Origin of the sequence: Loktanella sp. Alg231-35 (assembly GCF_900143545.1) — a bacterium.
Taxonomy (GTDB): domain Bacteria; phylum Pseudomonadota; class Alphaproteobacteria; order Rhodobacterales; family Rhodobacteraceae; genus Yoonia.
The window spans coordinates 57372-114075 of the sequence record NZ_FREV01000002.1; the positions used below are offsets into that span (position 1 = coordinate 57372).

General features: G+C 57.6%; 54 protein-coding genes, 3 pseudogenes and 1 riboswitch (2 of these 58 only partly in view). Of the genes and pseudogenes, 33 read left to right on the forward strand and 24 right to left on the reverse strand.

Annotated elements, in window-relative coordinates; genetic code table 11:
* From araD to preA, 4 genes are all read left to right on the forward strand, one after another.
* Positions 1-510, forward strand: the 3' end of a protein-coding gene (araD, locus tag DHN10_RS03905) for an L-arabinonate dehydratase (protein WP_108813963.1). It extends 1248 nt beyond the left edge of the window; the window shows 510 of its 1758 coding nt (coding positions 1249-1758); its start codon lies off the left edge, out of view; its stop codon occupies positions 508-510.
* On the forward strand, positions 510-1418 hold the full coding sequence (locus tag DHN10_RS03910; protein WP_108813964.1) for a Gfo/Idh/MocA family protein: 909 nt from the start codon (positions 510-512) through the stop codon (positions 1416-1418). The genes araD and DHN10_RS03910 overlap by 1 nt, the downstream gene beginning before the upstream one ends.
* Before the next feature lie 163 nt (positions 1419-1581).
* The gene (locus DHN10_RS03915) at positions 1582-2916 is read left to right on the forward strand and encodes an NAD(P)-dependent oxidoreductase (protein WP_108814493.1); all 1335 of its coding nucleotides are present in this window, start codon (positions 1582-1584) and stop codon (positions 2914-2916) included.
* Positions 2917-2918: 2 nt separating this feature from the next.
* Positions 2919-4223, forward strand: a complete 1305-nt coding sequence (gene preA / locus DHN10_RS03920; protein ID WP_108813965.1) for an NAD-dependent dihydropyrimidine dehydrogenase subunit PreA — start codon at positions 2919-2921, stop codon at positions 4221-4223.
* A gap of 67 nt (positions 4224-4290) precedes the next feature.
* Here preA and DHN10_RS03925 read toward each other — a convergent pair whose 3' ends face one another.
* Together DHN10_RS03925 and DHN10_RS03930 are read right to left on the reverse strand one after the other, a co-directional pair.
* On the reverse strand, positions 4291-4536 hold the full coding sequence (locus tag DHN10_RS03925) for a hypothetical protein (RefSeq protein ID WP_199910630.1): 246 nt from the start codon (positions 4534-4536) through the stop codon (positions 4291-4293).
* A gap of 33 nt (positions 4537-4569) precedes the next feature.
* Entirely contained in the window at positions 4570-5172 is a 603-nt protein-coding gene (locus DHN10_RS03930) for a TetR family transcriptional regulator C-terminal domain-containing protein (protein ID WP_199910631.1), read from the reverse strand.
* Positions 5173-5335: 163 nt separating this feature from the next.
* Between DHN10_RS03930 and DHN10_RS03935 the strand changes: the two genes are divergently transcribed.
* The 7 genes from DHN10_RS03935 to DHN10_RS03965 all read left to right on the forward strand — a co-directional run bounded on the left by DHN10_RS03935 (position 5336) and on the right by DHN10_RS03965 (position 12346).
* A complete protein-coding gene (locus tag DHN10_RS03935; RefSeq protein WP_108813967.1) occupies positions 5336-6586 on the forward strand; it encodes a Zn-dependent hydrolase in 1251 nt (416 codons plus the stop codon).
* A gap of 109 nt (positions 6587-6695) precedes the next feature.
* Complete coding sequence (gene hydA, locus DHN10_RS03940; protein ID WP_108813968.1) at positions 6696-8150, forward strand: dihydropyrimidinase; 1455 nt, start codon at positions 6696-6698, stop codon at positions 8148-8150.
* On the forward strand, positions 8087-8677 hold the full coding sequence (locus tag DHN10_RS03945; RefSeq protein WP_234416998.1) for a hypothetical protein: 591 nt from the start codon (positions 8087-8089) through the stop codon (positions 8675-8677). Before hydA ends, DHN10_RS03945 begins: the two co-directional genes overlap by 64 nt.
* Positions 8678-8705: 28 nt before the next feature.
* Positions 8706-9485, forward strand: coding sequence for an ABC transporter ATP-binding protein (locus DHN10_RS03950; protein ID WP_234417000.1), 780 nt, complete (start codon positions 8706-8708; stop codon positions 9483-9485).
* Positions 9486-9536: 51 nt separating this feature from the next.
* Positions 9537-10457 (forward strand): ABC transporter permease, encoded by a 921-nt coding sequence (locus DHN10_RS03955; RefSeq protein ID WP_108813971.1) that lies wholly within the window; start codon positions 9537-9539, stop codon positions 10455-10457.
* Positions 10454-11305: an ABC transporter permease gene (locus tag DHN10_RS03960; RefSeq protein ID WP_108814495.1), complete on the forward strand. Its 852-nt coding sequence runs from the start codon at positions 10454-10456 to the stop codon at positions 11303-11305. The genes DHN10_RS03955 and DHN10_RS03960 overlap by 4 nt, the downstream gene beginning before the upstream one ends.
* Positions 11306-11353: 48 nt before the next feature.
* Positions 11354-12346 (forward strand): ABC transporter substrate-binding protein, encoded by a 993-nt coding sequence (locus DHN10_RS03965; protein WP_108813972.1) that lies wholly within the window; start codon positions 11354-11356, stop codon positions 12344-12346.
* Between the two features lie 81 nt (positions 12347-12427).
* Here DHN10_RS03965 and DHN10_RS03970 read toward each other — a convergent pair whose 3' ends face one another.
* The 3 genes from DHN10_RS03970 to DHN10_RS03980 form a co-directional block, all read right to left on the reverse strand.
* Positions 12428-13453 carry a P1 family peptidase gene (locus DHN10_RS03970; protein WP_108813973.1) on the reverse strand — a complete coding sequence of 342 codons (1026 nt, stop codon included), beginning with the start codon at positions 13451-13453 and terminating at the stop codon, positions 12428-12430.
* The gene (locus DHN10_RS03975; RefSeq protein WP_108813974.1) at positions 13437-14174 is read right to left on the reverse strand and encodes a glucose 1-dehydrogenase; all 738 of its coding nucleotides are present in this window, start codon (positions 14172-14174) and stop codon (positions 13437-13439) included. The genes DHN10_RS03970 and DHN10_RS03975 overlap by 17 nt, the downstream gene beginning before the upstream one ends.
* 74 nt (positions 14175-14248) lie before the next feature.
* Positions 14249-14752 carry a GNAT family N-acetyltransferase gene (locus tag DHN10_RS03980; protein ID WP_108813975.1) on the reverse strand — a complete coding sequence of 168 codons (504 nt, stop codon included), beginning with the start codon at positions 14750-14752 and terminating at the stop codon, positions 14249-14251.
* Positions 14753-14794: 42 nt separating this feature from the next.
* Positions 14795-14953: riboswitch (FMN riboswitch) on the forward strand.
* 75 nt (positions 14954-15028) lie between these two features.
* On the opposite strand from DHN10_RS03980, the gene DHN10_RS03985 reads away from it, so the two are divergent.
* From DHN10_RS03985 to panC, 3 genes are all read left to right on the forward strand, one after another.
* Positions 15029-15442 carry a 6,7-dimethyl-8-ribityllumazine synthase gene (locus DHN10_RS03985; protein ID WP_108813976.1) on the forward strand — a complete coding sequence of 138 codons (414 nt, stop codon included), beginning with the start codon at positions 15029-15031 and terminating at the stop codon, positions 15440-15442.
* Positions 15443-15542: 100 nt separating this feature from the next.
* Positions 15543-16367, forward strand: a complete 825-nt coding sequence (panB, locus tag DHN10_RS03990; protein WP_108814496.1) for a 3-methyl-2-oxobutanoate hydroxymethyltransferase — start codon at positions 15543-15545, stop codon at positions 16365-16367.
* The gene (panC, locus tag DHN10_RS03995; protein ID WP_108813977.1) at positions 16364-17206 is read left to right on the forward strand and encodes a pantoate--beta-alanine ligase; all 843 of its coding nucleotides are present in this window, start codon (positions 16364-16366) and stop codon (positions 17204-17206) included. Before panB ends, panC begins: the two co-directional genes overlap by 4 nt.
* A 71-nt stretch (positions 17207-17277) precedes the next feature.
* On the opposite strand, the gene DHN10_RS04000 is transcribed toward panC, so the two are convergent.
* Together DHN10_RS04000 and DHN10_RS04005 are read right to left on the reverse strand one after the other, a co-directional pair.
* Positions 17278-18027, reverse strand: a complete 750-nt coding sequence (locus tag DHN10_RS04000; protein ID WP_108813978.1) for an ATP-binding protein — start codon at positions 18025-18027, stop codon at positions 17278-17280.
* 247 nt (positions 18028-18274) lie between these two features.
* Positions 18275-19561 carry an acetylornithine deacetylase/succinyl-diaminopimelate desuccinylase family protein gene (locus tag DHN10_RS04005; protein ID WP_108813979.1) on the reverse strand — a complete coding sequence of 429 codons (1287 nt, stop codon included), beginning with the start codon at positions 19559-19561 and terminating at the stop codon, positions 18275-18277.
* Positions 19562-19750: 189 nt separating this feature from the next.
* Here DHN10_RS04005 and DHN10_RS04010 point away from each other — a divergent pair, with 189 nt between their 5' ends.
* The 6 genes from DHN10_RS04010 to DHN10_RS04035 all read left to right on the forward strand — a co-directional run bounded on the left by DHN10_RS04010 (position 19751) and on the right by DHN10_RS04035 (position 27972).
* Complete coding sequence (locus DHN10_RS04010; protein WP_108813980.1) at positions 19751-21541, forward strand: hypothetical protein; 1791 nt, start codon at positions 19751-19753, stop codon at positions 21539-21541.
* 112 nt (positions 21542-21653) lie between these two features.
* Positions 21654-23657, forward strand: a complete 2004-nt coding sequence (locus DHN10_RS04015; RefSeq protein ID WP_108813981.1) for a hydantoinase/oxoprolinase N-terminal domain-containing protein — start codon at positions 21654-21656, stop codon at positions 23655-23657.
* A gap of 116 nt (positions 23658-23773) precedes the next feature.
* The gene (locus DHN10_RS04020; protein WP_108813982.1) at positions 23774-24382 is read left to right on the forward strand and encodes a CDP-alcohol phosphatidyltransferase family protein; all 609 of its coding nucleotides are present in this window, start codon (positions 23774-23776) and stop codon (positions 24380-24382) included.
* A 12-nt stretch (positions 24383-24394) separates the two neighbouring features.
* A complete protein-coding gene (locus DHN10_RS04025; RefSeq protein ID WP_108813983.1) occupies positions 24395-25594 on the forward strand; it encodes an ABC transporter substrate-binding protein in 1200 nt (399 codons plus the stop codon).
* Between the two features lie 55 nt (positions 25595-25649).
* On the forward strand, positions 25650-27344 hold the full coding sequence (locus tag DHN10_RS04030) for an ABC transporter permease (RefSeq protein ID WP_108813984.1): 1695 nt from the start codon (positions 25650-25652) through the stop codon (positions 27342-27344).
* The gene (locus DHN10_RS04035; protein ID WP_108813985.1) at positions 27337-27972 is read left to right on the forward strand and encodes an ATP-binding cassette domain-containing protein; all 636 of its coding nucleotides are present in this window, start codon (positions 27337-27339) and stop codon (positions 27970-27972) included. Before DHN10_RS04030 ends, DHN10_RS04035 begins: the two co-directional genes overlap by 8 nt.
* Here the strand turns inward: DHN10_RS04035 and DHN10_RS04040 are convergent.
* Positions 27969-29078, reverse strand: coding sequence for a THUMP domain-containing class I SAM-dependent RNA methyltransferase (locus DHN10_RS04040; RefSeq protein ID WP_108813986.1), 1110 nt, complete (start codon positions 29076-29078; stop codon positions 27969-27971). The two genes, DHN10_RS04035 and DHN10_RS04040, sit on opposite strands and share 4 nt — an antisense overlap.
* A gap of 50 nt (positions 29079-29128) precedes the next feature.
* Complete coding sequence (locus DHN10_RS04045; RefSeq protein ID WP_108813987.1) at positions 29129-30508, reverse strand: tetratricopeptide repeat protein; 1380 nt, start codon at positions 30506-30508, stop codon at positions 29129-29131.
* 203 nt (positions 30509-30711) lie between these two features.
* Here DHN10_RS04045 and DHN10_RS04050 point away from each other — a divergent pair, with 203 nt between their 5' ends.
* Complete coding sequence (locus tag DHN10_RS04050; RefSeq protein ID WP_234417002.1) at positions 30712-31272, forward strand: CAP domain-containing protein; 561 nt, start codon at positions 30712-30714, stop codon at positions 31270-31272.
* A 184-nt stretch (positions 31273-31456) separates the two neighbouring features.
* Positions 31457-31957 carry a CAP domain-containing protein gene (locus DHN10_RS04055; RefSeq protein WP_234417004.1) on the forward strand — a complete coding sequence of 167 codons (501 nt, stop codon included), beginning with the start codon at positions 31457-31459 and terminating at the stop codon, positions 31955-31957.
* Here DHN10_RS04055 and DHN10_RS04060 read toward each other — a convergent pair.
* On the reverse strand, positions 31954-32739 hold the full coding sequence (locus DHN10_RS04060) for a class I SAM-dependent methyltransferase (RefSeq protein ID WP_108813989.1): 786 nt from the start codon (positions 32737-32739) through the stop codon (positions 31954-31956). The two genes, DHN10_RS04055 and DHN10_RS04060, sit on opposite strands and share 4 nt — an antisense overlap.
* Positions 32740-32802: 63 nt before the next feature.
* On the opposite strand from DHN10_RS04060, the gene gloB reads away from it, so the two are divergent.
* The 3 genes from gloB to DHN10_RS04075 all read left to right on the forward strand — a co-directional run bounded on the left by gloB (position 32803) and on the right by DHN10_RS04075 (position 37153).
* Complete coding sequence (gene gloB, locus DHN10_RS04065; protein WP_108813990.1) at positions 32803-33576, forward strand: hydroxyacylglutathione hydrolase; 774 nt, start codon at positions 32803-32805, stop codon at positions 33574-33576.
* 182 nt (positions 33577-33758) lie between these two features.
* A complete protein-coding gene (gene clpA / locus DHN10_RS04070; protein WP_108813991.1) occupies positions 33759-36086 on the forward strand; it encodes an ATP-dependent Clp protease ATP-binding subunit ClpA in 2328 nt (775 codons plus the stop codon).
* A 137-nt stretch (positions 36087-36223) separates the two neighbouring features.
* Positions 36224-37153, forward strand: coding sequence for a homocysteine S-methyltransferase family protein (locus DHN10_RS04075; RefSeq protein ID WP_108813992.1), 930 nt, complete (start codon positions 36224-36226; stop codon positions 37151-37153).
* 2 nt (positions 37154-37155) lie between these two features.
* Here DHN10_RS04075 and DHN10_RS04080 read toward each other — a convergent pair whose 3' ends face one another.
* The 5 genes from DHN10_RS04080 to DHN10_RS04100 all read right to left on the reverse strand — a co-directional run bounded on the left by DHN10_RS04080 (position 37156) and on the right by DHN10_RS04100 (position 42936).
* Positions 37156-37806, reverse strand: a complete 651-nt coding sequence (locus DHN10_RS04080; protein WP_108813993.1) for a DUF3726 domain-containing protein — start codon at positions 37804-37806, stop codon at positions 37156-37158.
* A complete protein-coding gene (locus DHN10_RS04085; protein ID WP_108813994.1) occupies positions 37803-39506 on the reverse strand; it encodes a hypothetical protein in 1704 nt (567 codons plus the stop codon). Before DHN10_RS04085 ends, DHN10_RS04080 begins: the two co-directional genes overlap by 4 nt.
* A gap of 11 nt (positions 39507-39517) precedes the next feature.
* Positions 39518-40492 (reverse strand): membrane dipeptidase, encoded by a 975-nt coding sequence (locus DHN10_RS04090; RefSeq protein ID WP_108813995.1) that lies wholly within the window; start codon positions 40490-40492, stop codon positions 39518-39520.
* Complete coding sequence (locus DHN10_RS04095) at positions 40492-41937, reverse strand: aldehyde dehydrogenase family protein (protein WP_108813996.1); 1446 nt, start codon at positions 41935-41937, stop codon at positions 40492-40494. The genes DHN10_RS04090 and DHN10_RS04095 overlap by 1 nt, the downstream gene beginning before the upstream one ends.
* A gap of 108 nt (positions 41938-42045) precedes the next feature.
* Complete coding sequence (locus tag DHN10_RS04100) at positions 42046-42936, reverse strand: LysR family transcriptional regulator (RefSeq protein WP_108813997.1); 891 nt, start codon at positions 42934-42936, stop codon at positions 42046-42048.
* Positions 42937-43031: 95 nt separating this feature from the next.
* Here DHN10_RS04100 and DHN10_RS04105 point away from each other — a divergent pair, with 95 nt between their 5' ends.
* Entirely contained in the window at positions 43032-43373 is a 342-nt protein-coding gene (locus DHN10_RS04105; RefSeq protein WP_108814498.1) for a RidA family protein, read from the forward strand.
* Between the two features lie 11 nt (positions 43374-43384).
* Here the strand turns inward: DHN10_RS04105 and DHN10_RS04110 are convergent, their stop codons facing one another.
* Positions 43385-44668, reverse strand: coding sequence for a vWA domain-containing protein (locus tag DHN10_RS04110; RefSeq protein ID WP_159086908.1), 1284 nt, complete (start codon positions 44666-44668; stop codon positions 43385-43387).
* 85 nt (positions 44669-44753) lie between these two features.
* Between DHN10_RS04110 and DHN10_RS04115 the strand changes: the two genes are divergently transcribed.
* Both DHN10_RS04115 and DHN10_RS04120 read left to right on the forward strand, forming a co-directional pair.
* The gene (locus DHN10_RS04115) at positions 44754-45512 is read left to right on the forward strand and encodes a DUF6502 family protein (RefSeq protein WP_108813999.1); all 759 of its coding nucleotides are present in this window, start codon (positions 44754-44756) and stop codon (positions 45510-45512) included.
* Positions 45509-45694, forward strand: coding sequence for a hypothetical protein (locus DHN10_RS04120; RefSeq protein WP_108814000.1), 186 nt, complete (start codon positions 45509-45511; stop codon positions 45692-45694). Before DHN10_RS04115 ends, DHN10_RS04120 begins: the two co-directional genes overlap by 4 nt.
* A 5-nt stretch (positions 45695-45699) precedes the next feature.
* Here the strand turns inward: DHN10_RS04120 and DHN10_RS04125 are convergent, their stop codons facing one another.
* The 5 genes and pseudogenes from DHN10_RS04125 to DHN10_RS19965 all read right to left on the reverse strand — a co-directional run.
* Positions 45700-47406 (reverse strand): peptidoglycan -binding protein, encoded by a 1707-nt coding sequence (locus tag DHN10_RS04125; protein ID WP_108814001.1) that lies wholly within the window; start codon positions 47404-47406, stop codon positions 45700-45702.
* Between the two features lie 3 nt (positions 47407-47409).
* Complete coding sequence (locus tag DHN10_RS04130) at positions 47410-48492, reverse strand: biopolymer transporter ExbB (protein WP_108814499.1); 1083 nt, start codon at positions 48490-48492, stop codon at positions 47410-47412.
* Between the two features lie 155 nt (positions 48493-48647).
* A complete protein-coding gene (locus tag DHN10_RS04135; RefSeq protein WP_108814002.1) occupies positions 48648-49178 on the reverse strand; it encodes a gamma-glutamylcyclotransferase in 531 nt (176 codons plus the stop codon).
* 61 nt (positions 49179-49239) lie between these two features.
* Complete coding sequence (idi, locus tag DHN10_RS04140) at positions 49240-49773, reverse strand: isopentenyl-diphosphate Delta-isomerase (RefSeq protein ID WP_108814003.1); 534 nt, start codon at positions 49771-49773, stop codon at positions 49240-49242.
* A pseudogene (locus DHN10_RS19965) lies at positions 49770-50018 on the reverse strand (geranylgeranyl diphosphate reductase); the annotation flags it as partial. The pseudogene DHN10_RS19965 and the gene idi, both read right to left, overlap by 4 nt.
* A gap of 186 nt (positions 50019-50204) precedes the next feature.
* Here DHN10_RS19965 and DHN10_RS04150 point away from each other — a divergent pair.
* The 4 genes and pseudogenes from DHN10_RS04150 to DHN10_RS04165 all read left to right on the forward strand — a co-directional run.
* Positions 50205-50987 carry a ThuA domain-containing protein gene (locus DHN10_RS04150; RefSeq protein WP_108814004.1) on the forward strand — a complete coding sequence of 261 codons (783 nt, stop codon included), beginning with the start codon at positions 50205-50207 and terminating at the stop codon, positions 50985-50987.
* A complete protein-coding gene (locus DHN10_RS04155) occupies positions 50984-52033 on the forward strand; it encodes a Gfo/Idh/MocA family protein (protein WP_108814005.1) in 1050 nt (349 codons plus the stop codon). The genes DHN10_RS04150 and DHN10_RS04155 overlap by 4 nt, the downstream gene beginning before the upstream one ends.
* Before the next feature lie 90 nt (positions 52034-52123).
* A complete protein-coding gene (locus DHN10_RS04160; RefSeq protein WP_108814006.1) occupies positions 52124-52954 on the forward strand; it encodes a flagellar motor protein MotB in 831 nt (276 codons plus the stop codon).
* 112 nt (positions 52955-53066) lie between these two features.
* Positions 53067-54365 (forward strand): annotated as a pseudogene (locus DHN10_RS04165) (flagellar hook protein FlgE); the annotation flags it as partial.
* Here the strand turns inward: DHN10_RS04165 and DHN10_RS19970 are convergent.
* The 3 genes and pseudogenes from DHN10_RS19970 to DHN10_RS04180 form a co-directional block, all read right to left on the reverse strand.
* Positions 54353-54493: pseudogene (locus DHN10_RS19970) on the reverse strand (flagellin N-terminal helical domain-containing protein); the annotation flags it as partial. The pseudogenes DHN10_RS04165 and DHN10_RS19970 sit on opposite strands and share 13 nt — an antisense overlap.
* A gap of 204 nt (positions 54494-54697) precedes the next feature.
* On the reverse strand, positions 54698-55039 hold the full coding sequence (locus tag DHN10_RS04175; RefSeq protein WP_108814007.1) for a hypothetical protein: 342 nt from the start codon (positions 55037-55039) through the stop codon (positions 54698-54700).
* Positions 55020-55325, reverse strand: a complete 306-nt coding sequence (locus DHN10_RS04180; protein ID WP_108814500.1) for a rod-binding protein — start codon at positions 55323-55325, stop codon at positions 55020-55022. Before DHN10_RS04180 ends, DHN10_RS04175 begins: the two co-directional genes overlap by 20 nt.
* A 105-nt stretch (positions 55326-55430) precedes the next feature.
* Here DHN10_RS04180 and DHN10_RS04185 point away from each other — a divergent pair, with 105 nt between their 5' ends.
* Positions 55431-56704 carry the 5' portion of a flagellar hook-length control protein FliK gene (locus tag DHN10_RS04185; protein WP_159086909.1) on the forward strand. The gene runs 43 nt beyond the window's last position, so the window shows 1274 of its 1317 coding nt (coding positions 1-1274); it begins with the start codon at positions 55431-55433; the stop codon falls past the right edge of the window.

Consider the following 56704-nt stretch of genomic DNA (forward strand, 5'->3'; position numbering starts at 1 on the left):
TTTGAAGACATCGACGACTACAAAGCGCGCATCAATGACGACGATCTTGATATCGATGAGACCTGCGTGATGGTTCTGAAAAATTGCGGCCCGCGTGGTTATCCGGGCATGGCCGAAGTCGGGAACATGGGCCTACCGCCGAAGATCTTGAAAAAAGGGATCACCGACATGGTGCGCATTTCTGATGCGCGCATGTCGGGAACGGCGTTTGGCACGGTTGTGCTGCATACCTCGCCCGAGGCCGCGCGTGGCGGCCCGCTCGCTGTTGTGCAATCCGGCGACATGATTGAGCTGGACGTCGAAGGTCGCCGCCTGCACTTGGATATCTCGGATGAGGAACTCACCGCACGTCTGGCGAAATGGTCGGCTGAGAATTCGGGTGCAAACCCACGGCCCGAAAGCGGTTATGCGATGCTCTACCATGACCGTGTCATGGGGGCAGACACCGGAGCAGATTTTGATTTCCTCGTTGGGCATCGTGGCAATGCGGTTGGCAAGGAAGCGCACTGATGACAGCGATTTGTCTGGTGGGGATCGGCAAGATCGCCGTTGACCAACACGTGCCCGCCATTAACGGTAGCGATGATTGGGAACTGGCGGCAACGGTCAGCAGAGCTGGGACGGTGGATGGGGTGCAAGCCTTCACCGACTTTGATCAGATGTTGGCCGAACGGCCAGACATTCCCGTTGTCTCGCTTTGTCTGCCGCCGGTGCCGCGCTATCTCTATGCGGCCAAGGCGATTGCCGCAGGGCGGCACGTCATGCTGGAGAAACCGCCCGGTGCGACAATGGCCGAGGTGCATGCGCTGGTCGGTATGGCCAAAGACGCTGGCGTGACGCTCTACACGACCTGGCACAGCCGCATGGCCGATGGGGTCGCACCAGCCAAAGCGTGGCTGGCAGATAAGACCATCACCGGGGCGCATATCAACTGGAAAGAAGACGTGCGCCGTTGGCATCCCGGCCAGAACTGGGTCTTTGAACCCGGTGGGATGGGGGTCTTTGATCCGGGCATCAATGCGTTGTCGATCATCACCGAGATCCTGCCACAGCCGATGCATCTGCAATCGGCAGAGTTGCTGTTTCCTGAAAACTGCGACACCCCAATTGCGGCACGAATGCAGTGGTCAGGCGATGTGACGGGCGATTTCGACTGGCGTCAGGAAGGCCCGCAAAGTTGGGACATCACGGTTGAAACAACCGCCGGACAGCTGGGGCTGATCGATGGTGGTTCGCGGCTGCAAATCGTAGGTGCGGACGTGCTGGTTGGAGGCCTTGGCGAATACCCATCGCTTTACGCACGCATGGCAGAACTGGTGAAATCCGGGACATCCGACGTTGATCTGATGCCGATGGTACATGTAGCGGATGCATTGACCTTGGGCAGGCGCGTCACAACCGAACCGTTCCATTTGTAGGCTAAGCCCTTCATTCTTTTGTTCAAAAATATCTCCGCCGGAGGCTCCAATGCCTTGCGTCGGGCGCGAAGCCTTGCCTTTCACGCATTGCTAAAAATTTACCATTTGATAAAAAATGAAACTGTGGCAGGCTGTAGGTGACAAGCCACGACAGGAAGCAGCCATGTCCACACCCATGACGCCCGGCATCGCCAAGGCACGTTTGCCCACCGAAACATTGGCCGAGAATTTCGACGATCTGCATGCGGCCTTTGCCCCGCATGAGGCCGCCGTTGCCGCCGACCGCTGCTACTTTTGCCATGATGCGCCCTGTGTGACAGCCTGCCCCACGGACATCGATATTCCGCTGTTTATCCGCCAGATCAGCACCGGCACGCCCGAGGCGGCGGCCAAAACAATCTTTGATCAGAACATCCTTGGCGGCATGTGCGCCCGCGTGTGTCCGACCGAAGATCTGTGCGAGCAAGCCTGTGTGCGTGAGATGGCCGAAGGCAAACCGGTTGAGATTGGCCGCTTGCAGCGCCATGCAACCGACACCCTGATGGCGAAGCAAAGCCACCCCTACGAGCGAGCGCCCGAGACCGGCAAGAAGGTTGCCGTTGTTGGTGCTGGGCCAGCGGGCCTCGCCTGCGCGCATCGTTTGGCGATGCACGGCCACGAGGTGACGGTATACGATGCTGAGGCGAAAGCTGGCGGTCTGAATGAATTTGGCATCGCCGCCTACAAGTCTACCGATGATTTCGCGGCGCGCGAGGTTGATTGGCTGATGGGCATTGGCGGCATCACCATCAAGACTGGTATGCGGTTGGGCGACGACCTTAAGATGGATGATTTGGTTGGTTGCTTTCCGGCCGTTTTCTTGGCCGTTGGGTTGGGTGGTGTGAACGCGCTGCGCAACGATGGCGAAGACAAGGAAGGCGTGCGCGATGCGGTCGCATTCATAAAAGAGCTACGGCAAGCTAGCGATTTAGCTGCGTTGCCCGTTGGTCGTGATGTTGTCGTTATTGGCGGCGGCATGACCGCAGTAGACGTCGCTGTGCAATCTAAGCTGTTGGGCGCACAGAACGTCACCATCGCCTATCGCCGTGGCCGCGACCGGATGAGCGCGAGCGGTTACGAACAAGACCTCGCCGCCTCAAAAGGGGTCCGCCTGATGTTCAACGCCCAACTTGTTGCCATTCATGGCAACGGTGCAGTGCGCGAGATTGAATTGGAGTATACTGCTGACGATGGCAGCGGTCTGAAAGGCACTGGTGAAACTATCCGCTTGGCTGCGGACCAAGTGTTCAAAGCCATTGGCCAGACGTTGACGACCGATGGTGATCTAGAGCTCGAAGGGTCCAAAATTGCGGTGACGGGCGCTGGTCGGACAAGCCTTGCCGGCGTGTGGGCCGGTGGGGATTGCGCCAGTGGCGGCGACGACTTGACTGTGACTGCGGTGGCTGAAGGCCGCGACGCGGCGATGGATATTCATGCAACCTTGATGGAGGGCGCGTAACAATGGCTGATCTGACGACTGACTTTCTGGGGATCAAATCCCCCAATCCGTTCTGGCTGGCTTCGGCCCCTCCAACGGACAAAGAATACAACGTCCGTCGCGCGTTTGAGGCGGGATGGGGCGGTGTCGTTTGGAAAACACTGGGCGCCGAAGGGCCACCAGTCGTCAACGTCAATGGTCCGCGCTATGGCGCGATTTACGGCGCGGATCGGCGGCTACTGGGCCTCAACAATATTGAATTGATCACAGATCGCCCGCTGGAAACAAACCTCGAAGAAATTACCCGTGTGAAGGCCGATTATCCGGATCGCGCGATGATCGTTTCGATCATGGTGCCTTGTGAAGAACAGGCATGGAAAGACATCCTCCCCCGCGTGGCAGCCACTGGTGCAGACGGGATTGAGCTGAACTTTGGCTGCCCGCATGGGATGAGCGAGCGGGGTATGGGTGCCGCCGTGGGCCAAGTGCCCGAGTACATCGAAATGGTGACGCGCTGGTGCAAGCAGTATTACGATAAGCCGGTGATTGTGAAGCTGACGCCGAATATCACTGACGTGCGTAAACCTGCCGCTGCCGCAAAGCGCGGCGGGGCGGATGCCGTGAGCCTGATTAACACGATCAATTCGATCACGTCCGTGAACCTCGACACCATGTCACCCGAGCCGTCGATTGACGGCAAAGGCAGTCACGGTGGCTATTGCGGCCCTGCTGTGAAACCCATCGCGATGTCGATGGTGTCCGAAATTGCGCGCGATTCCGAAACGCATGGCCTGCCGATCAGCGGGATCGGTGGTGTCACAACGTGGCGCGACGCCGCAGAGTTCATCAGCCTTGGTTGCGGCAATGTGCAGGTCTGCACGGCAGTCATGACCTATGGCTTCAAGATTGTGCAAGAGATGATCAGCGGGCTGTCGCAGTGGATGGATGAGAAGGGCTACACGTCGGTCGAAGAGGTGGTCGGTCGCGCCGTCCCCAACGTCACTGATTGGCAGTATCTGAACCTGAACTACATCGCCAAGGCCAAGATTAGTCAGGATGATTGCATCAAATGCGGGCGCTGCTATGCAGCCTGTGAAGACACCAGCCATCAGGCGATTGCGATGTCAGAGGATCGCACTTTCAGCGTGATTGATGAAGAATGTGTGGCCTGCAACCTTTGCGTTGATGTCTGTCCTGTCGAGAACTGTATCACGATGGAAGCTATGGTGCCGGGTGAGGTTGATCCGCGGACGGGTAAGGTCGTTGAAAAAGACTATGCCAACTGGACGACGCACCCGAATAATCCGGGGGCCGTCGCTGCGGAGTGAGGAGCAAGAATTTTTGTCAAAAATTCTTGGGACCGGTGCAATAATCTTCGTACGAAGATTATTGCGTTCAGGTGTGAACGATCATCTTGCCCGCATTGCAGATGACAATGAATTGCCCACCGCATTCCACCAGGTGAAAGCCGCGGCGGCTGACCTCTGAAACGAACGCTGGGCGACCAATTTCGCGCTCCACGTCACGCACGACCCGGCGCACAATGCCACCGGTCCGGGCGGCCTTGGCATCAAAGATGCGAGCGCACCAGCTTGGGTTGGTTTTGGGGTGCCGGACGGTGGCGGTGTGGACGATTTGCATAACTCAACGTCCGACAGCTTGGTAAAGAACTGTTTAAGGCCGTAGCAGTTTTTCATAGAGCGACTCAAGAAATACCGCTGCGCCATCGTATGGCGCCTTATCGCCAAGAACTGCACGGACCTGCACGTCAAAATCAGCGTAATGTTGGGTCAGCGCCCAGATTGAGAAAATCAGGTGATGTGGGTCGATCTTGGCGATTTTTCCTGCGTCTGCCCAAGCCTGAATGATGGCCGCTTTTTCATCGACCAGCTCCTTGAGATCACTCTGCAAAATGCGTTCAATCCGAGGCGCACCTTGCAGAATTTCATTGGCAAAGAGGCGACTTTCACGGGGAAAGTCCCGGCTCATTGCCAGTTTGCGCTGGGCGTAGCCCATGATTTCGGCAATCGGATCACCTGACCCGTCCAGAGCTTTCAATGGGTCAAGCCAGGTATCCAGCAACCGTTCGAGCAGGGCTGCGTGGATCGCCTCTTTTGATGGAAAATAATAAAGCAGGTTCGGCTTTGAAAGACCGGCTGTTTCAGCGATTTGATCCAGCGTCGTGCCGCGAAACCCGAATTGCGAAAAAACATCCAACCCGGCGGACAGGATTGCAGCACGGTTGCGTTGCTGGATACGGGTGGGCGGTTTGGTCATGCTGATCCTTCGCTGGAAATCCGGGCGTAATTTAGGCGTGCGCGCCCTGTATTGCCAGTTTTACCGACATCCGCCCGATATCGGCGCGGAAAGCTTGACTGGTGCTTTCCCTCTGTTAGCCTTGTTTTGACCATTTGGTCAAATGCAAGCGAAGGAGCCACCCATGCCAGCCCCAGGAGAGAACCTGCGTATCAACGGTGAACGGCTGTGGGACAGCCTGATGGAAATGGCCAAGATCGGACCGGGCGTTGCGGGCGGGAACAACCGTCAAACTTTGACCGATGAAGACAGTGAAGGCCGCCATTTGTTCCAGAAATGGTGCGAGGCGGCGGGCTGCACCATGGGTGTCGATGAGATCGGCAATATGTTTGCCAGACGTGAAGGAACGGACCCGAATGCGTTGCCGGTTTATGTGGGCTCGCATCTGGACACGCAGCCCACGGGTGGCAAATATGACGGTGTGCTGGGTGTGCTGGGTGGCCTGGAAATTCTGCGCACCCTCAATGACTTGGATATCAAGACTAAGCATCCGATTGTCGTGACAAACTGGACCAATGAGGAAGGCACACGTTACGCCCCCGCCATGCTCGCCTCTGGCGTTTTTGCGGGCAAACATACGCTTGATTGGGCCAATGATCGCGTTGATGCGGATGGCAAACGCTTTGGCGATGAGCTGGAGCGGATTGGCTGGAAGGGCGAAGAGAAAGTAGGGAACCGCAAGATGCATGCGTTCTTTGAACTGCACATCGAACAGGGACCGATTTTGGAGGCTGAGGGCAAGGACATCGGCGTGGTCACCCACGGCCAAGGCCTGCGCTGGATCGAATGCACAGTGACTGGCAAGGAAAGCCACACCGGATCAACCCCGATGCATATGCGCAAGAATGCGGGCCGTGGTTTGGCGCTGGTGACTGAACTGGTGCATGAGATTGCGATGAAGAACCAGCCTAACGCGGTCGGGGCGATCGGACATATCGATGTCTACCCCAACAGCCGCAACATCATCCCCGGTAAGGTCGTCTTTACCGTCGATATGCGCACGCATCTGCTGGACAAGCTGAACGCTATGGTGGCGGATCTGATGGAGCGCGCGCCGAAGTTATGTGAGGAAATAGAGGTAACGTTTGAAGCCGAGATTGTGGGTCAGTTCGACCCGCCGGCGTTTGACGAAACCTGCGTGAAGGCCGTGCGCAATGCGGCAAAGCGGTTGGGGTATTCCCATATGGATATCGTATCGGGTGCGGGCCATGACGCTTGCTGGATTAACGATATCTATCCGACCGCGATGGTGATGTGTCCTTGCGTGGACGGGTTAAGCCACAATGAGGCGGAGGAGATATCGCCAGAATGGGCGGCGGCAGGCACGGATGTGCTGTTTCATGCGGTTGTTGAGACGGCGGAGATTGTGGGGTGAATATGCCCCCCCAGAATACCCGCCCCGGACTTGATCCGGGGCCTCTGCCTGCCATTGATGGGAGGCCCCGGATCAAGTCCGGGATGGGTGAAGACAGGGAGACAGATAAATGACCAAAGTCATCAAAAACGGCACCATCGTTACGCATGATCTGACCTATCAGGCGGATGTCCTGATCGACGGGGGCACGATTGTTGAGATCGGCCCAAACCTCAAAGGCGACGAGGAACTTGACGCAACGGGTTGCTACGTTATGCCTGGCGGGATCGACCCGCATGTGCATCTGGAAATGCCGTTTATGGGCACCTACTCCACCGATGATTTTGAAAGCGGTACCCGTGCGGGTCTGGCTGGCGGCACCACGATGGTTGTTGATTTCTGCCTGCCCAATCAGGGCGAAGGCCTGCTGGATGCGATCAAGCGCTGGGACAATAAATCGACCCGTGCCAACTGCGACTATTCCTTCCATATGGCGGTCACTTGGTGGGGCGAGCAGGTGTTCAACGACATGGAAACTGTCGTGAAAGACCGGGGCATCAACACCTTCAAACACTTCCTCGCTTACAAAGGCGCGTTGATGGTGAATGATGATGAGATGTTTTCGTCCTTCAACCGCCTGTCCGAACTGGGTGCCATCGCCATGGTCCACGCCGAAAACGGCGATGTTGTGGCTGAGATGACGGCGAAATTGCTCGCCGAAGGCAATACGGGGCCAGAGGCGCATGCCTATTCGCGCCCTTCTCAGGTTGAAGGCGAGGCGACGAACCGTGCCATCATGATCGCCGACATGGCGGGTGTGCCGCTGTATGTTGTGCATACATCCTGCGAAGAGGCGCATGAGGCGATCCGCCGTGCCCGCCAACAAGGCAAACGCGTTTGGGGTGAACCGTTGATCCAGCATCTGACGCTGGATGAATCAGAGTATTTCAACAAAGACTGGGACCACGCCGCGCGTCGCGTGATGTCGCCGCCATTCCGCAATAAGCAGCATCAGGATAGCCTTTGGGCTGGGTTGCAGTCGGGGTCATTGTCCGTTGTCGCCACTGACCACTGCGCCTTTACGACTGAGCAGAAGCGCACCGGCGTCGGCGATTTTTCTAAGATTCCCAATGGGACCGGGGGCCTTGAGGATCGGATGCCGATGCTTTGGACCCATGGGGTTGAGACGGGCCGTTTGACGCCAAATGAATTTGTCGCTGTGACCTCTACCAATATTGCCAAGATTTTGAACTGCTACCCCAAGAAGGGGGCGATCATGGTTGGCGCTGACGCCGATCTGGTGGTCTGGGATCCGAAGAAATCCAAGACGATCACCGCAGGCAGCCAGCAATCGGCCATTGATTACAACGTGTTTGAGGGCAAAGAAGTGACCGGCCTGCCGCGCTTTACCCTGACGCGGGGGCATGTGGCGATCCATGATGGCGAAGTGCGCACGCAGGAAGGCCACGGCAATTTTGTGAAGCGTGAAGGGAATACGCCGGTGAACAAGGCGTTGTCGTCTTGGAAAGAACTGACGGCACCACGGCCTGTGGAGCGGACAGGTATTCCGGTGAGTGGGGTTTGATGCAAGTTAGCTTTCGAGAGACTATATCAAGCGAATGGCGATCGAGTCCAATTTCCTTCAGTGCAGCAGTTCTTAGTTTCGCTGCATTTGGGATCAACTTCTTCGTCCCACCAGTGGCTTCGCTCAACTCACCCGCGTTACCAATTTTGGCAACGGTACTTACAATTCTAGCAATCTCTTTTTCGTTAACATTTTTCTACACAATTTTCGTGAAAAAAATGGATCTGGCGGGTTGGATGGGTCTGCAATGTGTTTTGGGAGTGCCAGCTATCTTTGCGGTCACTCTCATGCCGGGTTTCAAAGAAACGCTGAGCGGCGACCAATTGAATTGGCTTACGTTGATTATTGCTCAGATGGCCACTGCGTTGATCTACGCTGTTGCTGTTTTTCGTGGAGCCAAAGTACAAGACCCAGACAAGATTTTCTATTGGGGAGCTGCATTTCTTTTGTCCATGCCTGCATATCAGAAGGTACTACTCGTGTTAGGATTTGGGATGCAAGCAAGCGGCATAGAGCCGACGCTCTAGAAGACGGAATATGACAAGAAATGTTGCCATGCACTCAAATGTAATCGAGGCTTCCAATCTCGACCTCACCTTTCAAACCAACGATGGTCCCGTGCATGCCCTCAAGGACGTGAACCTTGAGATCAACAAGGGTGACTTTGTCTCGTTCATCGGCCCTTCGGGCTGTGGCAAGACGACGTTCTTGCGCTGTATTGCTGGGTTGGAAACACCCACGGGCGGCCAGATTTCTGTCAATGGCATGACCCCAGAAGAGGCGCGGATGGCCCGCGCATATGGCTATGTGTTTCAGGCCGCTGGCCTTTACCCGTGGCGCACGATTGGCCGCAATATCAAGCTGCCGTTGGAGATTATGGGGTTCTCTAAGGCCGAACAGAATGAGCGGGTGGGCCGTGTGCTCGACCTTGTTGATTTGGCTGGGTTTGAGAAGAAGTTTCCGTGGCAATTGTCTGGTGGGATGCAGCAGCGGGCGTCTATCGCCCGTGCGTTGGCCTTTGATGCCGATATCCTGTTGATGGACGAACCCTTTGGGGCGCTGGATGAAATTGTGCGCGATCACCTCAATGAGCAGTTGTTGCAGCTTTGGGCGCGAACCGAGAAAACGATTGGGTTTGTGACACATTCGATCCCCGAAGCCGTGTATCTTTCGACCAAGATCGTCGTCATGTCGCCACGTCCGGGCCGGATCACAGATGTGATTGATAGCCCGCTGCCGAAGGAACGCCCTTTGGATATTCGCGATAGTGCAGAGTTTATTGCTGTAGCGCACCGGGTGCGTGATGGTCTGAGGGCGGGGCATGTGGATGAGTAGGGGTTCCCTCAGGGGGAAGTTTGACGGGACGAAGAAAGTCAGGGGGAGCGTTTGAAGTCGTTGCTGCCTGTTTTGACTGTCGTGGGGGCGATCCTGTTGTTTTGGATCGTCTCTGTTGTGCCGATGAATATGCATTTGACGGCGGATTTGGCGCAGCGGCAGGATATCGCGGTGTCGCCTGATACGCCTGCCGCCCGGCAAGAGTATTCCGGGATTGGACTGGCTCTGCGCAATACGCATTTGTTTGGCATGACCTATGCGCTGGACCGTCCACGCTTGCCGTCACCGCATCAGGTAGGCCTTGAGATGTGGGATACGATCGCACTGAAGAAGATCACATCGCGCCGGTCGTTGGTTTATCATGGCTGGGTGACGTTGTCCGCGACCCTGTTGGGTTTTGCCATCGGCACGGGGCTGGGCATCTTGCTGGCCGTGGGCATTGTTTACAACAAGGCGATGGATATGAGCGTGATGCCCTGGGCCATTGCCAGCCAGACCATTCCTATTTTGGCGCTCGCGCCGATGATCATTGTGATGCTGGGCGCGATTGGCATTCAGGGTCTGTTGCCCAAGGCGGTGATCAGTGCGTATCTGAGTTTCTTTCCTGTCGTCGTTGGCATGGTCAAAGGTCTGCGCAGCCCGGACGGCATGCAGTTGGACCTGCTGCGCACCTATCATGCAAGCCCGGCACAGGCGTTTTGGAAACTGCGGTTGCCTGCTTCGGTTCCCTATCTGTTTGCCTCGCTGAAGATCGGGATTTCTGCGTCTTTGGTGGGTGCCATTGTCGCCGAACTGCCAACCGGGGCGCGGGCGGGCTTTGGCGCGCGGATGCTGGTAGGCGATCAATATGGGCAGCCGATTGTGACGTGGGCGGCGCTGTTTGCAGCGGCGATCACGGCGGCTGCTTTGGTAGGTTTGTTTAGCGTGATAGAGTGCTGGACCCTGCGCCGGATGGGGATGCGTGCGGCATGACGGGCACCGCGATCATATCGGCATTGGCCATTTGGGCCGCAGGGTGGTTCGTGAACGCGCGAATAGCGACAAGTTCTGTGGCCGAGACACGTTGGGCGCGGCTCTTGGTGCCTGCGATCTTCGGCCTGACTTTACTCATCATGTGGGAACTGCTGGTGCGACTGTTGGAGGTTAGCCCGGTGATCCTGCCACCACCGACAGCGATAGCGAGCCGTTTTGCGGGTGAAATTCCGATTCTCTGGGCGGATTTCGTGCAGACGATCATCAAAGGCGCGATGACAGGGTACATCCTTGGGGCGTTAGCTGCGTTTGGTGTCGCAATCCTCGCTGATCGGTCTGATTTTTTGACGCGCGGCATCCTGCCTGTGGGTGGTTTCATGGCGGCCCTGCCCATCGTTGGCACGGCACCAATCTTCGTCAAATGGCTCGGCAGCGATTGGGAATCCAAGGCCGCCGTTGTCGGCGTCATGGTGTTTTTCCCGATCCTCGTGAACACAGTTGCCGGATTACGTGATACAACCTCTATGCAGCGCGATCTGATGCGCACCTACGGTGCAGGTTATTGGTCGACGCTTTTGAAACTACGGCTTCCTGCGGCGATGCCGTTTATCTTTAACGGGCTCAAGATCGCGACCACTTTGGCGTTGATCGGGGCGATTGTCGCCGAGTTTTTTGGCTCTCCCACAGTGGGCATGGGCTTTCGCATTTCGACATCCGTCGGCCAACTTGCGCTGGATATGGTCTGGGCCGAGATTGTCGTGGCCGCATTGGCAGGCAGCGCGTTTTATGGGCTGATGGCATGGATAGAGGGGCGGGTGACTTTTTGGCACCCATCGCAACGCAAATAGAAAGATGAGCCCCAGCAAGACGGCAAACACTAACAAGGAGAGAAGAGAATGAAGAAGTTAATGATGGCGGCGGCACTGGCTGCAGGTTTGGGCGGGGCCGCCCATGCGGATGGCCATGCCAATGATGTGACGCTGCAGTTGCAGTGGGTCACCCAGTCCCAGTTTGCGGGCTACTATGTGGCGCTAGATCAGGGATTCTATGACGAGGAAGGGTTGAATGTGACCATCCTGCCCGGCGGTCCGGATATCGCCCCGCCGCAGGTTCTTGCCGGTGGTGGTGCTGATGTGATGCTAAACTGGATGCCATCTGCCTTGGCTGCTCGCGAAAAGGGTCTGCCGGTGGTCAATATCGCCCAGCCTTTCAAAACATCCGGCCTGATGCTGACCTGCTGGAAGGACACCGGGATTGAATCGGTTGCAGATTTCCGGGGCAAGACCATTGGCGTGTGGTTCTTTGGCAATGAATACCCGTTCCTCAGCTGGATGAGCCAGGAAGGCATTGGCACTGACGGTGGCGAAGACGGCGTGACTGTCCTCAAGCAGGGATTCAACGTTGATCCGTTGCTGAACCGCGAGGCGGACTGCATTTCCACGATGACCTACAACGAATACGGTCAGGTGCTGGACGCGGGTGTGTCCGAGGATGAACTGGTGACCTTCAAGTACGAAGATCAAGGTGTGGCGACGCTGGAGGACGGCATCTACGCGCTGGAAGAGAACCTTGAGGATCCGGTGTTTGTCGACAAGATGGTCCGCTTTGTTCGCGCCTCCATGCGCGGCTGGAAATGGGCCGAGGAAAACCCCGAAGATGCAGCGGGTATCGTCCTTGATAACGACGAAACCGGTGCACAGTCCGAGGCCGCTCAAATCCGCATGATGGGCGAGATTGCCAAGCTGACCGCGGGCTCTGACGGGTCGCTTGATCCGGCAGATTATCAGCGCACGGTCGATACATTGCTGGCAGGCGGGTCTGATCCTGTGATCTCGGCCGAACCGGTGGGTGCATGGACCAGCGCGATCACGGATCAGGCGCTGAATTAACGCAAAAAGCATGAACAACGAAGGCGGGCGTTGGGCATACCAGCGCCCGTTTTTTGTGGGCAGTGTCAGTTTTGCCGTCGGTCAATCGGAGTTCATAGCCCCATAAGTAGGGATCAGGTCACCATCTGCTGCGGTTGCCTCATAAACCCCGCGCGCAATGGCCCGACTGAGGCATGTTGCCCCGGCGGCTGTGATCTCGCGGAATGTGGTGTTGTCCACGCCCTGAGCGTTGCCGGTTGCCACCCCAAACACCAGATCCCCATCCATTGGCGTGTGTGAGGGCACAATCGCCCGCGCCATGCCGTCATGCGCGGTGACAGCCAGCCTGTGGCATTGTGTCTTGGTCAGGTCCGCATCGGTTGCCACGATGGCAATCGTCGTGTTTGCCCCTTCCGCTGCGCGCAGCATCATCGCTTGCTCTTTGCGGCTGGATTCCGAGGTCACGTGACCGCCGCTGGGATCAGGCCCCGTGCCGCCGAATTCGTGTTCCATCTCAAAAGGTGCAGCCCAGAAATGCCGATCGCCGGGCGTTGTGACACTGCCCAGCGCATTCACTACCACTAATGCCCCCACCAACGCGCCGTTGGGCAGCACCATAGACGCTGACCCCAGCCCGCCCTTTTGCATCGCAGCCATGGCGCCTGTCCCGGCGCCTGCCGTACCTAAGGTGAAATGCTCTGACGCGCTTTCCAGTGCTTTTCGTCCCAGCGCGCGGTATGGGTTTTCATCCCAATCCTTGGTCCCGCCGTTGATCAGATCAAAGATGATCGCACCCGGTACAATCGGGATACGCATTGCGCCAACGGGAAAGCCGCGACCCTGCGCGCGCAACCCGTCCATCACGCCAGAGCAGGCATCCAGACCAAAGGCTGATCCGCCTGAGAGTACCAGCGCGTCGATTTCCTGCACAGTTTTGTCCGGTGCCAAGAGATCCGTTTCTTTGGTTCCTGGTGCTCCGCCCATGACATGCACGCTAGCCGTAAACGGCCCGTCGCCGACCAGCACTGTTGTCCCGGTCTTGATGTGATCATCCTGTGCGTTGCCGACCCTTAGCCCGGCCACATCCGTGATCAGATTACGCGCCCCGCGCTTATATGCATCGCCCACCGTCCACCTCCATGGCTATGCCTGTGATCATGCTGGCTTCGTCCGAGCAGAGGAAACAGGCGGCGTTGCCCATATCCTCTGGCGTTGAAAAGCGCCCCATCGGGATGGTGGCAAGGAACTTTGCCCGCATTTCGGGTGTGTCCTCTCCCATGAATGATTTCAGCAAGGGTGTTTCGCCTGCTACTGGATTGATCGCGTTCACGCGGATGCCTTCGGGGGCCAGTTCAACTGCCATTGTCTTGGTCGCCGTGATCATCCAACCCTTTGAAGCGTTATACCAATTCAGCCGCGGCCGGGGCGAGATGCCCGCAGTAGAGGCGACATTCAGGATCACTCCCGCCTTGCGCTCTTTGAAATGCGGAACAAAGGCGCGCGCCAGCAGAAACACCGATTTCATGTTGACGTTGTAGACGCGGTCGAAATCTTCCTCCGAGACGTCCTCAAGTGCGCTGGGCATATGGGTAACGCCTGCATTGTTGACAAGGATATCAAGCGGGCCATCGGCAAGAACTGTGTGCGCCAATGCGTTGACGCTCGCACCGTCCGCGACATCACAAGCCAAGGCAGTACCGCCGATCTCGGTTGCAATGGCTTCAGCCGCGGCCAGATTGATATCGACCACCTGGACGTGCGCCCCTTCTGCCGCAAACTTGCGCGCGATCCCCGCACCAAAGCCCGACCCGCCGCCTGTCACGATAACCCGTTTGTTCGCCAGTCGCATGGTGCCTCCGCTGTTGCCTTGGGCGCAGGGTAGCCGTGTTGGGCAGGCTCGCAATCTCTTTTCTTGGGGTCGCGTCAGCGAAGTGCTGGTGCGAATATCACCTCGCCTTGCGGTACGGTGCCGGTGAAGGACACAAATTGCACAAAAGCGTGCGGCAGATCACCGTGGGTCAAGCTGGCGTTTGAGGCGAACCCCATGGGGCCATAAACATGGGGGTTGCCAATCAGAACGCAGCCTGCTGCACCTCTTGCTTTTAGCCAGTCCAACCCGGCCAGCGACAGTTTGGTGCCGATCCCTTGTCGCTGGAATGGCGCCTTGATCGCGATGGGCCCGAGGGCAAACCAATCCCCCTCTGCCCCACTTACAGTGGCAGGAGAAAAGGCGACATGCCCGACGATATTGGCCTCTATCGTTGCAATAAGCGAAAGCGAAAGGTCGCCATCCCGGCGCAATCTATCCAGGGCGTCGGCCTCGGTGCCGTCGCTGAAGTTCATCGGCGCAAAAGCGGCTGCTATCAACGCATGAAGCGTCTTTTGATCTTCGGCCCGTTCGGGACGCAAGGTGACGTGGTCATGCATGACGCGCACTCTTGCCCAATCACCGGGCCTCTGTCAAAACGCATGCATTCTCAGGGCGGGGTGGAACTCCCCACCGGCGGTATGTGGTCTGACCATGAGCCCGCGAGCGCAATGGATTTCCCTGACGGAATACCCATTGGTCCAGCAGATCAGGTGAGATGCCTGAGCCGACGGTCATAGTCCGGATGAAAGAGAATGCAGTATGTTGCGCGCCAAAGGGTGCGGGATGTGTTGTGTGATGCCTTGGGGTGACGTGTCGAACCAAAGGAGATCACAATGACACTTCCCCAGTTTGCATTCATCAAGGCCGGTTGGCATGCCGATATCGTGGATCGTGCGCTTGACGGGTTCTTGTCTGAAATTCCCAAAGAACAGGTTACGGTCTTTGATGTGCCCGGCGCGTTCGAGATGCCCTTGCTGGCACAAAAATTGGCGTTAAGCGGCGAGTATGCGGCGATTGCCTGTGCCGCATTGGTGGTTGATGGCGGCATCTACCGCCATGATTTTGTGGCCAGTGCCGTAGTGGACGGGTTGATGCGCGTGGGCCTTGATACACAAGTGCCGGTTCTCTCCGTCAGCCTGACCCCGCATCATTTTCAGGAAACTGACCACCATATCGCGATTTACCGCGATCACTTTGTCCTGAAGGGGCAAGAGGCCGCACGCGCGGCAAAAATGCTGGTGTCTTGAACAAAGGTTGCCACGCTACGTTCAGTTTGATCCCGACGGTTCAGGCTGGCAAGGCGCAATCTGGGCTGATATTGCCCTAAAGAGCAAACAGGAAAAGACCATGAGTGCCACCGCTAAGAAACGTGCCCCGATGCCTGACGATATACGTGCTGCCAAAGGTGGCACGCCGCTGGTAAGCCTGACGGCCTACACCACACCGATGGCGCAATTGATGGATGAGCACTGCGATTTTGTGCTTGTAGGCGACAGCGTGGGCATGGTGCTGCATGGCTTGCCATCGACGCTTGGCGTGACGATGGAGATGATGATCATGCATGGCAAGGCCGTGGCGCGCGGTCTGTCTTCGGCGATGATGGTCATCGATATGCCTTTTGGGTCCTATGAGGAAAGCCGCGAACAGGCCTTTCGCAACGCGGCCCGATTGATGTCTGAAACTGGTGCCGGTGCTGTCAAGCTCGAAGGCGGAGTGGCCATGGCCGACACTATCGCGTTTCTGGTCGCACGCGGCATTCCGGTAATGGCGCATATTGGCCTGACCCCGCAGTCGATCAACACGCTTGGCGGCTACAAGGTGCAAGGGCGCGGTGATGCCCGTGACGCAGCAATGGCAGATGCGGTGGCTGTGGCAGAGGCCGGTGCCTTTGCCGTGGTGCTGGAAAAAGTACCCCAGACGCTGGCCGATGAAATGACCGCGCGCATCCCTATTCCAACCATCGGGATTGGTGCAAGTGCAGGCTGTGACGGGCAGATTCTGGTGCTTGACGATATGTTGGGCCTTTTCACCGCATTCAAAGCAAAGTTCGTAAAGCGCTATGCCCATCTGGGCGATGACGGTGCTGCAGCCATCGCGGCCTATGCCGCCGACGTGCGCGCGCGTGATTTCCCGGCGGAAGAGCATATCTTCGCGGACGAGGCACCTAAATGATCGCGCCCATTGTGCGCTCATTGGCAGCGCTGCGCGAACAAACGGCCCTCTGGCGCAAGGCCGATGAAACGATTGGCGTGGTACCCACTATGGGTGCGCTGCATCAGGGCCATCTGTCCTTGGCCCGCGCCGCCCGTGCCAAATGCGACCGGGTAATTGTCACGATTTTCGTGAACCCAAAGCAGTTCAACGATCCTGACGACCTCAAGAACTATCCCCGGACCGAGCAACAAGACGCGCGCAAGCTCGAAAGTATCGGCGTTGATCTGATCTATGTGCCTGACCCGGACCAGATTTATCCCGACGGTTTTGCCACCACTGTGTCAGTGGCGGGCCTGACAGATATGCTCTGCGGAGAAAGCCGCCCGGGCCATTTCGATGGCGTGGCGACGGTTGTATCCAAGCTTTTTACGCAGACGTCTGCCGATTTCGCCTTCTTTGGGGAAAAGGATTATCAGCAATTGCAGATCGTACGCCGGATGGCCCGTGATCTGGATATTCCCATTGAGGTGATCGGCTGCCCCACGATCCGCGAAGAGGACGGGTTGGCGATGTCATCGCGCAACCTGCTGCTATCGGACCGTTCGCGGGTCTATGCGCCGATCCTTGCTGAAGTGATGGAGGATATGCGCGAAAAACTCGCCGCCGGTGACGCCATGAGCGAGATCCGGGAAGATGCGCAAGCGCGGATCATGGCGGCAGGGTTCAATGAGATCGACTATCTGGAACTGCGTGATGGTGGTGATCTGTCATTGTTGGACAAAACCAAGCCCGATGCACGGTTGTTCGCAGCCGCATGGCTGGCTGGTGTGCGGTTGATCGATAATGTGGCAGTTTGAACGCGCAGTTTGGCCTAGTCTCTTTTTCTAGAGACAGATGGTGAAATCAAATAGGCAAAGCTGATACGTGCTCATTTGTTTCGAACGAAGCCGATTGAATTTCGCAATGATTTTAGGGTTGCTGAAATTCTGCGTTTTCTTTTCGCGCGATAGTATCTGCTCAGCGAAGACTCTGGAAGACGGTAAGCCATACCTTCTTCGACTGTGAATATGCATGGGCCACAGATGCCGCAAGGCTGCTTGCCAAGAGGTCTATGGCAAAACCACGATGCCTCAAGGACAGAGATGAAGTCATGCGTCTCTGCCGCGGCCTTCATTTCGATCTTCGATGTTTCCAGGAGCGGAAATGAAAAATTGCCAAACACTATTGAATGATCCTTTGAGGCGCCGCGTAGCTTATAGGTACCCTCTGCGTTTGCTTTGACATTGCCCATCAGGAAGGCATACGCTCGGTCATCTCGATGAATGCTGAGTTCGAGATCGTTAACTTTTGCTTCGCTGGCGTATCTGGCCAACCATTCGTATTGTATGCCTAACGGTGCTTGGCTCGCGAACCTTTCATATGCAGCCGTGACTTCGGGCAAATGTCCAATTTCATTGATGGGCGTAAGCCTTAGTTTTTCAATTCTGTTAGCGGCTCGCGCATCTATTTTCTGGAGCCGGTTTCTAATCTCGGCGATCGCCCGAAGCTCATGCAAACTAGATTTCCGACCGAATCCGATGACGTAGTGAGGCACGACGTCTCTTTCTTCGACTATGGAGGACATGAGAACCCTGAAAGTTGAGTCCCAGCCGCCTGTCCAAAGGATGTTCAGAGGCATAGTTGAGTACCTTTTTGTGTGCACCGGGATGCAATTTCACTTTTTCCGGAAGCTCTCGGCCTCCGATGTCCTCAGATTGCAAACTCCAATTTGACCGAACTTTCAATTGCTAAATCCGCCAAATGGTACCCCGCACTCCAGCACCATTGCACCTTAGTATTTGATTTCAGAATCTGTGTGGTTGATGATCGCTCAACGGCTTTGAACGAGTCTGACTGTCGAACCCATTTGCATCGAGCGTTGAACTTTACGTCTCGGGCAGCAATATCTGCACCAACATACCCGCCATCACCTTGGCACTGTCAATCATATCATCCACGCCGACGTATTCGTCAGGCTTATGCGCCAGCTCCAATATTCCTGGCCCATAGGCGATGCAGTTCTTGAGCCTCCCAATCCGGTCGATGTGTTTCTGGTCATAAGTGCCGGGTGAGGCCACGAACTCTGCCGGTTTGCCCAGCACTTTTTCGATTTCTGCCGCCACGGTCTGCACCACAGGGGCCTCTTGGTCGGTCATGCTGGGCAGTACCAGATTGATCTCGCGCAGGTCATAGTCGAACCGGTCGCGGTTCGCTTTGAGCCCTTCAAGAAGCGCGGTAACCTCACCGCGCACTTCATCGATATTCTCCTCTGCCAGAAACCGCCTGTCGATGACAATGCGGCAACTGTCGGGCACGCAATGCGCGGGCAGACCGGTGTAGTCTTCGTCCTGTTCCGGTTGTCCGCCGTGGATCGAGTTAATGTTCATCGTGGAAGAGCGCGCGCCTTCGGGCACCACCGGCATTTCTGTCGTGCGCGCGGCCATGGCCGGGTAGAGCTTGTCTTCGAACGCGCTAAGCACCGCTCCCATATGCCGCACTGCGCAATCGCCCAGGAATGGCATCGAACCATGAGCGATTTCGCCATATGTCTCGATTTCTGCCCACCAGCCACCGCGATGGCCAAGGCAGACACGGTCTTTGTTCAGCGGTTCGGGGATGATCACATGTTGGACGCGGGCAGGATCGAAATAGCCCTTCTCGGCCAGATAAGCCACGCCGCCATAGCCGCCGGATTCTTCATCAGCGGTGCCCGAAATTTCGATAGCGCCAGCGAAGTTGGGGTGTACCTGAAGGAATGCTTCAGCCGCGATAATCGAGGCCGCAAGCCCACCTTTCATGTCGCATGCACCGCGACCATAAATTTTGCCGTCCTCCAATTCCCCGCCAAAGGGGTCCTTGCTCCAGCCGCTACCAACCTCAACCACATCGGTGTGACTGTTGAAATGCACGCAGTCGCCTGCTGATCCCCCGTCGCGCCGTGCCACGATGTTCCAGCGTGGGTATTTGTCGCTGTCGCCGGGTGTGCCATGGGCGCGGATCAATTCGGTGTTGAAACCAGCCTTGCTCAGTCGTGCATCAAGGTATTCGCAGATCAGCCGATAGTCCGCACCCGGCGGGTTGAGTGTCGGAATGCGGATCAAGTCTTGGGTTAGCGCGATCAGGTCATCGCGGCGGTCCACGATGGCTTGGGTCAAGTGCAGTTGGTCATTCATGGCGCAACTATCTGCCAAGGATGACGAGGCCGCAATAGGCCTCGGTTTTGGGTGCCGTGCCTGACGCTTGGGCCGTCGCGTCCTTTGTGCAACAGCGCTCATTGGGGTGCGCGTGCGGATAGCGTCAGAGTGTTGTGCGGCGCGCGTGCATGCTATGTCGCTGCTACCAAAAGTGAGGCTCACTGCTGAATGTCCGATCTGCCTATCACACGTCTGGCGCGACAAAACCCGTTTCTGCTGGTCATGGTTTTGTCTGTGACCTTGGTGGTTGCCAAGGCGATTGCTGCGGGCCTAGGGATGGAGGCCAACTTTGCGACGATGGGCAATGATGACATCACCCGTTTGGTGATGGTGCGTGATTGGATTGCGGGCCAAGGGTGGTATGACACCACGCAATATCGGATGGCCCCGCCCGATGGCGTTTTGGTCCATTGGTCACGCTATATTGATGCTGGGATAGCGGCGATTATCTTGCCGCTGTCTTTGTTTTTGCCAATGGAAACGGCCGAACAGATTGCGGCTACCGTCTGGCCAACGCTGATCCTGATCGTCACGCTGTTGGTGATGGGGTTCGGTACGCGCCGTTTGTTCGGCGCTGTCGCCGCCTGTTTTGCGGTACTTTTTACCGTGCTGTGGCCGCTGACGGCCGATGTGCATGCGCGGGCCGGCAATCTGGACCACCACAACATCCAACTATTGATGATGATCATTCTGGCCATGGCCGCCGTTTGGCCCACCCGGCCGATTGCTGCAGGCGTGGTCGGCGGGCTGGCCGCTGCATTCTCGCTTTCAACGGGATTGGAGGCGCTGCTCTTTATCGTTGGCGCGGGCGTGGTTATTTTTGTGCGTGGTGTCTTTGGTCAGACGGCCAAGGCGGCGCGTCTGCTGATATCCTTTTGTTCGGCCCTGTTTTTCGGCAGTGTCTTGCTCTGGCTGGGCCTGACAGCGCCCAACGCATGGGGGCAGCCGGTATGTGATCAACTCGGCGCATCCGTACTAAGCCTTGTGGCAGCGGCGGCGGTTGGCAGCGTGCTTCCTTTCGCGGTTTACCGATGGATCTCGGGACCTGTGATGCATATTGCAAGTACGGTCATCATCACTGCAATTGGCATTGCGCTTGCCTGGCCTTTGCTTGGGTCTTGTATTGAAGGGCCCTACGGGAGCCTATCCCCAGAGCTGCAGGAGATGATCAGCTCGCAGATCACCGAGGCCAAGCCGGCCTTGGTCTATGTTCAGGCGCATAGCGCTGCGGCATTTGTTTTCACGTTGCCCGTTGTTACGGCAATGATTGCGGGATTTGCCTTGTGGCGGGTCAAGGCACGGCAGGGTGATTGGCCAAAGGCGCAGAGTACGGCATTGGGTTGGCTGCTGATCTTGGGGGTCATGGGCATCGGGATGATGTTCAATCAGATGCGAACCGTCATCATGGTGGCCTCGATCGTGCCGATCATTGGTGGTGTTGTCATGGCGGTCCTGTTGCAAGCCTATCTCGACACTCGCGGCCCCATGACAGCTGTAACCATGTTTGCCATTGCGATCGCTATCGCGAGCCCCGCGCTCTACCTGCGTCCGTTTGAGGCCTTTATTGCCAGTGACAATGGCAGTTCCCGAAAGGCACTGAATGACTGCCGTCAATATGACGGGCTCACCGCATTGAATGCGATTCCCCCGGCGCGGATCCTGTCGCCCGGCAACCTTGGCCCCGCCCTTCTTTGGGCCACGCATCACAGTGCGCTGTCGGGGCTTTACCACCGCAGCCCCAGCGCCATGTATCATGCCATGGCCCCTTGGCGCATGGATGAAGCGGAATTCATGAGCGTCGTGCAGGGGTCAAATGCCACCCATCTCCTGCTCTGCCGGGGCCGTGGATTTCCCGGCGCATATGCGACAGACCTGTCACACGGAGACACGACAGCCGATTGGCTGCGCCCCGTCGCCGTCGACGGTGAGCACCTGATGCTTTTTGAGATCCTGCGCTAGTTTGGAAAAATGCCGTAGATGTCGCTTTTGGCAGCCCTATGGTGAATTGGCGTTGCATTTTGTTCAAAGCCCCGGCTTAGCTGAGCGGCAGGATTGAGACGAGACAGCAGCAATGGCTTACCTTCTGGGTGTGGATACGGGCGGCACATATACGGATGCCGTGATCATAGATGAGGCAACCGACAGCGTTGTTGCATCGGCTAAGGCGCTGACGTCGCGCCCTGACCTGGCAACAGGTGTGGGTGCCGCGATTGATACCGCCTTGGCAGAAGGCGGTGTTGCGCCTGCCGATATTGCGATGGTGTCGCTTTCCACGACTCTTGCCACAAATGCCCTTGTCGAAGGACAGGGCGGGCGGGTTGCCTTGGTCGTGATTGGCTTTGATCAGGCGGATCTGGGCCGGGCTGGCCTAGCAGAGGCCCTGCGCGGCGATCCCGTGATCAGCCTAGCGGGCGGGCACAATCACGCAGGCGGTGAAGTTGCGGTACTTGATTTGTCCGATCTTGAGGCCGGCTTGAAAGCGCTAGAGCCGGGGATAACCGGGTTTGCGGTTGCTGCCAGCTTTGCCACGCGTAACCCCGCCCATGAGATTGCTGTGCGTGACATGATCCGTGATCTGACGGGCAAACCGGTCAGTTGCTCGCACGAGTTAAGCCAGGCGTTGGGTGGCCCAAAGCGCGCGCTGACGGCTGTGTTGAATGCCCGCCTGATCGGGATGATAGATCGGTTGATCACGGCCTGCGAAACCCATCTGGATCATGTCGGTATTCCCGCCCGTTTGATGGTTGTGCGTGGTGATGGCGCGCTTGTCTCGGCCGATGTAGCCCGCGAAAAGCCGATTGAGACGATCCTCAGCGGTCCTGCCGCCTCTGTCGCCGGGGCAAGTTGGTTGAGCGGTGAAACCGATGCTTTGGTCAGCGACATCGGGGGGACGACAACGGATGTCTGCCTGTTGCGTGACGGCCGACCCAAGATTGATCCGCAGGGCGCGCGCGTTGGTCCGTTTCGGACAATGGTTGAGGCTGTGGCGATGCGCACCACGGGGCTAGGTGGCGACAGTGAGGTGCATGTGGTCGAGGGGCTGCATGGCGGTTTGCGGCTTGGCCCTCGTCGTTTAATGCCCATTTCGTTGGCGGCCCGGCATCACCCTGATCTAGTGCATCAAACCCTTGATCGCGGGTTGGCGCAGGACATTCCGGCCAGCGATGGCGGGCAATTTGCGATTCCTTTGTGGGAGGCGACGCCAGAAGGGCTCGACCCGCGCGAAAAAACTGTCGCACAGCGTTTGGCTGATGGTCCGTTGCGGGTCGGTCATGCGGTACAATCACGGCTAGAGGGCCCTGCGTTGGCGCGTATGGTCGCGCGCGGGCAGGTGATTTTGGCTGGTGTGACGCCATCTGATGCTGCACATGCGTTGGGTCTTGTTTCAGCGTGGGATGCGGATGCCGCTGAAAAGGCGCTTGCCATTTTTGCGCGCCGACGTACCGGCGGGGGCGAGCCGTTGGCGCCGGATGGCACCACATTGGCGCGGCAGATCGTTGATCAACTGACAGCACAGACGGTGGATTGTCTGTTGCAGGCCGCATTTGCCGAAGATGATCTGGATTGGGACGATCCTGCCGCCTTGGCACGGCATCCGCTGACGCAAGCGGGGCTTGAGGGTCATCAAGGGTTGGTGCAGACGCGGATGTCACTGGGCGTGCCCGTTGTCGGGCTTGGGGCATCGGCGGCGACGTATTATGGCGCGGTCGGCAAGCGACTGGGCACGTCGATGGTGTTGCCCGTGCATGGCGGCGTGGCCAACGCCATTGGTGCTGTTGTTGGACAGGTGCAGATGCAAGCAATCGGCACCGTCAGCAGCGCGGGCGAAGGGGCTTTTTCAATCCATTTGCCGGAGGGGCCACAGGTTTACGCAGACAAGGACGCGGCTTTGGCGGCGCTTGAGACGCATCTGCGCACTGAAGCCGAACGGCGCGTGCGCGCCTCGGGTGTCGAAGACATCCGCTATTCCGTCAGCAGCGATATCTCTGAAATTGATATTGAAGGGCGCGCGATGTTCATTGAGGCAACCATGCGGGTTGAAGCCAGCGGTCGCCCACGCATTGCCTCGGGCTAGGGGCCAGACCCAAAGGTGATTGTGTCAATCCCGGCGGTCTCTCTCACATTCCTGTCAGGTGAATTGCGTCAGCAGGTCGCATCGTTCACAAGAAGGCGAACTTTGGACCGGACCCCATGCTAGACCGCTATGCCCGCCAGATCATCGACCCGCCGTTGAACCACATTGGTGCGACGCTTGCGGCGCGTGGGTTCACAGCAGATGGGGTGACGTTGATCGGATTGGCGCTTGGTTTGTTTGCTGCTTTGTTGATTGCTGTTGGTCAGCCCGGTTGGGCATTGATCCCGCTTTTGGCAAGCCGTTTGGCCGATGGGCTGGATGGGGCCGTCGCGCGTGCCACACGCAAGACCGACTTTGGTGGCTACCTTGATATCGCCGTTGATTTCCTATTCTACGGGGCGATCCCGATGGCCTTTGTCTTGTATGACCCTGCCACGAACGGGGCAGCGGGGGCGTTTCTGCTAACCGCGTTTTACTTCAACGGAACCAGTTTTCTGGGTTATGCCATCCTCGCTGAAAAGCATGGTCACAAGACCGATGCCCAAGGGCAGAAGTCGCTTTACTACTCCAACGGCATTCTGGAAGGGACCGAGACCATCGTTTTCTTTATCCTGCTTTGCCTGCTGCCTGCATATTTTTCATTGCTCGCATGGGTCTTTGGGGCTTTATGCTTTGCGACCGCCACACTGCGGATTTATGCCGCCAAACACATCTATACGAACTGAAGGACGATACTTATGAAACATCTCGCCATTCTGGCCGCTTTGCTGGCCCCGGTGCCTGCATTGGCCGACACCGATCCCGCGAACTGGGATGATGTGACCGCAGCGGCTGACGGCCAGACCGTCTATTGGAATGCATGGGGTGGGTCTACCACGACCAATGATTTCATCGCATGGGTCGGTGACCGCGTAATGGCCGACTATGGCGTCACGCTGGAACATGTGAAGCTGACAGACACCGCCGACGCTGTCACCCGTGTTTTGTCCGAAAAGCAGGCCGGTGAAGATGACGACGGCGCAATCGACATGATCTGGATCAACGGTGCTAATTTTGCCGCCATGAAAGAGGCCGATCTGCTGTTTGGTCCTTATGCAGAGCAATTGCCAAACTGGGCCGTTGTTGATGCCGAAGGCAAGACAGTGCAGACCGATTTCACCGTACCGGTTGAAGGCTTTGAAAGCCCGTGGGCCATGGCGCAGGTTGTCTTTGTACATGACACTGCCGATATGCCTGACCGTCTGGGTTCGATGCAGGCGCTGTTGGAATGGACGGCTGCCAATCCGGGCCGTTTCAGCTATCCACAGCCGCCTGATTTTCTGGGTACGACCTTTCTGAAGCAGGTGTTGGTCGATATTCTGCCTGACCCATCTGTACTGGCTGATCCGGCGACGGATGAAAACTATGAAGCAGTTACAGCCCCGCTTTGGGCCTATCTGGACGAGCTGACGCCAAATCTGTGGCGCGAAGGCAAAGCATATCCTGCGACCGGCACGGCAATGTTCCCGCTGATCGCTGACGGAGAACTGGATTTGTCCATTTCCTTCAGCCCCGGTGCTGCCTCCACGGCCATTGCCAACAGCGAACTACCGCCCTCTGTGCGCACTTTCGTGTTGGACAAGGGCACAATCGGCAACGCGTCCTTTGTTGCGGTCCCATACAACTCCGGCTCCAAAGAAGGTGCGATGGTTGTCGCTAACTTCCTGATGTCACCCGAGGCACAGGCACGCGCGCAGGACCCATCGATCCTTGGCTATGGCACTGTGCTGAACATGGCGGCCCTCTCCGACGATGACCGGGCGCTGTTTGATGCACTTGAGTTGGGCGTTGCCACGCTATCCCCGGCTGAACTGGGTTCAGTACAGGCAGAGCCGCACCCAAGCTGGGCCACGCGCATCGCAGATGATTGGATGACCCGCTACGGTGTGTCCGAATAAGAGTGTCAGAATTGATGATACGCTGTCCCGGATCAAGTCCGGGACAGCGTAAGATATGAACAGCCGCCGCCTCCTTCCCATTCTGCCAATCCTGACATTGCTCGCGATGCTAGGACCGGTCGTGGCCGGGCTGTGGGGGACGCTGCTGCCCGCCTTTGGGCATTTGCCTGCGGCGGGACTGACCGGCCCATCACTGGATCCGTTCCGCGATTTGTTTGACTGGGCGGGTTTGCCCCGAGCAATGTTCTTGTCGATCTCTACGGGGTTGCTGGCCACTGGCATATCACTGGTCATTGTGATGCTGATCAACGCTGGCTGGTCCGGCACAAAGCCGTTCCGCGGGTTAGAGCGGCTCTTGTCGCCGCTCTTGTCCGTTCCGCATGCCGCCGCTGCCTTTGGGTTGGCCTTTCTGATTGCGCCGTCGGGGTGGTTGTCGCGTCTGTTGTCGCCCATGGTCACTGGCTGGGACCGTCCGCCTGATCTGCTGATTGTGCAGGATACATGGGGCCTGACAATGACCGCCGGGTTGATCGTCAAAGAGGTGCCATTCCTGTTGCTGATCACTTTGGCCGCCCTTGGGCAAGCCGACGCGCAGCGCAGCGTCGCGATTTCGCAGGCTTTGGGGTACGGGCGGGTCACAGGGTGGCTCAAAACAGTGTTCCCGCGTGTCTACGCCCAAATCAGACCACCGATTTATGTCGTCTTGGCCTATTCAATGTCCGTGGTCGACGTCGCCGTGATCCTTGGCCCCAACACCCCGCCATCACTGTCGGTGCAGATCGTGAAATGGATGTCTGACCCTGACCTTGCCATGCGGCTGGAAGGGGCGGCGGGGGCCTTGTTGCAACTGGGGCTGGTGATTGGTGCCTTGGTGTTTTGGCGGTTGGGAGAACATGTCGTGGGGCGGGTTGGTAAGCGCTGGATCGCATCTGGCGCGCGTGGCCGGCTTGACCCCCTGGTCGCCCAAGGGGCGTTGGCCGCTGGGGCGGTTTGTGCGCTTAGCGTCATGCTTGGGTTGGTTGTACTGACGATCTGGTCATTTGCGGGCTATTGGGGCTTTCCTGACGCTCTGCCCGATGCATTCACATGGCGCAACTGGATGCGCTTTGGGCCCGGCACGCTGGAGGCGCTGGGCGAAACAGCCTTGATTGCCGTCACGGTTGCTATGACTGCGTTGATCCTGACCATCGGGTGCCTAGAGGCCGAGTACCGCTTTGGATTGTCCTTCAGCCAGCGGGCGGTCTGGCTGCTGTATTTGCCACTTTTGATCCCGCAAACGGCGTTTCTGCCGGGGCTACAAACACTGATGCTAAGCCTTGGGGCGGATGTGGGGCGGGCACCTGTTATGCTGGCGCATCTGGTGTTTGTGCTGCCCTACGTGTTCCTATCGTTGGCCGATCCATTCCGCGCATGGGACACGCGGATGGGCACCATTGCTGCGGCCTTGCGTGCCAGCCCCAATGGGGTGCTATGGCGTGTCCGCTTGCCGATGCTGCTGCGCCCGATCCTGACGGCTCTGGCTGTGGGTTTGGCGGTGTCCGTGGGGCAGTATTTGCCGACCCTGTTGATTGGCGGGGGCCGGGTCCAGACACTGACGACCGAGGCGGTCGCACTCGCCTCAGGTGGCGACAGACGGGCCATTGGGGTTTACGGGTTGATGCAAACGGGGGCAGCCTTGGTGCCATTTGCGCTGGCCCTGCTGATCCCGACGCTGGTGTGGCGCAACAGGAAAGGACTGCGGCATGGATAAGGGGCTTTCGCTGCGCGATGTGACGATCACCAAGGGCGGCGCTCCGCTTTTGTCGGTGAGCCACGACATTGCACCCGGAGAAGTGCTGACGGTGATGGGGCCGTCCGGCGTGGGCAAGTCCACATTGCTTGCCTTCATCACCGGCACTTTGGCGCCTGATTTTCACGCGACAGGCGACGTTTGGTTGGACGGGCAGGATATCACCCACGCCGCCCCGCATCAACGGCGGGTGGGTATCCTGTTTCAGGATGATCTGTTGTTTCCACATCTGTCGGTTGGGGCGAACCTTGCCTTTGGTTTGCAACCGGGTGGTAGCCGGGCAGAGCGAGCGGCCAAAATTGCGGAGGCCCTGAACGAGATCGGCCTGAGCGGTTTTGAAGATCGCGACCCTGCGACGCTATCAGGAGGACAAAAGGCCCGTGTTGCCTTAATGCGGATGCTGCTGTCGGAGCCATGTGGATTGCTGCTCGACGAGCCATTTTCCCGGTTGGACGCGGCCTTGCGGGCGCAAGTGCGCGATATGGTGTTTGATCGGGCGAAGGCGCGGCAACTGCCGGTCTTGATGGTGACGCATGATGCCGACGACGCGCAGGCGGCGGGTGGGGTGATTGTGACGCTGGGCGGCTAAAGCGTGTCTGTTTGAAACAACCACACTTTCAAACCGCCATGTGGGATCGGCGGGCCTTTGGGTTTGAACGGAAGCCCCGTAGCCTTGGCGAGGTTGGGGTCGCTGGTGACCAGTCCCACCCGCCAACCGGAGAATTCTGATTTCAGCCGCGTGCCCAGCCCAGCATAGACCCCCATCAACATCTTTTGATTGCCGATCCGGCCACCGTAAGGCGGGTTGCACATGATCAGACCGGCCGGCCCTTCCGGGCGGGTGATGTCAGCGGCTGAGATGTTCTGGAAGGCGATATGTTCGGCCACACCAGCACGTTCGGCGTTGGCGGTTGCCATGCGGATGGCACCTGCGTCGCGGTCGCTGCCGTGGAATTGTTGGGTAGGCGTGTGGGGTGCACCCACCCTACGTAGGGTGTCCCACGTGGTGGCGTTGAATGTCGCCAGATCCTCGAAGGCGAAACGGCGGCTGCGTCCGGGGTATAGACCCGCCGCCATTTCCGCCGCTTCGATCACGAACGTGCCCGAGCCGCACATGGGATCCAGCACCGGCTCTACCCCATCATAGCTGCATTCGCGCAACATCAATGCAGCAAGCGTTTCGCGCATGGGCGCTTTGCCAACGGCCTCTTTGTGGCCGCGCTTGTGCAGGCTGTCGCCGGACGTATCGACGCTGATCGTCACGCGGTTATCGTCAATGCGCAACTTCACCGCAACGGTGGCATCTGCGCTGATGGTCATCCCGTGACTTTCTTTCAGCGCCGTCTCGATCCGCTGGGCAGCAGCACCCGCATGATAGATTTTGGACTTGCGGGAGGTGCTGACCTCTACCCGGACCGGGATATCGCTGCGCAGAACATCGCCCCATGGAAACTTGCGCGCCCGTTTGTCCAGTTGCGCAAGGTGAAAGGCCATGAAGCTGCCAATCCGTGCCAACACCCGCGTCGCCCCGCGCAAGACCAGATTGGCGCGCCAGACATCGTCCCAAGTGCCGGTGATTGTCACGCCGCCGGTGGTTTGCTGCGGCTCAGCAAAGCCATTGGCGGCGACCTCGGCCAGCAGGGCCGCTTCCAGACCCGGCGTGCCTGTGATGAAAATCTCAAATGATGCGCTCATGCGGCGTCCATACGTGCATTGGTGTGGCAGATGCAAATGCCGTGCGTGGATCAGAAATTCGAAACGATACCAAAGCGGATCTGAAGGGCCGAGGATTCGACCTCTTCCGCGTTAGAGCTGGTGCGCGTGGCGGACACATCAAGGCTGGGAGAAAAGCCGAAATACCGGATGTCTTCAAAGACGGTATTGGCACCAATGGTCACAAAATGATCGCGCCGCCCGTCAAGCGTCGTCGTAAAGACCCGGTAGTTGCGGTAGCCTAGCTCTAGCGAGCTGGACCAGCGGGTGCCAAGGACGGGTTGTGCAAACTCATAGCTGACCTCGCTGGAGTATTCGGTGTAACTGCTTTCCGGCCCGGCCTCGTTCTTGCGGCTCGTCAGGGTCAGTTGGATCTTGTCATTGTTGGGCAAGGCGGAACTGAAACTGCCACTCAGATCATAGGTCAGGGTATCCACAAGGGCATCAGTCAATACGTTCTGGTCGCGTACAGAACCACGTATGGAATAGAACGCCCGGTTGTTCACAGGAATGGTATGGCTGACAATCAGATCAGAGAAATCGACGATCCGGTTACCGCCCGACCAATAGCTGCCAAGATTGAAACCGAATGTGACAGGGCCAAGCGGGCTAAGGGTCTTGCGGGTGTGACTTGCGCCAATCTGGGCAAGAAAGGTCGAGAAATCGTTGCCAGTGACAGATCGAATATCAGCATTGGGCGAGGAATCGAGCAAGCCCCTTGCTTCGGAAGACAATGTGTACGCCTGACCAGACATCGCGGCATTGAGCGATGTGCGCTGCGTTTCATCCTCGGATAGCCGATAGGCCAGTTGCACGCTGCCGAAATACTCAACCCCCGACAGGGCGCGCCGATCTTCGGGCAACAGGAACGTCAGGGGGATACCCTCAAACTCCAAAATCCCGTCGTCAGACCCGTTGTTGACGTTGTCCGAAGGCGCGATAGAGCCATTCAGCTGCACCGAAAGCGGGTTTGCTGCGGTGATGCGCACATATTCCGTGACCACCGCCTGCGCGTCTTCTTCGGAAGAGATATTGTTGGCGGCCCGCCGCAGCCAGAACTCTGCCCGCACGAATTGGTTCAGCCTCCCGCGCCCGCGCGCCACCAGCCGTGCCGCTTGCAGGCGGCTTTGCTCATCTGGGGCCACGTCATAGGCGCGAGCGGCAGTTTTGGCCGATGCGGCGTCCTGACCAAGCTCGGATTGGGCGACGGCAAGCAGAAACAGGGCGGGATAGCTGTCAGGGTCTTGCGCGAGCATTTGTTCGGCCAGCGCCGCCGTTTGTGTCGGTTCTCCGGCCACCAGCGATGCTTCGGCCCCGGCCTGTAGATCGGCCAGATTGGATTGGCTCAGGGCGGGCGCGCCGGTCAACCCAAGCCCAAGGACAAGGCCGCAAAGGCAGAGCAGTTTTTGCATTATGTGGGGCCTGTGTTCATTGCCGCCAAAGCAAAACAAAGTTCTGGGATTTGCGCAAGTTAGCCGAAAATTGCGGCGGATCGCGTCTTATTGCCGCCCATCGGTTGGCGAAAACCCGCCTCGCAGACTGTCGCGTGCAGTTTTCCTTTTCGAATGTAAGGGCTTGCGGCTAGCTGTGTTGGGGGTGTCTTGGAGGGGAATTCATGAAGTATCTTGTATCGGTTTTGGCGTTGGCGGCTCTGCCTGCTTGTATTGGTGGTGGCGGAGGTGGAGACGTTGACCTCACGCCTAGTACACCGAGCGCGAGTATGAACACTGAGATGGGTATGACCTTGAATGGTGCGCGTACCGGAGGATTGGATCCCCTCGTATATGACGGTCGGGTCGGTCAGATCGCGCAAAACCATGCAAACGATATGTTTGAGCGGGACTACCTAAGCATCTATGAGATGGGTAGCACTGGTTTTGGTGGGCCACGAGGTGGCGAACGAGACATGGGCGATGACTTGAATGCTGCTGGCCTTGGATGGGAACAGATCGAGCAATTCGTGGCTGAAGGCGATAAAACCGTCGCTGTCTTGTTCGACGAATTTAGCAACCGCCCGATTGGCGGCCCCATCGAAGGTAGTATCGATCAGGGTATGGATGACGTTCTTGAACTGGCCGAATTCGAGTTCTTTGGAATTGGTAAGGCCGGGAGCGGTTCGGATCAGAAGTTTGCGCTCTTGCTAGTGCACCCGATGTCGTTCTGGTCAGACCGTTGAGCTTATCGCCGGGGCTGGCCGGACCATAGGGGCTTTGGGATTATCCCAGCTTGATTTAACCAGTTTCCGCCTTCCCACCATGCCAAAACGGCATAAGCCTGCCGAACCTGCGTCCTTCGGGAACTGATGTTGTGTGACCCGTTCCGCCTGTTTTAGGCCAGTAACGCAACATGAGGGAATCACCATGAAAAACCGTATTTTTTGCGCCGCCGCCATCTGTATGACTGCCGCCTGTATGGGTTCTGGTGGTTCTAGTGGTTCAGGTGGCTCCTCCGTCGAGGCCTCTATGACGGCGATGGACAATTCTACGGACCGTAGTTTTGGCGGAATGCTCAACAGTGTGCGGTCAGCGAATGGGGCCAATAGCGTAACATATGATGCCCGTCTGGGTGTGGCTGCGCAAACGCATGCGAATGATATGTTGACCAACAATTTCTTTAGTCACCAAGGCAGCGATGGCTCGAATGCAGGTCAACGTATTCAACGCGCCGGCTATAACTGGCGTACTTGGGGCGAAAACATCGCGCAAGGCCAACAGAGCGAAGAAGCAGCACTGCGTGCCTGGGTGAATTCACCGGGTCACCAGAGCAACAACGTGAACCCCAATTTTGAAGATTTCGCCCTCGCGCGCGCTGGTTCGGGTCGTAATCTCTATTGGGTGCTCGTCCTCGCCTCAGAGAGCTAGGCAAGCGGATCGTCCGCGATATCGCGGGTTGGTACGTTCTCGGGTTTCGGTTTGGGTTTTGCGATCCCTTCTAGCGCTTTGAGCGGTTTGCGCACGGCCTCGGTCAGGCCGGGCCGGGATGGTGCTGCCATTTGTTTGCTGACCTCAATCATCAACACACCCCCTGCTGCGATCACCGGCAGGTTATGCCCCACTCGTTCCAGAAATCCGGCTGACTTGCGCCAGACCCTAAGTGCCGAAGGCGGCTGATACAGCGTTGATAGCGTTCGTTCCGTCACGAAGCGGTGTTTGCGCAGTTGCGCCTCTAGTTGGCTAAGCGAGTAGGGTCGCCCAAAGCCAAATGGTGTCTGATCCGACCGTGACCACAGCCCCGCCCGGTTTGGTACGATAAACACCGCCCGCCCGCCGGGGCCAAGCACACGCCAGGCTTCCTCAAGCAAGGATGATGGCTGTTCGGTTGTCTCCAACCCGTGCAGCATCACCAGTTTGTCCACATGTCCGGTTTCAATCGGCCATAACGTATCTTCGCAAAGCACGCTGACGTTTTGCCCATCTGCAGGCCATGGCATCACCCCCTGCGGCCCCGGCATCAGCCCGATCACCCGGCGTGCATCTTTCAGGAAGGGCCGCAACAAGGGCACGGCAAAGCCAAAGCCCACAACCATCTGCCCCTTTGCCTCGGGCCACATGGTCACCAGTTCATCACGGATCACCTTTTGCGCGGCCCGCCCAAGCGCGCTGCGATAGTAGAACTTTCGCAGATCCAAAACATCGAGGTGCATTGCGGTTTAGCGCTCCTTGGGCAAAGCTACTTTCGCAACATATCAAGCAAAGGCCGTATTTCCATGCCAAAGACATCTGCGATTGAATTGGTCACCGTGCCGTGCCTGCGCGACAACTATGCTTATCTGGTCCATAACACCCAAACGGGCGAGACCGCGCTGATCGATGCCCCCGAAGCCGCACCGATTCAGGCCGCATTGGACGCGCGGGGGTGGGTGCTGAACGATATCCTGATCACCCATCATCATGATGATCATATTGCTGGCGTTGCCGCATTGCGCGGAACTGCCCGTGTCATTGGTGCCGCCGCAGATGCCCATCGCTTGCCCGATCTTGATCTGGCGGTGCGTGAAGGCGACGTCGTCACAGTTTGCGGTCAGGCCACCCATGTGATGGATGTTTCAGGCCATACCATCGGCCATATCGCCTTTCACATGCCGAGTGCCGGGCTTGCCTTTACCGCCGATAGCCTAATGGCGCTGGGCTGTGGCCGCCTGTTTGAGGGTACGCCCGCCCAGATGTGGGACAGTATGCAAAAACTGCGCGCCCTGCCCGACAATACGGTGATTTGTTCCGGCCATGAATACACCGCCGCCAATGCCCGGTTTGCAGCAACCCTTGATCCTGATAATCCTGACCTTATCTCTCGTATCAAGGCAATCACAAAGGCCCGCGATGCGGGTCAGCCGACTGTCCCATCAAGCCTTTCCGAAGAGAAACGCACAAACCCCTTCCTGCGCGCTGATGATCCGGCGTTCAAGGCTGCGCTGGGCATGGCAGATGCATCAAATGCAGAGGTCTTTGCACATGTCCGGGCCAGCAAAGACAAATTTTGACCATCTTGCTGTGCTGTAGTGCCAAAAGACGGGTCAAATCACGGGCTTCACAAGATTTGTGATGCCGAAATGAAAAAAAGTCCTTGAAGGTTGGCGAATAAAACCAAACTTTAAAGATATAAGGCCACGGTTGGTGCAAGCCCAAGGCAAGCATCGACCCCCGATATGAAGGAGCACGGAACGTGCCATCATTTTCGACCACATTAGAGCAGTCCATTCATGGCGCCCTTGCGCTGGCAAATGAACGCAAACACGAACTTGCCACGCTGGAGCATTTGCTTTTGGCGTTGATTGACGAGCCTGATGCCACCCGCGTCATGCGCGCCTGTTCGGTCAATCTGGATGATTTGCGCAAGGATCTGGAAGATTTTATCGAAGATGACCTTTCTACCCTCATCACGGATGTTGAAGGGTCAGAAGCCGTGCCCACGGCAGCGTTCCAGCGCGTTATTCAGCGTGCGGCGATCCACGTTCAATCCTCTGGCCGCAGTGAAGTGACCGGTGCCAACGTATTGGTCGCGATCTTTGCAGAACGTGAAAGCAACGCCGCCTACTTCCTGCAAGGGCAGGATATGACCCGCTATGATGCGGTGAACTTCATTGCCCATGGCGTAGCCAAAGACCCCGCCTTTGGTGAGGCGCGCCCTGTGACCGGTTCCACTGAGGAGGGTGAGACGATTGCGCCCAGTGAAGCTGGTGAAGAAAAGGAAAGCGCGCTTGCGAAATACTGCGTCGATCTGAATGCCAAGGCGACCAAGGGTGATGTTGATCCCTTGATCGGCCGCGCGCATGAGGTGGAACGCTGCATCCAGGTGCTGTGCCGCCGTCGCAAGAACAACCCATTATTGGTAGGTGATCCGGGTGTTGGTAAAACCGCGATTGCGGAAGGTTTGGCCTTTAAGATCGTGAATGGCGAAACGCCAGAGGTGCTATCGAAGGCAACGATCTATTCGCTTGATATGGGCGCATTGCTGGCTGGTACACGTTATCGCGGTGATTTTGAGGAACGCCTAAAGGCTGTGATGACCGAGATGGAAGAACATCCTGATGCGGTGCTGTTCATCGACGAAATCCATACCGTGATCGGCGCTGGTGCGACCTCTGGTGGTGCCATGGATGCGTCCAACCTGCTGAAACCAGCGTTGCAGGGTGGCAAGCTGCGCTGCATGGGATCGACCACATATAAGGAATTCCGCCAGCACTTTGAAAAGGACCGCGCGTTGTCACGCCGGTTCCAGAAGATTGACGTGAAAGAGCCTTCGGTCCCTGACTCAATCAAGATTTTGCAGGGTTTGAAGCCCTATTTCGAAGAGCATCACAGTATCAAATACACGGCGGATGCGATCAAAACTGCTGTGGAACTGTCGGCGCGTTATATTAACGACCGGAAATTGCCCGATAAGGCGATTGACGTGATTGATGAAGCGGGTGCGGCACAGCATCTGGTCGCTGAAAGCAAACGTCGTAAGACGATCGGTACGAAAGAGATCGAGAATGTCGTGGCGAAGATTGCACGCATTCCGCCTAAGAACGTGTCGAAAGACGATGCAGAAGTTCTCAAGGATCTTGAGAAATCTTTGAAGCGCGTTGTCTTTGGTCAGGATACGGCGATTGAAGCCCTGTCGTCTGCGATCAAACTGGCGCGTGCGGGGCTACGTGAACCTGAAAAGCCGATTGGCAACTACCTGTTCGCGGGCCCAACCGGCGTAGGTAAGACCGAAGTGGCAAAGCAACTGGCCGATACGCTGGGTGTAGAGCTGATGCGCTTTGACATGTCTGAGTATATGGAAAAGCACGCCGTTTCGCGCCTGATTGGTGCGCCTCCCGGCTATGTCGGGTTTGACCAAGGCGGCATGCTGACCGATGGCGTCGATCAGAACCCGCACTGCGTGCTGCTGCTCGATGAGATGGAGAAGGCGCACCCTGACGTCTACAACATCTTGTTGCAGGTGATGGACCACGGAAAACTGACCGATCACAACGGGCGCACTACCGATTTCCGCAATGTGATCATCATCATGACGTCGAATGCGGGTGCGGCTGAAATGTCGAAGAACGCGTTGGGCTTTGGCCGTGAAACCCGAGAGGGCGAAGATACCGCCGCGATTGAGCGGACGTTCACGCCAGAATTCCGCAATCGTTTGGATGCGGTGATCAGCTTTGGCGCGCTGCCGAAACCGGTGATCATGCAGGTCGTTGAAAAGTTTGTGCTGCAACTTGAGGCGCAGCTGATTGATCGCAACGTGCATATTGAACTGACAACGGGCGCGGCTGAATGGCTGGCCGACAAAGGCTATGATGAAAAAATGGGTGCGCGTCCGTTGGGCCGCGTCATTCAGGAATACATCAAAAAACCGCTCGCGGAAGAGTTGCTCTTTGGCAAACTGGTCAAAGGTGGCATCGTCAAGGTTGGTGTCAAGAAAGGCGAGCTGGACCTCAAGTATGAAGCGCCTGCACAGGGCCGGATTACGGGTGGTGGAGATAAGCCGCCGTTGCTGACCGCGGATTGACCCTGAACAGATAGAGATGGAAAAGCCACCGCATCTTTGATGCGGTGGCTTTTTTGGTGCGTTCGCGCACCATATAGATATTGCGTCACCGGAGCCTTCGCCTCAGGCTTATCCTGATTGGGATAGAGGGGATCGTCATGACACCGCAGAATGGTCATTTGCCACAGGCAGGCGGGCGCGTCTTTCTGGCGTATGTCGGTATGGAAACGGACCTGATATTCAATCAGGGGATCGATCTGCCGGGTTTTGCGTCTTTTCCGCTGCTGGAAACAGAGGACGGACGCAGGCGTCTGCGCGGGTACTGCACTGATATGATCAGCCTGGCGCGTGCTCATAACCTTGGCGTCATACTTGAGAGCCCCACGTGGGTGGCGAATCGCGACCGCGGCGCGGCGATCGGTTATGATCTGCAAACCTTGGCCCAAAGGAACAGGCAGGGGGTTGCGCTGATGGCTGATGCCAGAGCAGGAGAAGACGACGTTCCGATCATCATTAGCGCAAATGTCGGCCCCCGAAGTGATGCCTATGCGCCTGCGGCGCAGATGTCAGCCGAAGATGCTGAATACTATCACGCTGAACAGATCGGCATTTTGTCCGAGACGGAGGTGGATGTGATCAGTGGCTACACGCTCGCCTATCCAGAGGAAGCCATCGGCATTGTCCGCGCCGCGCAGCAGTCACAATTGCCGGTCATTATTTCCTTCACCGTGGAAACAGATGGCTGCCTGCCGACCGGCATGCCCATCGGCAACGCGATTGAGGCCGTGGATGCGGCGACCGAGGGCTATGCCTCATACTTCATGATCAACTGCGCCCATCCTGACCATATAGCAGGAACGCTGACAGGGCAGGCTTGGATGAAACGTCTGCGGGGTGTGGTCGCCAACGCATCGCGATGCAGCCACGCAGAATTAGATAAGGCAGAGGTCCTTGATGACGGCAACCCGGAAGAACTGGGTCAGCAACTCGCCGAGATCCATCGCAAACACCCCGCCATTGCTGTTCTTGGGGGGTGTTGTGGTACGGACTTGCGACATATGAAGCAGATCGCCCAAGCGGTGGCCTGACCCTAGTCGTTGTCTGACACACCCGCCCCAGCCCCAAGGCGCCGGGATGCTTCGGTTGCGGGGGCGTAGGTCCGTTGTGCAAAGTCGTTCAGTGTGGCCCAAGCGCCTGGGCTGACCTCTCCACGCGACAGAGGCTGAGAAAACGCACCAGTGGCAGTAGTCACTTGTGCGCAGGACAATTGCGGGGTTTTTGTGACTAGCAGCGCGTCGTCCGCGTCAGAAATGCCTAGCCCATTGCCGTCCGTCACAACACGCATTCCACCCCATGACACACCAACCTGCGCCTTGATGTGCATCGCGGCCCAAGCGGCAAAGGGCACCACCAGCAACGGATAGCTGACATCGCGCATGGTGATATCGGTGCCGGCCGCCAATCGCTCTGCGTAATCGTTCAGGGCCGCGCCGCTGATCAAGGGGCAAAGCGCGCCGTTGGACGCATGCCACACGTCATCTAGATCACCCGGTGCGACCTGATCCGATGCAACGCCATCATTCTGACCAAGAAGCCCCGCAAGTGCTTCGCCACCCGGCAACCCGTGCGAGGTGAGCCAGCGCACCGCCTTTGCGGCCTCTTCGGATATGCCCCAGGATAACCCGCCGCCGCGAGCGGCCCGTTTGGCCAAGGCCTCTATTTCATTGAGAGAGTAACTCATGATGTCTCAACAGCACCGTTTGGGTAGGGCCAAAGATCAGCGTCGCGCGATTGCAGCTCTTCGGGGTAGGGCGCGTTGCCGAACATGCAGATTCGCACCCAACGGTCCGAGCGTGGATCAAAATGCATCGCACCAAAGAACGACAGTTTACAGCGCAGCATATCGATAGGCAGCAGATCCGATCCGATAGTGTTGTCGCGAATTTCGGCATAGGGCGCGCGCGCGACGATCTGCGCGCGCCTGACCGTATGGCGATGCTCTGGGCAGGCAAGCAGGAAGCCCGCGATGGCGTCATCAGGTGCCCAATCGGCAAGGGCAGTGCGCAGTGCCGCTGCATCTCTGCCGGGGGCCAGTGGTTGTTCGTATGGTGCGATGGGTTCTTCGAACCGTTCACCTAAACGCGGTTCCAGCTTTTCGGCAGAGACATACCATGCGCGGGCGCAGTGCTCTTTGGCGTTCCAATCAACGTCGAGCGCCCAGTCGTAGGCATCATCCAAGACGGTTTTTAGCTTGCCAACAGACATTGTTCCATCAATGCGGAATGTGTCGGTTTGGGTGTGGGCCATCGTGTCGGCCAAATCGTCAACGATGTTACCGTAGGGTTCCAGCATCAGTGACGCGAGGCATTCCTGAGCATCAACGCCAAGATGACCGGCGGCCCATTGGTACAGGCGATCCCAGGGGTGATCAGACTGCAAATCAGCGCTGTTCACATGTGCGGTTAGTGTCGCCAAATCCTGCCGCAATTCATCCAGTTTCTCAATCTGGATGGGGTGTTCGGACCGCCACAGCGCCGCAGATTGTACAGAGCGCGCTAGCAGATCGGTGAACAGCCGGGTATCGGCGACAGTTGCCGTTGCCAGACTACGCACCCGTGCGATTGCCTCTTCTCGGGCGGCGATCCAGTTGTTGAACAGCATTGGGTGATTGACGATGAATGGTGCCATGCCAAGCCCGGTCGAGTTGCCGATTCCCATGCTGCGCGCCGTTTCGGGGCTAAGCGTTGCGGTGCGGTCGCCACCTTTTAGGTTTGCCATATGCTGCATCAGATCGCGCACGTAAGTGCGGGTGAGGAAGACCGAGAGCATCTCGATCTGGAACGGCGCCGCGCATTCAGGACGTCCTGCGATCACCTCACGGTCGGCAGCGCCCAGTTTGCCAGACCCATAGACCGCCGTTGTGCGCATCAAGTAGCCAACCTTGGCCACCTCGGCCGGATCGGGCTGCTGTCCATCGGCAAGGCAGGACACCATATAGTCCCAGAGCCGCACGGATCGGTTGGCCCGCGACACAGAAAGTTCGGATTCGGTGACACGTCCTGCCTCTTGCAGAGGGATATTCGCGCGCAGGCGTTCGATATCGGCGTCGGTTGGCACGCCGTCAAACATGGTGAAAGTGCTGTCCCAAGCCTCTGCGATCACCCGGTCTGATCGTTTTTCTGCTGGCAGATCATGGGCAAATGCCACAAGCGAATAGGTTCGATCAGGCGTATGCGTGCAATAGATCGCGTGTCCAACACCTTTTGCATCAATCTCGAAAACTGGCCGTGAAAAGGTCCAGGCTTCGCGCTTCATCCGCCGGGTGAGGATCCGCATGAACGACAGGCGCGACTGGTGAAAGGACCCAAGACGCGCAAGCCGCATGACCGTTGCCGGGTCGCGCTGCGGGATGTCTGATGCAGGGTTCAGAGCTGCGCCCATGATGTGTCCTTTCACTGCGTTGGGATAAAGTTCTCTGCGTAAAAGCGGTGCCAGTTGTCGCCCATGATCCCGGCCGTCTCTGTCTCGCTTAGACCGGTCGCGCGCAATCCGCGTTCGATATTGTCAAAATCCCGGTTGTCGTTGAACCACGACGGCATTGGCGGAAAACCGGGGGCGGTTGCAGAGCCTTCGCCATAGTCGATTTCCTTGCTCCAGCGCCCGACCCGCATCCATTCGACAACGCTGTCTGGGTGGTCCTGACACAGATCTGTGCCGATCCCGAGGTGCTCTGCGCCGAATTTCTCGGCTGTCCGGGCGATCATTTCGCAGAAACTTTCCAGCGTGCAGTCTGATTTGTCTTTCAGGTGATGCGGGTAGACCGAAAAGCCGAGCATGCCGCCGTTTTCGGTGACCGCGCGGATGACATCATCCTTTTTGTTGCGCAACGCGGGCGACCATTCGTAGGGATTGGCATGGGTAATCGCGATAGGCCGCTCAGAGATGTCCGCGGCGTCAATCGTCGACCGATCTGCGGAATGGCTCATGTCCACGACCAGCCCAACCCGGTTCATTTCTTTGATCACCTGTTTGCCCATGCGGGTGATGCCGGTGTCTTCGGCTTCATAGCAACCCGTCGCCAGAAGCGACTGGTTGTTATAAGTCAGCTGCATGAACCGCGCGCCCAATGTGTGGACGATTTCGACAAGGCCGATGTCATCCTCAATCGGGCTCGGGTTCTGAAATCCAAAGAAGATCGCGGTGCGCCCGGTTTCGCGGGCTTTGTCCACGTCGCCCGCCCATTGGCCCTTCATGATCAGGTCAGGGTACTGTTCGAACCAACTGTTCCACTGTTCAAAGTTCAGGACGGTTTCGCGGAAATTCTCGTGATACGAGATGGTGACGTGAACCGCGTCCACGCCCCCTTCGCGCATCTGCCGAAAGATTTTCTCCGACCAATTGGCATATTGGAGATTGTCGATTCGCATCAGAGCGGTGTCCCCGATGAAATGTAAGCGGTCTTGACCGTGGTATAGAATTCAGCCGCCGCCTTGCCTTGTTCGCGCGGCCCGTAAGAGCTGTCACCGCGCCCGCCGAATGGTACGTGGTAATCGGTGCCAGCGGTTGGCAGGTTCACCATCACGCAGCCCGATTGCGCGTTGCGCCGGAAGTGGGTGGCGCGCGCAAGGTTTGTAGTGACGATGCCAGCGGTCAGGCCAAAGTTGGTGTCGTTGACGACATGCAATGCCTCTTCGTAACCGCCAACAGGGATAACACATGCAAGTGGCGCAAACATCTCTTCGCGGTTGATGCGCATGTCGTTGGTGGTGCCAGTGAACACGCCGGGGGACATGTAATAGCCTTCGGTCGGCATCTCTAGCCGCTGACCGCCGCAGAGCAGTTCGGCGCCTTCGGTTGCCGCCAGATCGACGTAGGCGAGGTTTTCGTTCAATTGCTGTTCGGATACAACTGGGCCCAGTTGCGTGCCTGCCTCCAAGGCGTGGCCAACCTTCATCGCCTTTGCACCGGCGACAAGTTTTTCGACGAATTGATCATGCACGCCCTGATGCACAACCAGACGCGAGGACGCGGTACATTTCTGACCAGAACCCCCAAACGCGCCGCCAAGTGCCAGCGTGACGGCAAGGTCGAGATCCGCGTCGTCCATGACGGCCAGCGCGTTCTTCGATCCCATTTCCATCTGCACCTTGGTCAGGTTCTGGATCGCGGCTGCGGCGATACCTTTGCCGACGGGGACCGATCCGGTAAAGCTGATCGCGTTGATCTTGGGGCTTTCGACCAGACGTTGACCGATGGCACCGCCAGCCCCCATGACCAAAGACACGAGGCCCTTGGGGATGTCCTGACGAGAGATGATTTCGACCAGTGCAACAGCAGAGGCGGGTGTGACATTCGCGGGCTTCCAGACCACGGCGTTGCCGTAGCAAAGCGCGGGCGCGATTTTCCACGATGCTGTGGCAGTCGGGAAGTTCCAAGGCGAGATGATCGCGACTGTGCCCACCGGCTCGCGGCGCACGTCAATTTCGATGCCGTCGCGCACGGAATCGGCATTTTCGCCGATCTGACGCAGGCATTCGGCGGCGTAATAGGTGAAGAACTGACCGGCGCGGAACACTTCGCCTTTGCCTTCGGCAAGCGGTTTACCTTCTTCACGGGACAACAATGTGCCCAACTCTTCGGCGCGGGCCATCATTTCGTTGCCGATAGCCATCAGAACGTTTTGCTTGCGCTCAAGACCATAAGCGGCCCACTCGGCCTGCGCCCGGCGGGCCTGATCAAGGGTGGCAACCAACTGATCAGAGGAGGCCTGCGCGAAGGTGCCGACCAGATCGCTCAGATCGGATGGATTTCTGTTCTCGATCTCGGAGCTGCCCGAAACCCATTCGCCTGCGATATAGTTCAAGTTTTGCATGCCATGTCCCCAAATTCTTGCATTCGCATAAGTGCTCTTTGGCACAATACGCGAGAGAGCTGATTCAGGCACGCAAGAATTAGTGTAGATTAATTCAGCCTTGCTGAATTATGGGTCGGGAAACAGCGTGCCGCTTTGCTGCATCTCTGACACCAATGCGAGGAACTCGCGCGCCGCGGGCATCAGCTTTGCGTGCGGCTGCGACGCGATGTGCACCGTGCGACGGGCGGTGACGTCCCGCAGTGGCAGAAAAACGATATCATCCTGTTCCTGCGAGACGGCCAAGCGCGGCAGAACCGATATGCCGACGCCTGCACGCACCAACCCCAACAGCGAGGTGATGCTGGGGACCATCAGGCGGGATTTGGCGAGGATCGGTTCAAAGTCCGGATCGGTGATCAGGTTGGACAGCCCGTTAGCGATCAACACATGATCCTGCATGTCACGCCAACCTAGTTGATCCCAGTCGCGGGCCAGCTGGTGGTCTTTTTGACACACCACACCAAAGCGGTCATTGAAAAGCTCGCGCCGGGTCAGATCGCCGACGGGTGATAAGGTGCCAATGCCGATATCGGCACGTTCATGTAGCAACTCATGCTCGATTGCGGCGGAATCCATGTCGCGTATATCGATTTGAACCCCGGCAAATTGCTGTGTGAAGCGCAGGATCACATGGGGCAGCAGGTTCTTGGCGACTGATGGCGTGACGACGAGGCGCAGATAGCCAAAGTCGGACCGGCTGAGCCCTTCGATAACCGCCACAGAGTTCTGAAAGTGGCTGACTTCGCGGCGCGCCTCTTCGTAGATCAAGGCACCCAAGGCAGTCAGTTTCGATTTGCGTGCGGTTTCAAACAACGGCACCCCAACGTGATCCTCGAATTGTTTGAGCATCATCGACACCGCCGAAGACGTGCGCCCCAACTCTTCCGCCGCCTCTGACAGGCTGCCATGTTGCACAACTGCGGTGAAGCACTTGAGCATTTCAATCTTGATCGCCATTTTCAGGTTTCCTGAAATACATTCAACGAATTCAAGTTTGCCTTGCCTTTGTTGTTGTGTCCATAAGAGAGCAAACGCACATAGGAATGTCAGACATGATCGAACGTATCGAAACCGGTGAACGCTCTTCCAAAATCGTTAAGCACAATGGCGTGGCATATCTGACCGGGCAGGTGGCCGAAGGTGACACCATTCAGGAACAGGTACGTATTTGCCTTGAAAAGGTTGATGCGCTGCTGATCAAAGCCGGATCTTCACGTGAACAAATGCTTCGCGTCACCATCTGGCTTGCGGATATGAAGGACTTTGCCGGCTTGAACGAAGTTTGGAACGCATGGGTACCTGCCGGTCATGCCCCTGCACGCGCCTGCGGAGAGGCAAAGCTGGCGCGGACAGAGTTGAAGGTCGAATTTATCGTGGACGCGGCTTACGATTAAGCCGCACCGCGCTAGTTTCGGCACCTGCCGTTGTCGTAGCTGCCAACCTCGCGGATAACATCAGAGGGTGCCGCCTCAACGCGGCGACCGGTGAGTTCTGAACGCAGGACACGCACCATCAGGTCGTTCAGACGCGTCACCTGATAGCACGACACGGTGGGTTCCGCGTGGCTAAAGCCCACCCCACTGTCGTCAGTCAGGAACAGGTAACGACCACCGGTGACCACTGATCCTTGGCGCATGAGAAATTCCAATCGATCCTCAACCCCGCTGGCCGCCAGCCCAAAGATCTGAATGCCATTGGCCGCAGCGGTTCGCGCTGCATCGTAATAGGTCCGGGTTTGGGAGGCGCGCGGTGGCTCATCTCCGACCTGAAACAATAAGCGTTCACCACGACCGCGCCGCCAGTCCAGCTGCATCGCGGCTTGCAAGGCGTCTGCGACCACCTCTGGCCCGCCGGCACCCCCTGAGGAGCGCTCTGACGCGACCCACTGCCTGAATTGCGTCAGATTGCGGGTGAAACCGTAGCTTTTGATCACATAAGGGTCGGCGGGCGCTTTGTAGACGACCAGCCCAAACCTAATGTCGACGCCTGGTGCCGCACTTTGAGCGTTGCGCGTGATCTCTCTGATTTCCTGGGCGAGCCATGACAATTCATCCGCCATGCTGCCGGTGGTGTCGACGACAAAGACAAGATCAAGAAAGTCGGGCGACCATGTGCCCGTAAATGGCAAGGTCACGGCGTGCTGCGTTTGTCCGGTTTGGAGCGTCGTCACGACTGCGGGACCACCAGTGTCAGGAAACGCGCGCATCTCGACCGTGCGAAGCCGTGACTGGCCCAATGTCGCAGGGAATACTGTGACGTTTCCATCAACACCGGAATAGCCATCATAGAACGGGTCGGCGGCGCCGGGTTCGTGCAGGGTGATACGCACGCCGGGCGCGGGTGCGCCATCAGAGCCGCGCAATTGCGCCAGCACAGGACGGTTGAAGTTAGCCTTGGGCAGGCGCAATTCGGAGCTTGCTTCGCCCTGATAACGTAGGAAAGCCGAAAGGTTCAGCGTGTCGTCAATATCGCCAGCTGTGACGACCCCCGCCGCAGGTGCGACCCGTGGCGATGGCGGCGGGACAATGACCATGGCAGGGGCTACTGGCATTGCTTCAGCCATAACAGGAGCTTCGATGACCGCCTGCGTCTGCGCGCCGGTGATGGCCGGTCGTTGCTGCAAGTCGGTGGTCGAGCAGCCCCCGATAAGTGTGGCGATTGTGATGATCAAATGCGTTCTGAGTTTCATATCATGATCCGTTTCATAAAATGTGTAAATTGCACATATTTTGAATCCTATGGACTTGTCAATAGAAATGTGTAAATTGCACATTATGATTGATTTGCTCGATAGATTGCTTGGCCCATTCGCCCGACTGATGGTGGCGCGGGGTGTTCAGTTTCCCGAATTGGCCGAACGGCTCAAGGCGCACTATGTGGACGCGGCGAAGGGCATGTCGGACGGCAAGATGACGGACAGTCGCCTGTCAATTTTGACCGGTTTGCAGCGCCGTGACGTCGCACGGCTGCGCGCATTGCCGGCGCCGGAACCGCGTACACACCACCTCGCGCGTCTGTTGGCCCTTTGGCAAAATGAACCCGCCTTTGATGGCCGCGACCTGCCACGGAATGGCCCTGCGCCCTCGTTTGAGGCGCTGGCCAAGATTGTCCGCAAGGATATCCATCCGCGTACCATGCTGGACACGTTGGAAGCGGCGGGCGCCGTCGCAATTGACGGCGAAACCCAGAACGTGCGCCTGTTGCAGGCCTCATATCAGCCCTTGTCGGGGTCTGAGGATCAGTTGGCCTATCTGACGCAAAACCTTGGTGACCATTTTGATGCAGCGACTGACAATGTGCTTGGACAGGACCCGCCACATTTTGAGCGCGCTGTGCATTACACTGAGCTGACGAATGATCATATCGCTGCGCTAAAAGCGGACTATGATGCGGCGCAGATGGCCTTGCTCAAGCGTCTGAGCGCGCGGGCGGCTGAGATGAAGAAAGACGCCCTGAAACTGCCAGCCGAGGACCGAATTGCGTGCTTCCGCGCGGGTGGCTATTTCTACGCAACACAGGAAGACGAAACATGAAACGCCTGATCATCTGTCTGACATTGGCGCTGGGCGCATGTAGCTTGCCGCAGGAAGAACGGGCAGCCATAGCGCCGCCGGTTCTGGAGTCGCCTGCGGTAATGGCGGCGCCCGTGATGGTGCCTTGCAATATCAACGAGGTGGCCGCGCATGACGGCATCGGCGGGACCGGGTGTAGGTAACCGGCCTAGCGTTCGGTCAATTTCAACTCAATCCGGCGGTTCTGCGCGCGAGCCTCTGGTGTGTCCAGTGGGTTGATGGGCTGGAATTCACCAAAGCCGTTTGCAGCCAAACGTCGTGGGTCGATCCCCAGTTCTTCGGACATAAACCGCACCACGGACAGCGCGCGCGCCTGACTTAGTTCCCAGTTGTCGGCGAAACGTCCGCCACGGTTCACAGGGATGTTGTCGGTGTGCCCGTCGACACGGATCACCCAATCGATCCCCGCCGGAATGTCATCGGCGATGCCCCGCAGGATGTCGGCGATATTGGCGATCTCAACCTCGCCCGCTTGCGCGAGCGTGGCACTGCCCGGTTCGAACAGTACCTCGGAATTGAAGATGAAGCGGTCGCCTTCGATCCGCACTCGGTCTTGTCCTTCAAGGATTTGGCGCAATTCGCCAAAGAAATTCGATTTGAACCGTGACAAATCTTCTGCTTCGGCGGCGAGCCGTTCGGCCTCTTCCTCAAGCCGTGCTGTCTCGGTCTCTAGCCGGATGCGCTCTGCCTCTTCCAGCGCGCGCCGCTGCCGTTCCTCAGAGACGACGCGGGCGAGGGCGGTATTGAGTTGCGCGCCCAATGTTTCGATCTGCACTTGCGCTTCTCGGTCTGTTTCTTCAGCTAGGTTCAGCAAGGACTGCAGGTCACCGACCTGCGTGCGCAAGGCCGTGATTTGCTCATTCAGCAAAGCAACCTCACGCTGGCTTTCGGCAGAAAGCGCTTCTTGCTTCGAAAGTTCTTCGTTGGCCAGTGCCAGCAGGGCCGCCTGTTCGTCAGCTGAGTTTGCGCCGATTTGTGCGTCGGCACGCAGAAGTGCAAGCTCTGAGCGGGCTTCGGCAAGTTGCACTGTCAGCGTGTCATTCTCACCCGCCAATGAACCGCGCAGCGTGTCGAGTTCTTCTTGTGCGGCACGCGCAGCAGCCAGCAACGTCAGCGTATCCTCGGCTTCGCGACGCTGTTCTTCTAGGTTCAGCGTCATCGCCGTCAGTTCTGTGTCGGCATTGGCCAGCCGCTCTCGCAGCGCTTCTGCAGCGGCCGCGTCCGTCAGCATTTCGGCTTCTAAAGCGGAAATGCGTGCTGTTGCTTCTGACTGCTCGGTTTCGAGGTCAGCAATCATCGCCTCCAACGCTTCGCGGCGGGCGGCGGCCAAACGTGCGGCTTGGGTCCCGGCATCGATTTCGCTGCGCGCGTCGGCCAGTGCAAGGTTGAGCGCCTCTTGCTGTGACAAAAGCCGTTCCTGTTCGGTCTCCAGTCCGGCAATGCTGGCACGTGCATCCACACGATCGCTCAGCAAGCCTGCGACCTGTGCCTCAAACTGCGTGATCTCGCTTTGGGCTGCGGCCAGCGCCTGATCCTGCGTTTCGCGTTCTGCGATCAAGGCCGCGATCCGGCCTGCCTGCCGCGTGGCCTCTGCGTTGGCTGCATCAAGGTCGGCATTCAAAGACGCCGACCTGTCCTGTTCAAGCCCAAGGGTTGCAGCCAAAGCCGCGACCTCGTTACTGAGCGCATCCAGCTCGCTTTCCTGACCAGTGATCTGCTGACGTAGCACAAACTGGATCACCATAAAGATGGTCAGAACGAACATCAGCACCAGCAAAAGCCCGGTCATCGCATCCACAAAGCCCGGCCAAATGGCGTTCTGAAACCTGTTCGATGATCTGCGGCTCAGCGCCATGGATCAGCCTCTGTCCCGGATCGCGCCCGCCAGATTGGCGATATCTGCGCGCAAATCACCGATGCTTTCCTGTCGCCCGGCTGACATCTCCTCAAGAATGCGCAGCAGTTGGACGTCGATAGAGCGCAGGCGCATCCGGCTTTCGGCATCGATGCCTTCCATCCCGCTGTCATCAAGTTTCTTGATCAGCGCTTCCTGACTAACGGCCACGCGTTCTAGCATTTCGGATTTTGTGTCGGCGGCTGTGTTTTGCGCCATTTGTTCGACAGCTTGCGCAAGCGTGGCAAATCGCCTGTCGTTTTCTTCGCGATCCGCATCGGTCTGGCCCATCATCATCTGGATGGTATCCATCAACTCGCCCAACTGATCCACGAATGAACCCATGACGCCCATATCAGCGCCGCCGCCTTCTTCGCCGTCGATGCCCACGCGGGTGATCGTGGACAGCCATTCCTCTAGCTCGCGGTAGAACCGGTTTTGGCCGTGCCCTGCAAAGAGTTCCAGCAGGCCGACGATCAGCGATCCAGCCAATCCCAAGAGTGAGCTTGAGAACGCTGTGCCCATGCCGCCAAGCTGGGCCTCTAGCCCTGATTGGAGCCGCGCAAAGATGTCAGCCCCGCTTTCACCTTCACCGGGGTTGAGCGAGCGGATGGTTTCGACCAACGCCGGAACGGTTGTGGCCAACCCGTAGAATGTGCCCAGAAGGCCAAGGAAAATCAGTACGTTACCAATGTATCTGGTAATCTCGCGGTCTTCATCGATCCGTTGGCCAACGGAATCCAGAATGGACCGTCCCGAAGATGATGAAACCTGCGTGCGTGCGCCACGTGACCGCAAGAGTGTCGCAAGTGGCGCCAAAAGCGATGGTGCCGCGCTGTAGGAGTGTCCGCCTGCATCCCGTGCAAACCGTTCGATCCAGCGCACCGAGTTCATCAACAAGAAGACCTGATTGAAACAGGACAGGACACCCAGAACGAAGACGCCAAGAATGACCCCGTTCAGGTAGGGGTTAGATTGATAGATCGCAGTGATCTGGGACAACCCTAGATAAAAGCCAGACCCAACAAGCCCAAGCACAATCAGCATGAACAAAAGCTGGCGAATAGGTTGTGAAAACTGCGGTTGCGCCTTGGGTTCCCGTTTTTCCGACACGGATGGGAGTCCTCATATAGTGTGTTGTTGCTGCCCCCATAGCACCATATGGCGGAATCTCTGCAAACCCAAATAAATTCGAGCCCGGCCTATGTTGCTGTCAAAGCACGCACACGTTGTGTCAGCCAAGCCATATCGTCGTCTTTGATGCCCAGTTCGGTCAGATGATCGGCAGTGTTATAAAGATACTCAGTGTTGGGTCCGCGCCCGCCGACGGCACGCGCGATGATCTGCGCCTGTTTTTCAAGATCAAACTGACAATACTGCCGGTGACCGCGGTTGATGATATAGGCCAGCGCCGGGATCGTCTTGCCCGCGTCCGTGGTCAGTTCAACAGTGTCTTCGTAATAGGCAGATGAGATCAGCTCGCGTTCGCGCAGCATCGCAAGCACAGTGTCTGCTTCGCTGTCGCGTACCTTGAAGGCAACGCCGGTGCATTGTCCGCCTGCCTGCGTGTCCAATGCCAGCACCAGCCCCGGATCATCCTCACTGCCCCGGTGATGGATTGAGAGCATGCAAAAGCTACGGTGGTAGTCGTGCAGCCGTGCTTTGATGGTTTCTTCGGGGGTGAAGCCGGGGTTCCACAGCAGTGACCCATATCCAAAAACCCAAAATGCCATCTTTGCCGTCCCTTTTGCCGTTCTTGCCCATAAACACTGTTCGGGACGAAACGAAAAGGGGTCAGCGGGCGCGGACGAGATCAGGGAAGATCGCAGAAGCGTGCTGTTGCAGGTAAATCTTTAGCCATGGCGTGTAGTGGGTAGGGTTCCGGGCGACATCTGCACAAAGGTCGTAGAAATCAACCCAACGGGTCGCCATCACCTCGTCCGGGTTCGGCGCGAGTGTCAGATCGTCCGGCGAGTCGGTGACATAGACCTCGACCACCTCATGTTCGATCAACCCGCCGCCTACATCGGCGCGGTACTCAATCTGATCGCGGTGCGTAGGGTAGAGCCTGATAATCCCCAGCTCTTCGTTCAGGCGCCGTACGGCGCAATCTGCGGGGTCTTCGTCCCACTCTGGGTGGGTACAACAGGTGTTCGCCCAAAGCCCCGGCGTGTGATATTTGCCCATTGCGCGCTGTTGGATCAGCACACGCCCCCGGTTCAGAACAAAGACACTGACGGCCTTATGTTTTAGCCCGCGCAGATGCGCATCGAGTTTTTCAACGGGTTTGAGCGTGCCGTTTTCCCAGGCCGGGATCATGATCGTCATGTGCGCAGCGAAGAGACAAGCCGTGTCAGTTGGGCAGGGTTATCGATGCCGATCTTTAGGTGTGCCATGGGCCGCGCCTTTGCCAAATTCGTGTTCATATAGGCCTCAAACGTCAGCTTTTACACGTCGACATCTTGACGCAGGGCCACAGGCCGCTCGCACCGGCCGTCGCTGCGATAGTAGGCGTTTTGCATCGGGCCGAGAACCCGAAAAACCTGTTTGTGTTCGCGCATGAAGAGTTCGCGCCATCAGCTGGATCCCCAGTTTAGCGTCGAATTTCATCTCATTGCCGCTGGTCTTGTCCAGATAGATCACAGGCGTGCCTCGCATCGGTTCAATTCTGCCGCAAACCGGCCTGCTCACTTTCATCCTTGTATTTCACACGGGCCTAGCGCAACGTCGACTCAAAGCGCTTTGAAAAGGTGAATCGCGTGACTATCCGAGCTATCGTCTGGGGCGAGAACGTCCATGAACAAACCAACAAGATCGTCTCTGATCTGTATCCTGATGGTATGCATGGCGCCATCGCGGAGGCCCTGTGCCTTGACGGGATTGATGCAACAACAGCCACGTTGCAGGACGCCGAACATGGGCTGTCGGACGATCGACTGGCCCAGACGGATGTTTTGCTTTGGTGGGGGCATGCCGCTCACGGTGATGTCGCCGATGAGGTGGTGGAACGTGTTGCGGATCACGTGAACGCCGGCATGGGCCTGATACTGCTGCATTCGGCGCATTTTGCGAAGATATTTAAGCGGCTGATGGGCACGCCCTGCAACCTGACTTGGCGCGAGGCGGGCGAGCGCGAGCGTTTGTGGGTCACCTCGCGCAATCACCCGATTGCTGCTGGTTTGCCTGATCATTTTGAGCTTGAAACCGAAGAAATGTATGGCGAACCCTTCGGTGTGCCCGAACCGCTAGAGACCGTGTTCATCAGCTGGTTTCAGGGAGGAGAGGTGTTCCGCTCTGGGCTGACCTACAAGCGGGGTGCTGGCAATGTGTTCTATTTCCGCCCCGGCCATGAAACCTATCCGACCTATCATGATGCCAATGTACAGACCGTGCTGCGCAATGCAGTGCGCTGGGCCTACAACCCTGCGCCGCGCGTGATCGGGGTCAACGATGCGCCCAATGTGCCCGTTGATCAGGCGCTGGAGCCGATCAAGGAACGTGGCCCCAAACTGCATGCCGACGGCGAGGATGGCTTCCGGTGATCCGTGTTCTGATTGTGGGCACCGGCAACATGGCGCATGACCACGCCAAGGCATATGCCGCCATGGATGATGTCACGATTGTCGGTGGTGTTGATCCCAACGCGGCCAATCTGGCCGCCTTTGCTGCAGAATTCGGCATCCTGCATCGCTTTTCCAGTGTTGAGGACGCCATTGTCTGGGGTGAGTTTGACGCGGCCTCGAACGTCACCCCTGATGCTATCCATCATCGCACAACATTGCCGCTGCTGAAGGCGGGCAAGCATGTTCTTTGCGAAAAGCCGCTTGCCACCTCTTATCCGGATGCTGCCGAACTGGCGCAGGCCGCAAAAGATGCCGATGTCATCAATATGGTGAACCTGACATATCGCAACGTGCCAGCACTGATGCAGGCGGCGCAAATGGTCAGAGAAGGCCAGATCGGTGAGGTGCGCCATTTTGAGGCGTCCTATCTGCAAAGCTGGCTGACGCAGGATGCCTGGGGTGATTGGCAGACCGAGGACGCATGGTTGTGGCGTCTGTCTACTGACCATGGATCAATGGGTGTTTTGGGCGACGTCGGTGTTCACATCCTCGATTTTGCCAGTTTCGCAGCGGGTGCTGATCCAGATCGGATTTCGTGCAGACTCAAGACCTTTGACAAGGCGGCGGGAGGCAAGATTGGCAACTATACATTGGACGCCAACGACAGCATGGCGATGCATCTATCACTGTCGAATGGGGCGGTTGGCGTGATCCACGCCAGCCGCTTTGCCAGTGGTCATATCAATGACCTGCGTTTGCGTCTTTTTGGCACCACCGGCGGGCTTGATGTGCGCTTTGAACGGTGGAAAAGCAGCCTGTCGATCTGTGTGGGCGATGATTTGCACAACGGGGACTGGGTGGAAGTGCCACCCAGCCCGGTTGTACCTAATTTCCGCCGGTTTATTGAGGCGGTCAAGACAGGGCAACCTGCCATGCCGGATTTTGCGCGCGGCGCTGTGTTGCAGCGGGTGTTGGATCTGGCTGTCGCGTCAGATGCTGCAGGCGCCTGCGATCAGGCCGTCTGACCTACGACATTTTCATCGAATTGTTCCGTTAAGCCTGCTTTCATTTTCCACCCGCTATCCCTGATTTCAGTTGGAAAGAGGGGTGGAGCCATGACTGCGGGAACAAATGCGCCGACGATCATCAAACGCAAGAAAGTCATCGCTGGTGGGGGCCACCACGGTGGAGCATGGAAAGTGGCATATGCGGATTTTGTCACGGCAATGATGGCGTTTTTTATGCTGATGTGGTTGCTCAACGCCACAACAGAACAGAAGCGCAAAGGTCTTGCTGACTACTTTTCGCCGTCGATCGCCGTGAACAGGGTGTCAGGCGGCGGGTCCGGGGCCTTTGGCGGTGACAATATGTTCACGCAGGAAGCACTGGCCCAAAGTGGTGCAGGCGTGGTGCGACCGGCAATAATGGCGATGCCGCCCCCCGGTGACGCTGAGGTTGATGCAGTCATCGCAGCACAGGTCGCCGCCTTGCGTGATCTTGAAGAAGTGTTGCTGGCACAGGGTGGCGAAAGCATGCTGTCGGATCAGGCGCTGCGCCACATCATTACGCGTCTGACCGATGAGGGCCTGATCATCGAAATCTTTGATCTTCCCGATGTGGCGCTTTTTGAAGGTGACACAGCCATCGCTAACCCGGTGGTGGCCGAGATCGCAGCAATTCTGGCCCGGCTCTTTGCTGCGGTCAGCAACACGGTTGTGGTCGAGGGACATCTAAGCGCGAAACCAATCCTGCAGGTTGATAACCCGATTTGGGATCTCTCGACCGCTCGCGCCGCGCAAATGCGGCTGATGCTGGAAACGGGTGGTCTGGATCCGCGGCGCATCATGCGGTTGACCGGCGCTGGTGATCGCGACCCTGCGGTGGGTGATCCGACGGCGCCGCGCAACAATCGGATCGAAGTGATCCTGTTGCGCAGTGACATCTAGCAGGGACGAGGCGCACAATTTACAGCGCATTTTAGACATTAGGGAGGCATTAAGACTGGGGCTTTATGCCTGACTACAACACACGTTGGTTCGCTGCAGAAAGGCCGTCCTCATGTCAATTTCCTCTTCTTTGAACGCCAGTGTTGCTGGGCTGGCGGCGAATGCCTCTCGCCTGGCGACGATCTCAGACAATACCTCAAATTCCTCCACGTATGGGTACAAGCGTGCCGTGACCGATTTCCAATCGATGGTGATCGAAGGCGGGAAGGGTTCGTATTCTGCGGGTGGCGTTCGCACAACAACCACGCGGTTGATTGATGAACGCGGGGCGTTGGTTTCAACAACCAATCCCACAGATTTGGCCGTGCGGGGGCGGGGGATGCTCCCAGTGACCTCTGAAACGTCAGTGAACGTCAACAACGGAGACAACCCTCTTTTCCTGACGACAACCGGGTCGTTTCGCCCTGACGCACAAGGTTTTCTGCGGACCACGGGTGGTCTGGTATTGCTGGGCGTGCCCGCCGCACCGAACGGCACGATCCCCAATTATCCACGCGACTCGATTGACGGGCTAGTGCCAGTGCAGATCAACGCCAACCAATTCGCAGGAGAACCGACAACGCGCGTTGACCTATCTGTAAACCTGCCTGCAACATCGACGCGCGAAGGGGCACCGGGCGATACGGAATCTCTTACGGTTGAGTATTTTGATAACCTTGGGGCTTCTTCAAACCTGATCATTGTCTTGACGCCGACTGTACCTGCGAACGGTGCTTCCAACGAATGGACAATGAGCATCAGCGATAGTGAAACCGATGTTGATGCAAATGGTGTGCCTGACGTTGTTGGTGAGTATCGACTGACGTTTGACGATACCCGCGGTGGCGGCGGTACCTTGGCCAACGTCGATTTTGCTGACCCTGTCACACCCGTCGGCGGCCCTTACGTCCCAGCCACTGGCGTTCTTACCATCAACGTGGACGGCGGCCCGATGGAGATCAACATAGGCGAACTGGGCAGTTCTATCGGCTTGACCCAACTATCGGACGCCTTTGCACCAGTATCAATTTCGAAAAACGGGACGCCGGTTGGTAGCCTGACATCGATTGAGGTGGACCAGAATGGGTTCGTGCGGGCGTCATTTGACATTGGTATCAACCGCGTTCTGTACCAGATACCACTTGTGGATGTGGCAAATGTGAACGGGCTTGAATCGCATGATCAGCAAAGTTTCAGGGTCACTCCAGACAGTGGTTCGTTCTTCCTGTGGGATGCGTCGGACGGCCCCACCGGTGACATCGTCGGATTTGCGCTTGAGGAATCAGCGACAGACGTCGCCGGTGAACTGACGGAACTGATCCAGACCCAGCGGGCCTATTCATCTAATGCCAAAGTGATCCAGACAGTCGAATTGTCCCGTGCGGATCCAATCTCTTTACCGGTGGAAATCATCGACTGTGTCTTGGACAGGTCATTATTGATGGACTTGAGGGTTTGCAGCGCGACCATCGCGCTGTTGTTCGTAAGGATACTGGACATTGTGTGGGTCTTTCGAATGAGGCGCTTTGCACCGTGTGATTTCAGGAATCTACAGCTTTGCTGCAGGTTGAAGCGTCATTCTGACGGAAGGCACTGGCGAATGTTCGCGCCAGTCAGCCGTTTTGGCGTTGCCCTCAATAAGCCGGTCTAGCCTGAACAAACTCCTAATTCGCCCAGCTCAAATGCGGACAATTTGAGCGAAATTCATGCCTTCTTTTCAAGACCTTTGTTGTGTGTCGGGACCGTTGCCAGAGTGCCGGATTGGTCATAAATGCTCAGCCCTTGTTGCACTTGCAAGAGTTCCGCAACTCGTGCGCGCGCCGCAGCCATGCCACCAACCGCAGCCTGCAAAAGCGCCTGGTTGGCCTGCAATCTGGATTTCAATTTTTGCAACGCTTGTTGCGGATGTTGATCAGGGCGCAGTTGCGCCATCTGCGACTCGATGGACGTCTGGATCACCTTGAGCGGCTGATAGCGAGCAGATCGGATCGCATCGGCCTCAGCATCAAGCGTTTCAAGAAGGGCATCAATTGTTGACCGTGTCATAGCCGCGCGCCTTCATCGCCTCAAAAAGGGCCTCTGCCAGGCCAATGCCCCCCGACTTCACCATCTCTTCGGCCTGTGCGTCGCGCAGGAACGACCCGAACTGTTCTTCACCATGCCCGCCGCCAAAGGCGTCCTGCGGTGCGCCGACACCTGCAGATTTGAGCATCTCGGCCAAAAAGGTCGCCTCCAGCTTTTCGGCAGCGTCGCGCAGTTTGGGGTTGGACTGTATATAGTCGGGCAGGTTGGTCGTGGGCCGGGGCGGCGGCAGCACAGGAATCGTTGTCATCGGGTTCTCCGTTGTCTGATTGACGACAGAATGTGGGATAGTCCTAAACATTCAGTAAGTTTTTTGCGGCAAAGCTGTGATCAGTCAGATTCTATCGGAGAACCGATGATACCTTTGCTTGCACCAAAAGAAGCCGTCGCAACCGGTCTGCCACCTGACGCTCTGGCTGAGGTTGGGGATACAGAGGATGTCTCCGGTTTTGGTGTTATCTTTGCGGCCGAAGATCCCGATGTGATGCCGGTCGGCAAGAGCGACGTTTTGCTGGCCGCAGAACCGGACAGTGATGAAACGGCGATTCCCAGTCAGAAGGCCACTGCGGCCGATGCAGATTTGGTTCCAGTCGTCTTGGCGCCTGTGCCTCGGGACAAGCCTGTTTCGCAGGCGTCAAAGCTGGCAAGCGGACCAGAGGATGAAGCGGGGCTTCGCAACCAAAGCCGCTCCCACCCTGCAAACGGCGCATCATTGCCAATGGTTGATAGGGCGGAGAAAGCTCTGTCGCAGTCGTCAGGTGAGCCCAATCAACCACAACGCGGCACGGTTGCGCAATCTGTGGTCGAGGGACAAATACCACAAGGGAAACAAGTCGTAATAGATCCACAGGGGCAGGTCGCCGGGAGCACGAAAGCTCCAGAAGAACCACCGTCAATGGTCCAGCAAAAGGCCCGTCCTGACAGCCCGCAGTTACCCCTACCGCGAGAGCATTTGGCAACGCAAAACAAGGGTGCGAAACCGGCTGCACCGGCAGTAGCCGTCGGAACGCAGGGTGAACCAAAAGCGGAACAGTTATTGGCAGAACGGATGCGGCCATCAACCCAGGTACCTGCCTCGCAGATACAAGCCGCAGCGGCGCATTCAGGAATGGTGCAGCCGCTTGCGGTGGCAATCGCGCAGGTGGCGCAGGGGCCATTGGGCCAACAAATTGAAAGACAGATCAAACCCATAGACCCTGATATTGGACTTGGGCAAGCAGCAGGTGACAGGCCGGCAACTATCAGCGCAGCTGTATCAAACTCTACCCCGGGCGCCGGGCCAGAGGTGGCTCGCCATACCGCGCATCAGATTGCTATGGCAGTCACCAATACGGGCAACAATGTCACAGAAATCTCTCTCAACCCCGAAGAGCTGGGGCGCGTTCGGCTCAGCATGACAGCGTCCGAGGGGGGGATCACGCTGAACATCGCCGCGGACAGGCCCGAAACCATGGACCTGCTACGCCGGCATATTGATGCACTCGCGCAAGAATTCCAGGAGTTGGGCTATGAAAGTCTGACATTTTCCTTTGGATCGCAATCGCAAGACAGCACCGATAAAAAGACGGCAGAGGTTGATCAATTCGCCGCCATCCAAGTGGAAGAAGTGGCCGACCAACCTGTGGCCCT

What these genes read in the sequence shown, in the direction of transcription:
- DHN10_RS04160 (WP_108814006.1), top strand. Translation starts at nt 52,124, where the DNA reads ATGACTGCGGGAACAAATGCGCCGACGATCATCAAACGCAAGAAAGTC.
- DHN10_RS04085 (WP_108813994.1), bottom strand. Translation starts at nt 39,506, where the DNA reads ATGGGCGCAGCTCTGAACCCTGCATCAGACATCCCGCAGCGCGACCCG.
- DHN10_RS04175 (WP_108814007.1), bottom strand. Translation starts at nt 55,039, where the DNA reads ATGACACGGTCAACAATTGATGCCCTTCTTGAAACGCTTGATGCTGAG.
- DHN10_RS04020 (WP_108813982.1), top strand. Translation starts at nt 23,774, where the DNA reads ATGCTAGACCGCTATGCCCGCCAGATCATCGACCCGCCGTTGAACCAC.
- DHN10_RS04080 (WP_108813993.1), bottom strand. Translation starts at nt 37,806, where the DNA reads ATGAGTTACTCTCTCAATGAAATAGAGGCCTTGGCCAAACGGGCCGCT.
- DHN10_RS03925 (WP_199910630.1), bottom strand. Translation starts at nt 4,536, where the DNA reads ATGCAAATCGTCCACACCGCCACCGTCCGGCACCCCAAAACCAACCCA.
- DHN10_RS04135 (WP_108814002.1), bottom strand. Translation starts at nt 49,178, where the DNA reads ATGGCATTTTGGGTTTTTGGATATGGGTCACTGCTGTGGAACCCCGGC.
- DHN10_RS04180 (WP_108814500.1), bottom strand. Translation starts at nt 55,325, where the DNA reads ATGACAACGATTCCTGTGCTGCCGCCGCCCCGGCCCACGACCAACCTG.
- DHN10_RS03915 (WP_108814493.1), top strand. Translation starts at nt 1,582, where the DNA reads ATGTCCACACCCATGACGCCCGGCATCGCCAAGGCACGTTTGCCCACC.
- DHN10_RS03930 (WP_199910631.1), bottom strand. Translation starts at nt 5,172, where the DNA reads ATGACCAAACCGCCCACCCGTATCCAGCAACGCAACCGTGCTGCAATC.
- DHN10_RS04005 (WP_108813979.1), bottom strand. Translation starts at nt 19,561, where the DNA reads ATGAATGACCAACTGCACTTGACCCAAGCCATCGTGGACCGCCGCGAT.
- DHN10_RS04030 (WP_108813984.1), top strand. Translation starts at nt 25,650, where the DNA reads ATGAACAGCCGCCGCCTCCTTCCCATTCTGCCAATCCTGACATTGCTC.
- DHN10_RS04025 (WP_108813983.1), top strand. Translation starts at nt 24,395, where the DNA reads ATGAAACATCTCGCCATTCTGGCCGCTTTGCTGGCCCCGGTGCCTGCA.
- DHN10_RS04115 (WP_108813999.1), top strand. Translation starts at nt 44,754, where the DNA reads ATGATTGATTTGCTCGATAGATTGCTTGGCCCATTCGCCCGACTGATG.
- preA (WP_108813965.1), top strand. Translation starts at nt 2,919, where the DNA reads ATGGCTGATCTGACGACTGACTTTCTGGGGATCAAATCCCCCAATCCG.
- DHN10_RS04000 (WP_108813978.1), bottom strand. Translation starts at nt 18,027, where the DNA reads ATGCCTCTGAACATCCTTTGGACAGGCGGCTGGGACTCAACTTTCAGG.
- DHN10_RS03975 (WP_108813974.1), bottom strand. Translation starts at nt 14,174, where the DNA reads ATGCGACTGGCGAACAAACGGGTTATCGTGACAGGCGGCGGGTCGGGC.
- DHN10_RS03950 (WP_234417000.1), top strand. Translation starts at nt 8,706, where the DNA reads ATGCACTCAAATGTAATCGAGGCTTCCAATCTCGACCTCACCTTTCAA.
- DHN10_RS04095 (WP_108813996.1), bottom strand. Translation starts at nt 41,937, where the DNA reads ATGCAAAACTTGAACTATATCGCAGGCGAATGGGTTTCGGGCAGCTCC.
- gloB (WP_108813990.1), top strand. Translation starts at nt 32,803, where the DNA reads ATGCCAAAGACATCTGCGATTGAATTGGTCACCGTGCCGTGCCTGCGC.
- DHN10_RS03960 (WP_108814495.1), top strand. Translation starts at nt 10,454, where the DNA reads ATGACGGGCACCGCGATCATATCGGCATTGGCCATTTGGGCCGCAGGG.
- DHN10_RS04050 (WP_234417002.1), top strand. Translation starts at nt 30,712, where the DNA reads ATGAAGTATCTTGTATCGGTTTTGGCGTTGGCGGCTCTGCCTGCTTGT.
- panB (WP_108814496.1), top strand. Translation starts at nt 15,543, where the DNA reads ATGAGTGCCACCGCTAAGAAACGTGCCCCGATGCCTGACGATATACGT.
- DHN10_RS04035 (WP_108813985.1), top strand. Translation starts at nt 27,337, where the DNA reads ATGGATAAGGGGCTTTCGCTGCGCGATGTGACGATCACCAAGGGCGGC.
- idi (WP_108814003.1), bottom strand. Translation starts at nt 49,773, where the DNA reads ATGACGATCATGATCCCGGCCTGGGAAAACGGCACGCTCAAACCCGTT.
- DHN10_RS04055 (WP_234417004.1), top strand. Translation starts at nt 31,457, where the DNA reads ATGAAAAACCGTATTTTTTGCGCCGCCGCCATCTGTATGACTGCCGCC.
- DHN10_RS04090 (WP_108813995.1), bottom strand. Translation starts at nt 40,492, where the DNA reads ATGCGAATCGACAATCTCCAATATGCCAATTGGTCGGAGAAAATCTTT.
- hydA (WP_108813968.1), top strand. Translation starts at nt 6,696, where the DNA reads ATGACCAAAGTCATCAAAAACGGCACCATCGTTACGCATGATCTGACC.
- DHN10_RS04060 (WP_108813989.1), bottom strand. Translation starts at nt 32,739, where the DNA reads ATGCACCTCGATGTTTTGGATCTGCGAAAGTTCTACTATCGCAGCGCG.
- DHN10_RS03985 (WP_108813976.1), top strand. Translation starts at nt 15,029, where the DNA reads ATGACACTTCCCCAGTTTGCATTCATCAAGGCCGGTTGGCATGCCGAT.
- DHN10_RS04015 (WP_108813981.1), top strand. Translation starts at nt 21,654, where the DNA reads ATGGCTTACCTTCTGGGTGTGGATACGGGCGGCACATATACGGATGCC.
- DHN10_RS03965 (WP_108813972.1), top strand. Translation starts at nt 11,354, where the DNA reads ATGAAGAAGTTAATGATGGCGGCGGCACTGGCTGCAGGTTTGGGCGGG.
- DHN10_RS04010 (WP_108813980.1), top strand. Translation starts at nt 19,751, where the DNA reads ATGTCCGATCTGCCTATCACACGTCTGGCGCGACAAAACCCGTTTCTG.
- DHN10_RS04040 (WP_108813986.1), bottom strand. Translation starts at nt 29,078, where the DNA reads ATGAGCGCATCATTTGAGATTTTCATCACAGGCACGCCGGGTCTGGAA.
- DHN10_RS04120 (WP_108814000.1), top strand. Translation starts at nt 45,509, where the DNA reads ATGAAACGCCTGATCATCTGTCTGACATTGGCGCTGGGCGCATGTAGC.
- DHN10_RS04105 (WP_108814498.1), top strand. Translation starts at nt 43,032, where the DNA reads ATGATCGAACGTATCGAAACCGGTGAACGCTCTTCCAAAATCGTTAAG.
- DHN10_RS03980 (WP_108813975.1), bottom strand. Translation starts at nt 14,752, where the DNA reads ATGCATGACCACGTCACCTTGCGTCCCGAACGGGCCGAAGATCAAAAG.
- DHN10_RS03910 (WP_108813964.1), top strand. Translation starts at nt 510, where the DNA reads ATGACAGCGATTTGTCTGGTGGGGATCGGCAAGATCGCCGTTGACCAA.
- DHN10_RS04045 (WP_108813987.1), bottom strand. Translation starts at nt 30,508, where the DNA reads ATGCAAAAACTGCTCTGCCTTTGCGGCCTTGTCCTTGGGCTTGGGTTG.
- DHN10_RS04125 (WP_108814001.1), bottom strand. Translation starts at nt 47,406, where the DNA reads ATGGCGCTGAGCCGCAGATCATCGAACAGGTTTCAGAACGCCATTTGG.
- panC (WP_108813977.1), top strand. Translation starts at nt 16,364, where the DNA reads ATGATCGCGCCCATTGTGCGCTCATTGGCAGCGCTGCGCGAACAAACG.
- DHN10_RS03935 (WP_108813967.1), top strand. Translation starts at nt 5,336, where the DNA reads ATGCCAGCCCCAGGAGAGAACCTGCGTATCAACGGTGAACGGCTGTGG.
- DHN10_RS04130 (WP_108814499.1), bottom strand. Translation starts at nt 48,492, where the DNA reads ATGCTGATTGTGCTTGGGCTTGTTGGGTCTGGCTTTTATCTAGGGTTG.
- DHN10_RS04100 (WP_108813997.1), bottom strand. Translation starts at nt 42,936, where the DNA reads ATGGCGATCAAGATTGAAATGCTCAAGTGCTTCACCGCAGTTGTGCAA.
- DHN10_RS04075 (WP_108813992.1), top strand. Translation starts at nt 36,224, where the DNA reads ATGACACCGCAGAATGGTCATTTGCCACAGGCAGGCGGGCGCGTCTTT.
- DHN10_RS04110 (WP_159086908.1), bottom strand. Translation starts at nt 44,668, where the DNA reads ATGAAACTCAGAACGCATTTGATCATCACAATCGCCACACTTATCGGG.